The following is a 55,149-nucleotide window of genomic DNA, read 5'->3' as shown; positions in this document are numbered from 1 at the left end:
TGGCTACTGTCAGCTCATTTGAAAGCGTGGGTGCAATTCTTGTAGTAGGCCTGCTGATTATTCCGGCGTCCACTGCGTACCTGCTGACAGACCGGCTGGGCCGGATGATCGCGTTGAGCGCAGGCATCGGGGTGCTGAGCACCGTTATCGGCTACGGGGCAGCAGTTGTGCTGGATGCCTCTATTGCCGGCTGTATGGTGTGCGCGGCTGCGCTGTTATTCGTATTGGCTTTTCTGTTCTCGCCCAAGCATGGCCTCGTCGCCCGCGCTGCCCGCAGACGCCGGCTGTCCAGGCAGCAGCTTGGAGCATAAGGGATATGCCAGTTAATGACGGCACAGCCCTGGACACTTGATAAGCATATTTGGCCTGTCCCAATGTATACCGGGGCAGGTCTTGCTGTTTTTAAAGCCAGGCAAGTATGCTAAAATGTCTGTAGAGCAAGGTGAGGGAGGAGCATCATGAATAAATATAAATTGATTGCGTTGGATATGGATGGAACATTGCTCAATGATACAAGCGAGATCAGCAGTAAAAATGCAGCGTGGATATATAAGGCCCGGGAGGCTGGAATGATCGTCTGCCTCTCTACCGGACGCGGATTTCAAAGCGCCCTTCCTTATGCCGAGCAGCTCAAGCTGGACACACCGATGATTACGGTCAATGGCGGAGAAATCTGGCACCGTCCGCATGTGCTCTACCGCCGGACGTTCCTTAATGAAGGAATCGTCAGCCGGCTCCTGGAGCTTGCACAAAAACACGAAACCTGGCATTGGGGCTATACCGTCGACAAAGTATATAATACAGAAAAATGGCTGGAGCCGGGGCAGTCGCCGGATGATCTGCACTGGCTGAAATTTGGCTACGATACGAAAAATGATGCAGCGCGTGAGGCAATCATACAGGAGATCAGCAATTGGGGCGGATTGGAAATATCCAATTCCTCACCGACTAATCTTGAGATTAATCCCGGGGGCATCTCTAAAGCATCCGCCCTGCAAGAGCTATGCGGTCTGCTGGAGCTGGATATGTCCCAGGTTATTGCGGTCGGCGACAGTCTCAATGATATTGCAGCAATCCGTGAAGCCGGTCTGGGCATTGCGATGGGGAATGCGCAGGATGCGGTGAAGCAGGCAGCTAATGCCGTTACCGTATCCAATAACGAGGATGCCATTGCCCATGTGCTGGAGCATATTGTTAAAATTTAATCCGGCTCAATCGAGGGGCCGTCTATGAAACTGGCTTGATCGCAATAACGAACTTACACACTGTAGTGGCACCAGGGCATTGCACAATGTTGGACTGACTTGAAGGGAGGGAGCTTTGGACGATGGAAATTGCAGGCTGGATTCTGGTTATCGTCCTGTTCGCTGTAGGTATGGCGGGAGCGATCTTCCCGGTTCTGCCCGGGGCGCTTGCGATCTATGGCGCTTTTTTTGTGTATGGGTTCATGATCAGTTTTGCGCCGTTTAACTGGTTTTTCTGGACCGTGCAGACATTGATTGTTGTGGTGCTGTTTATTGCCGATTATGCGGTCAATGCCTGGGGAGTCAAGAAGTACGGCGGCTCCAGGGCATCCGTTATCGGCAGTACGGTTGGAATTTTGATCGGTCCGTTTCTCATACCGGGCTTTGGGCTTTTGATCGGCCCGTTTGTCGGTGCGGTTATCGGGGAACTGATGGTTGGTACTGACGCAAAGCAGTCGCTGAAAGTAGGGTACGGGTCCGTTATTGGCCTGTTCTCCAGCACGGTGGTCAAAATTATTTTGCAGCTGCTGATGATCGTCTTGTTCATTGTATGGCTGCTGATTTATTAATTCCACGATTGGGAGTGTACGGATTCAATGATTAAAGTGACGATATGGAATGAATTCAGGCATGAAAAGAACAATGAAGCTGTAGCGAAAATTTATCCGGACGGCATTCATGAGGCGCTTGCCAAGGGCATTGCCGAGGGCGGAATTGAAATCAGAACGGCAACGCTGGATGAGCCGGAGCATGGCTTGACCGAGGAAGTGCTGGCAAATACCGATGTACTGCTCTGGTGGGGCCATCTGGCTCATGATGAGGTTGAGGACGCCATTGTTGAGCGTGTGAAGGCGAGAGTGCTGGCCGGAATGGGTCTTATTGTTCTGCACTCGGGACATTTCTCCAAGATTTTCAAAGCTTTGATGGGGACAGGCTGTGATCTGAAATGGCGCGAGGCCAACGAGAAAGAACGGATATGGGTTGTAAACCCTGCGCATCCGATCGCTTCGGGACTGCCTGAATATATTACCATTGATCATGAGGAAATGTACGGTGAGCATTTTGATATTCCAGCGCCGGACGAGCTGGTATTTATCAGCTGGTTTGAAGGCGGGGAAGTATTCCGCAGCGGCTGCACTTTCTATCGCGGCCAGGGCAAAATCTTTTATTTCCGTCCCGGACATGAGAGCCACCCGACCTACTACCATCCTGAGGTACTGCAAGCAATCCGCAATGGAGTCCGCTGGGCAGCTCCTTCGGGGGCAGCAGCGCCTGTCAGAGGCAATCATCAACCGCTGGAGCCTATCAAAGGCTGATCAAGCGGAGGAACAGGCGGGTATTTAAAGGAAATGATAAAAAAAGATTCTCTGCTTAAAGGAACACTTATATTGGCGGCGGCCGCTCTGGTCGCCCGTTTTTTAGGCCTGTTTCAGCGTATTCCTCTAGACAGCATTCTGGGGAAGGACGGAGGGACTTATTTCGCCCAGGCGAACAACGTGTATCTGTTCCTGCTTATTATCGCAACAGGCGGAATCCCTAGCGCAATCAGCAAAATGGTCTCCGAGCGCTACGCACAGGGACGGGTTCATGAGGGTCAGCAAATTTACCGGGCAGCGCTGCTGTTCGGGGCCGTCTCCGGAATTATGATGGCGGTATTGCTTTATGTATTTTCCCCGTTTATCGTGACCGAGATTTCGGGATATCCGGGTGCGAGGCTTGCGGTTCAGGCGATTGCGCCATCCTTGCTGCTGTTCCCGGTGATTGCTATGATGCGCGGCTATTTCCAGGGCAGGCAAATGATGAGCGCCGGGGCGATCTCGCAAATTGTGGAGCAGATTTTCCGTGTCATTACGGCGGTTGGACTTGCTCTCTTGCTGTTGTCAATCGGGTTTGACAATGAGTGGCTGGCAGCCGGAGCTTCATTTGGCAGCGTGCTCGGAAGCATCGGCGCATTTCTGGTCATGCTCTGGTATGCCCGCAAGCTGCGCCGTCAGGATACTGCTGATGAGGCCATGCAGGCAACCATTCAAAGAGAGCAGAAGACCGGCATCGTCAAACTGAGATTGAAAACAATTTATGGCGAGCTGTTCCGAATATCGGTTCCGATCGTAATCACAGCCATGACGGTGCAGCTCTTATACATGTTTGATACTTTGCTGTTCAACCGGGTAACCGGGGCTTACTATTCTGCAGAAGGGGCACTTGCTGCCCTGAATTGGCTCGGAATCAGGGCGCAGGGAGTGGCAGGCCTTCCGCCAATTCTGGCTATTGCCTTGAGTACCTCAATCATTCCGGCCATCTCTTCGGCCTATTCCGTCCGCAATATGGCGGAGGTGCAGCGTCAGGGCTCGCTGGTCATGCGCATCGTGCTGTTCACGGGCATTCCTGCCGCGCTCTCGCTTACGATAGCAGCTGTTTCCGTAACGGGATTTTTGTTCGAGGGAACCGGGGGCAGCGGTATCGTCGCGGCGCTTACAGCCGGAACGATATTTCAGATTACGATGATGACGACCAATTCAATGCTGTTCGGAATGGGCAAGCAGACGAGTCCGCTGCGGCATACGTTCGCAGGGATTGCAGTGAAGGTGGCCGGAAGCATTGCTTTGGGCCCGTTCCTGGGAGTATATGGCCTTATTATCGCATCTACGCTTTGCTTTATTATGATTACTGCACTGAACCTGCGGGTCATCCGCAAGGAGGTCAGTCTCAATGTGCTGGGCGGCCGCTGGAGCCGCTATATATTGACTGTGGCCATTACCGGAGCGCTGGGCTTTGGAGTTGAACTGGGCGGCCGGATCCTGCTTGATCCGCTGCCGGACAAGCTGCAATTTTTCTTTTCAGCTGCATGCTCCGGCCTCGTCATGATTGTCAGCTATTTTGTACTGCTGGTTTTGTTGAAAATTGTCACTGCCCAGGATGCGTCCTCTTTTCCGGGACCGCTTCGCAAAGTATTTAATGTGCTTCTTCGCCGTTTGGGCGGCAAGCAGCCTCAAGCTCACTCATAAAAGGAAAAGGGAAACGCCAGCTGTTATTTTTTGAATTTCAGCTGAATTTCCCTTTTTTGTTTATTTTATGGTTATTTTCTATTTTGCGTAACATTTTTATCCGGAATTGTGTTTACTTCCATCTTTCGACTGGTTATATAGTAGTAGGGAATAGCCCTAAATTCCCGTTACCAAATAACGGCGCTTGTGCTAAAATAAACGCTGTTACAATTTAATGGAGAGGGGAAAGGTATCTTGAATAAAATTATGAAGAGCAGAAAGGGACTGATTGCATTATTGCTATCGATGGTCCTTATCATTGCTGCGGGCTGTCAGTCTGTAGGAGGGCTGGATTTCAACTCCGCATTGAAGCAGTCCTTGAAGGTAACTTCCTCTGAAGGCAACCAGACCATGGAGTTCAAGTTGTTGTTGAAAGAGAATGCGGCTGAAGGACTTGATCCGGAAGAAGCCGCAATGATGGAATTATTTTCAAATGTAAAACTGGAACTGACAGATATCAAGATGAATAAAGAGCAGCATTTTTCTACGGATGGCGTGCTGTCACTGGGCAGCGAGAAGATTGGCTTCTCCGTGTATAGCGACCATAAGCAAGCTGTAATACATATTGATGGGGCGAAGCGTCCGTTTGTGTTTAACATTAAAGACATTGCCTATTACGGGTACGGGTTGCCTGAGCTGGAAGAAGCTGCTGCTGATGCAGAGACGAATGCGGAGCTTGAAGCTAAGGTTGCCGAGCTGCAGAGAAAGGTGATGGAAACAGCTAGCGGATTTATTATTGAGAAGCTTCCTAACCCGAAACGCATTTCCGTTAAACCGGGAAGCGAGACTGTCCATAATGAGAAATTGACAGGTATGCATGTAGAGGCTGATATTGACGGCTCCGAGCTGCTGCCTTGGGTACAAAGCTTCCTGTCTGCACTGATTTCTGATCCTGAGGGCGTTAAGAATGTGCTGACTGAACTAATCCGCATTACATCCGAACAGCCTGACCTTTGGGAATCCCTGGGCGTCGCCGATCCGTTCTCTGAGGAGTATTTGGAAGGGAAAACCAAGGAGCAGCTTGCTGCTGAAGGAGCGGATGGATTCATCAAGTTCCTGAAGGAAATCAAGACTGAACTGGACAGCGCGATTAATGACAGTGACTACAAGGAAATTCTGAATGCCAACTCCTATCTGAAATACAATCTGTTTGTAGATTCCAAGCTGGATATCCGCAAATCAGCTGTAACAGCGGTATTTAAACCAGGCGTGGATCAGTCAGAAGAATTTATGGCCAGTCCTTTAGAAGGCTTTAGTCTTAATATTACGAGTGAAAGCTGGAATGTAAACGGCATTGTGACGCCTGTCAAGCCATCCGAAACTTCCGTTTACTACGGCTTCGATCAAGTGTTCAATTCCGAAAGCTTCCAAATGTTGCAATTCTTCAATGAAGATTCCACTGTATATAATCTGCTGAAGAAGTTTGGCATGAACAAGCAAAGCTTGTACTTCGGGGAATATGACGATCATCCGCCAATCGTGCTGCCTCAGGGGCTGACACTGCTTCCGCTGCGCGACACATTGGACCAGTTCGGTGCAAGTCTGGATTACACAGAGGATGACACAACGTTCAAAATTTATGACAAGCCGACCAACACTAGAATTTCCATTGTGAAAGATGCGGATTCTTTGACTGTGAACGGAAATGTGGTAAAATGGTCCTCACCTACTACCAAGGTAGACGGAACGCTTTACGTGCCTGCTCGTGATTTGATTCAGGCTCTTGGCGGGAAGCTGCATTGGGAGGATTGGGGCGACGATTACCGCATCCTAATTGCAGAAAGGGAGCTGTAAAACTATGCAAAAACTGCAGACAGAGCAGCAGTTCCGTGATTTGGCGGGCAAGCAGCAGCTGACCATTGCAGTATTCAAAACGACCTGGTGTCCGGATTGCCATTTCATCGATCCGTTTATGCCCGCGGTTGAGGAACACTTTAAAGGGCAAGTGACCTTCGTGGAAATTGACCGTGACGATATGCCTGAGCTGTGCAGCGAGTTGAATATTTTGGGTATTCCAAGCTTCATTGCTTTCTATGAAGGCAAGGAACTGGTGCGCTTCGTTAACAAGCTCCGCAAAAGCCGCGAGGAAATCGAGCAGTTTGTTGACCGTGCCATTCAGGTGCAAGGTGCTTTGGCCGGCAACTAATTGATGGTAAGCAGGGCTAGAATGAATAGATAAAATACCCGCAGAGCAGCCTGTTTAGGGAAGCTGCTTTTGCGGGTATTTTTATGCCTGCATTTCAGCTGGTGCGAATTCTTTTATGAGAACTGGCTGGTTGTCCAAGCTATTCATTCCTGCCCGGTTATCCGTAAGATTGGATAAGCTATAAGCAATGATGCGGCTGCCGAATGCCGCCGGGCGTGATGTGTGACAGGGTGTTGACACGTTGAGCAAACCGTTGTTCTGACGGGGATTGTCACATTTTCAACATGGCTTTTGCCTTTTTTTATCGCTATAATGGGTTGTAATTATTTATACGAAAAGTGGTGAATGTTTTGGTACCCAAAAGCTACCGCCTGCTTGCGCTTGTCTCTACTATAGGGATGCTGCTCGTATTATTGAACGGGGCGCTTGTAACCAACACCGGTTCGGGCAGGGGATGTGGAGATGATTGGCCGCTGTGTCATGGCAAGTTCATTCCCGCGTATACACTCGAATCTTTTATTGAATATTCTCACCGTCTGGTAACGGGAATTGTAGGGCTTGTTGTGGTTTTGGTCTTTATCTATACCCTGGTCAAATTCCGCAGCCAAAAGGAAGCGCTTGTCTATTCCGGGAGCGCATTGTTCTTTACTGTACTGCAAGCGCTGCTTGGCGCCGCTGCTGTTATGTGGCCGCAATCGCCGCCTGTTATGGCGCTGCATTTCGGCTTCTCGCTCATGGCTTTTGCCAGTACATTGCTGCTGGTCATCTGGGCGTCACGCTACAGGAAAGGCAAGGCGGCCCCGCAGTGGAATACCGTGCCGGCTTCCGTCTACAAATTTTCCTTTGCGCTGTTTGTTTATACGTATATCGTAGTCTATATCGGAGCCTTTATCCGGCATACCAAATCCGGAGGAGGATGTCTGGGCTGGCCGCTATGTAACGGTCAAGTGATTCCCGAATTGAGCGGGGCATCAGGGATTGTCTTCATGCACCGTATTGCGGCGCTGATTCTTGTGGTGCTTGTCATCCTGCTGACGATTCATATTCATAAGCATACTTCCCATGAAGGACTGCTGCGGATGAGCCGCTTGTCCACTATTTTGGTTATTGTGCAAGTATTCAGCGGAGCGCTTTTAACGTTTGCCATTGGCAATGAGAATGTGTTTATTTTCACAGGATTGCTTCATAATTTGATTATTTGCGGCTATTTTGCGCTGTTGGTTGATATATGTATTCAGGCATGGAGATCCAGGAAGGGTCGCACGAGCTACTAATTTTGACCGGGCACACGTCTGCAGTGTAGATGCGCAGGGGCAGCACATGGTAAAATAAAAAAAGGCTGGAATGATACCTGAAGCGCCAGGCGCGAAAGAATATTTCAGCCCTGCTGCACCATACTACTTAAGTAAGGCGAAGCGGGTATTTTACCGTTGGCAGTTAAAGCAGACGTGAGGAAAGGTGGCCCTGCGATGCTTCGTATGATGTTTGGGGAACCGCCGCGTAAGCTCGAAGGCCGATTAGGCGAGACCATTCATCTGATTCGGCGTTTCGTCTCCCTTATGCAGAAGCGGATCAAGGAAAACCCGCAGCAGGAGCACAGCTTGCGGAAGTATGAAATTTGGACACTTGGACTATTGGCCTCACTGGATGAGTTGGAGGAGAGCCAATATGCTTCCCACCGGTTTGCAGGCCAGATCAAGACAACTTCTATGGCTGAGATGACCGAAGAGGATTTGCTCAGCTATTACCGCCATGTTTATTTCGATAAAAATGCCTTTATTCGCGTCTTTTCGCTGCTGGATAAATTGGGGACACTTATGAACGATATGTTCCAGCTCCGGACAGAGCGGGTTAAGCCGCATTTTTCGTATTTCACCGTTCTGCGTAACATGAGAGAAAAGAATTTGCACCCCCCATTATCCAAGACGCTTAATGAGCTGAAGGAACGCTACAAGGAACCTCTATCCCGATTACGCAAAAGACGCAATACCGAAATTCATTACATGAACCCGGAGATGCAGGACGATCTTCGCCGTCTGGACAGTATGAACAGCCAGGAAGCCGAACTTGAAAATATTAGCGGGCAGCTGAATGATCTGGACAGGGGCTGCGAGATGGTTATGGAGTCCTTATACCATACGTTTGACTATGCTTACGCTAAATTTCGCTGAGCTGATATAAGCCTTGGCATGGGAGATGGCAGGCTTATTGAAAAGATGTTCTTGGCGGAGCTTTGTGCCTGACTGCCATTGAAGGCGTAAAGCTGTTATGCTATCAAGCTGTGGAGGGGAGAAATTCCGTGGATTTAAAGGGGAAAACGGCTTTAATTACCGGCAGTGCCAAAGGACTCGGCAAAAGTACAGCACTGCTCTTGGCGAGTCAGGGCTGCAATATTATATTGAATTATGTAAACAGCAAACCGGAAGCGCTTCAGCTCAAAAGACAAATCGAATCGCTTGGAGTTGGGGCAGCTGCGGTGCAGGCCGATATCTCTGACCCTGAGCAGGTCAAACATCTTGCCGATGAAGCGGAGAGAACCTTCGGGAGTATTGATATTCTGATTAATAATGCTGGCCCGTTCATCCGGGAACGGAGAGTATTCCTGGATTACAGTACGGAGGAAATCTATCAGATGCTTAACGGCAATCTGCTCGGTGTCATGCTTCTGGACCACCGTGTGCTCCCAGGGATGCGTGCGCGCCGGTGGGGACGGATTATACACTTTGGGTTCGGTCATGCCGGAGAAGCAAGAGCATGGCCTCACAGGGCTGTATATGCCGCCGCCAAAACCGGACTTGTATCGTTTACAAAGACACTGGCTGTCGAGGAAGCTGCGCACGGCATTACGGTAAACATGATATGCCCGGGAGATATCCGGGGAATTAACAAGGAGAAATCCATTGATGATGTGGAAGGGGAAATCGATGAGGAATCGCCGCGCGGCAGACCGGGAACGGGAGAGGATGTCGGCCGTGCAATCTGCTTTTTGTGTGATTCCAGATCCGATTTTATAACCGGCAATATTCTGGATGTAACCGGCGGGCTGGACCCGATCAAGCGCACGCTCAAAGGGTAGGATCAAGCTGAATAGAGGGCGCAAAAAAGAGTCTGTCAGCAGCATCGCCGGATAAAGGCGTTGTTGCGGGCCAGACTCTTTGCTTAAGATGAGCATGTGAGCCGCATAACGGATTCATACATGTCTTAGAATACTTGAACGACCTCTTGAATGCCCTCTACTTCTTCTACAAGGGCACGTTCAATACCGGCTTTCAAAGTGATCGTTGAGCTTGGGCAGCTGCCGCATGCGCCAACCAGCTTCAGCTTCACGATGCCATCCTCTACATCAACCAGTTCAACGTCGCCGCCGTCACGTTGCAGGAACGGGCGCAGCTTGTCGAGAACGTCCAATACTTCATCATAAATTGCGCTTTGTGCGTTTTCGCTCATTGCCATTCACTCCTTTCTTTCTATATTATAATATAAAGTAAGTAAAATGAAAATGGAGCTAACAAGGTTAGGTGACAATATGATTAAACCAATGATTGAATTCTGTGCCAGCAACATGCACCATGGCACTTTCCGGGTTATGGAGAAGCTTGAAGAGAACCCGGAGTTTGAAGTTGACGAATACGGCTGTCTGGGCAACTGCGGCGAATGTTACCTTTCACCTTATGCTCTGGTCGAAGGCGAGATTGTAGCTGCCGAGAAAGTCGAAGAGCTGTACGACCGAATTCTTGCGGCACTCAAACGCCAGAAGGACGACCAGGAAGCATTGGACAAGCTGCTTGATGACATGTAATCTTAACCGAGGTGATGCTTCGACATCCAAAGCACACCGCTTTTCAATACACGCGGCACGTAGCCGATAATGGCCCGCTTGCCCATCATGCCAAAGCCTGATTTTTTGCCCAGAGATCCCAGGACGCCTTTAAGCTTGATATCGCCGAGCTTGCACTCTTTGTTATGCCAGATGGCATGTACAACTTCGGCGATCTGCTTGCCTTGAGCTTCGGCGGCTTGGGCGCTTGGGGAGTAGGGCAGACTTGCACAATCCCCGACAACGAATACCTCCGGGTGCTCGGGAATTTGGTGCAGTTCATTAATAATCAGCCGGCCTTGCGAATCCTTCGGCAAATCCATTTGCTGAACAATAGACACCGGCTGAATACCGGCTGTCCATACCGTAACGTCGGTCTCAATGGTTTTGTCCTGGTTGTACAAAACGCCTTGCTCCAGCTTCGTCAAGGAGACATGGCCGCACATTTCTACATGGTGATTGTAGAACCAGGAGGCTACATATTGCTGGAGTTTTGTCGGGAAGGCGGACAAGATATTGTTGCCGCGGTCCAGAATGCGGATATTCAGATCCGGCCGGCTCTCCCTAAGCTCTGCAGCGACCTCGACACCGCTCAGCCCGCCGCCGACGATCGTGACTTGCCCGTAAGGCTTCACATCGCACAGCTGGCGGTACGTCTCACGCGTGGCTGAGAATGTCTGAATAGAGGTGGAAAATTGCTCCGCCCCTTCAATACCGTGATAACGGTCCGTACAGCCCAGAGCAATGGCGAGCCCGTCATACTCAATCGGGTCTTGGCCTTCCATCTGGACGGTACGGGTATTAAAATCAACGCCGGTGACTTCCCCGAAAGCAAGCTTCAGGCGAGGGTCAGTCGGGAACTGCACTCTAAGCTCCATGTCAGAGGCTGTTCCCGCTGCTAATGCATAATACTCTGTCTTCAGTCCTTGAAAAGGCATCCTGTCAATTAAGGTAATTGTCACATCGTCTGGAATCGTATCTTCAAGCAAGCTTTGGACGAGCGTCAGCCCGCCGTAGCCGCCTCCTAAAATTACAAACCGTTTCATGTGTATCCCAACCTTATCTGTTTGGCTTTACTGAATTACTTCCATGACTTCCGGCCAGTTCTGCATTAGTATGTGCTGATTTACTCGTACACTTTCACTTCATTATAAAAGGTATCGCGCTCGATCGGTATCCGTCCGGCACCCTTGACGAGCCAGATCAGATCCTCACGGGTAATCCCTGCCGGAGTAAGGGCGCCTGCCGCATGGCTGATGCGCTCTTTGACAATCGTTCCATGCACGTCGCTGGCTCCCATAGCAAGGGAAACCTGGGTAAGCTGCGTACCGATATTGATGAAGTAAGCTTTGATATGTTGAATGTTATCCAGCATCAAGCGGCTGATCGCGATGGTCTTCAAGTCTTCAAAAGCCGAGTTGCGGCGTCTGATGCCTGCTTTCGGATTGATTGGCTGCATGGAAAGCGGGATGAATACCATAAAGCCATTTGTTTCATCCTGCAGCTCGCGGATGTGCATCATATGCTCAATGCGCTGCTGATGCGTTTCAATGGAGCCGTACAGCATCGTTGTATGCGTGCGCAGCCCAAGCTCATGAGCGGTGCGGTGAACCTGCAAATACTCGCTTACATCGGCCTTGTCCACGCGCATTTTTTTACGGTACTGATCGGATAGAATCTCCGCGCCACCGCCTGTGAGCGTGCCGAGCCCGGCCTTAATCAGTTCTTCCAGCACTTCCTTGTAGCTGAGGCCGCTAATTCTGGAGAAGAAATCAATCTCTGCCGCCGTATAGGCCTTCAGGGTTACCTCAGGAAAACGCTCCTTGAGCGCTTTGAGCGAGTCTACGTAGTATTGAAACGGGACATGCTGATTGTGCCCGCCGACAATGTGGAACTCACGAACGCCAGGGTGGAAGTGCTTCTCTACATATTCAATCATCTCAGGACCGCTCAAGGTATAGGCACCTTCATCTCCCTGATCTTTGCGGAAATTGCAAAACGCACAGTGCGATTCACAGACATTGGTAAAATACAGGCTCATGTTTTCTATAAAATAAACCTTTTTGCCATTCTTGCGAAGATTGACCTCATTGGCCAGCTGACCGACAGTCAATAAATCATCGGTTTGGTACAAAAATATACCGTCCTCTAAAGACAGGCGCTCGCCATGACGAACTTTCTCGGTAATCTCCTGAAATCGTTTCTCTGGTGTAGTCAAGACGATGTTCATGACCGAAACCTCCTTCAATTACCTCTCATTTCAATAATAAACCTTTTAGAGCCAAAGCAACAAGACCGCGATTTCCACCTGATGACAGGCAGGAATGCGGTTTGTGAAAAAAGTAACAAGCGATACTTTAAAGTGTTAACTGTCCCCATTATAAACCCCTTGTCAAGCAGCGGCAACAGGAAAGTGCTGAACCGGTGTCATTTGGAATGGTTGAGAGAAATTTAAATGTGCAGTATACTAAAGGGGTAAGACAGTCAGGTCAGGAGGGATATCCATGATTGAAATCAGCTCAGCTGCAACAGCAAGAATTAAAGATATGCTGCTGGAGGAAGAAACGCCAGGTCTGTTTCTGCGTGTTGGTGTAAAAGAAGGCGGCTGCTCCGGATTTTCCTATGGAATGGGATTCGATGACGAGCAGCACGATAATGATAAAGAACTGTCCATTGAAGGCCTGAAGGTGGTCGTGGATGAAGATAGCCTGAAATATCTGAACGGCTTGCAGATTGATTTCAAGGAATCGGCAATGGGCGGAGGATTCACAATCGAGAATCCGAACGCAACCGCTACCTGCGGCTGCGGCTCCAGCTTCAGAACAGCTACCGATGCGGGCAAACCGAGCGAAGCGGGCGAGTGCTGATTCCAGTCACCGCAAGGGATTTCGGGATTTTCAACGGTGGTTTTCACGGTGATTTATATCGGATTGCTTAACGTTGGCATTGACGGTGTAGGGTTGATAATTACAACGGATTTTTGAGCGTTATCAATCCCGAAAATGTATAATAACAATCCCTAAATGTCCGTTTATGGGTTGCTAATTACGCCTCTTAACGATCTGTCTCGTACAGATAACCGTTAGGAGGCGTTTTATTTGGCTTTAGCAAAACGTAAGAGGAAGATTCAAATTACCCGAATTGATTTTCCGGAATTAACGCTACAAGAAGCGTTAGATATGGTTGTTGCCACGAAAAAGGCTGAGGGGCTTCGTGAACGTACGATTAATGATTATGTCAAGGACTTTATTTATTTCACGGACTGGTTACGTAAATTTCATCCAAATATCACAATGGTTCACGAACTCTCTCCGGCAATATTCCGTGATCACATTGCATGGATGAAATACGAAGCGCGAAGATACGAGAATCACAAGTACAATAATAAAAAGGATCACGGTGTGGGGCTGTCTGACACAACAGTTAACATTCGGCTCCGGGTTCTCAAGGCGGTTTTCAACCAACTTGAACGGGACGGATTGATTGGAGAGAATCCGATTGCTGGCGTAAAACTCTTACGCCAAGATGTGGATTTAACGAATTGCTTAACGGACGACGAAGTTAAATCGATATTAGCACAGCCCAATCAAAGAGACTTCGTTGGCTTTCGTGATTATGTTGCAATCGTCCTGCTGCTCGATTCTGGATTACGTATTTCCGAATTATTAAGTCTACGTCCGAGCGACGTCGATTTTCAATCTCGGTTCATCGAATTACCGGGCGAACGGAACAAGAACCGGAAGCCGAGACTTGTCCCTATATCCTCACACTCGGTCAAGCTGTTACTACAGTTAATTGGTGAGAATAAACAACACTTTACTGTAGACAAACTATTCTTGTCCGTAAACGGAGAGCCAATAAAAGCTAACCACTTCAACAAACGATTGAAACACCATGCTGAGAGGGCTGGAGTTGTTGAGAAGAAAAATACGGCACACGTGTATAGGCATACTTGGGCAAAGAACATGATATTGAATGGCTGCGATCCATTTACATTACAAAAGCTCGGTGGATGGAAGGATATTCGAACATTGCGTAGGTATATTCAAATGGATACAAAAGAGATGCGGGCAAGTCACGATAATTTTACGCCTGTAAATAGTTTAGTTCGTGGTGCAAAACGCCACTAATATCTAACCAAAGCCCCGTACACTACCGTCACGATCCGGATTAAACCGGGCAGTCAACGGTAGCTGTGCGGGGCTTTTCTTATTTTGTATACGTAATAGGGTACCTGTTGAGGCAACGGCGACACTTTACATTTACAGCACCTCTTACTACGACAACATCGTGAGAACAGTTTGGGCACGGAACTTTCTTACCTGTGGAGAAACTTGCTGCAAATAGAATTAAACTGAAAATGATTCCAAAAATAGCTCCGATCGGAAATAAAAATAGTAAGAACACACTCGCCGCGAGTAGGAACAAACCTAACCCCATTGACGTTATATCTAATTCAGGCTTACTTGTATTAATTGTATCTACATGTGGTTTAACCTGAGTGTCACTACCCTCTAGCATACTTCCACAGTGTTTACATTTTATTGCCGCGTCTTGTATCTCCTCCGCGCAATAAGGACACGTCTTCATACTCATGACCCCTTCTACGTTTTCCTCTATTTTACCACTTTTCGCCAATCGCTACTATACGTAATCACGTTTTAACCCGTCCAGCACCGTCAATTTACGCATCCAACCCGTTTCCCCTACGTTAACCCCTCCAGGAGCCTCCTGTCGCTAATTTCCCGCCAATTTCAAATAAATTTACGGAAAAGTGTGCGAACCATGCTACAAGCGTCGTATTAACAGATATAGCCGCAAAAACACAAGGAAAAGCCCGTTATTCCCGAAAGGAGGCGTAATCAAATGTCATGACCGCGCCGCAATCGGATTCATCCCGTATCTTCCTCCGTTTCTACACCGATGCCATCCGATCCGGTCTTATCGCCGACCTCGGGGCCGACCGGTTACAAACGTTGCTAGTTATCGCCTCGTATATGGACCATACAGGCCGCTGCTACCCGACACAGTGGGCGATAGCGGAAGGGCTGTCCGTAGCGCGGGAAACGGCAAATAGGCGGGTCAAAGCGCTGCTTTCGTACAGATGGCGGGGCGAGCCGCTGGTGACCGCGGAGAAACAGAAACGGACGGATAAGCAGCATTGGGCAAACGTGGTGTATACGGTGAGGACTGACGCTGTGGTATCAATATTTTGATACGGCAAATAACCGTGTGACGCGGATATCACACGGCAAACGTCACACGGCGGACGTCACACTAACTAGAACCATAATAACAAGAGCCATTATAACGAGAACCATTAAATAATACCGAGATTGAAAACCTTAGCTCAGTAAGGAAAATCGCCTTACTTCGCGACTATTATAAACAAAACCGAATCACTAGCCTTTAAAGGAATCGTAGGTAAAGTACCTTACTTACGGATTTACACGAAATTAAACTCGGAGGTGGTTACGGAGAATTTACGGATTTGGCGTAGAGGGAAGTGGTGTTCCCTCGGCCTTGTCCGCCCCTCGCGATACATGCTTACCACTTAAAGTGGATTCGCACGGCCAGCACGATAAGGGATCGCACTAGCACAGGACTGAGCGTCAACGTTAGGGATATTTCATCCCGTGTGGCACGCAGCGCTATGGTCATGCTACCGCCTCCTTTCGGAAGGGCAAGGTTTTGCCGTGGGCAAGCCCGTCCACAAAACCGGGAAGTTCCCGCTAATCTATGCAACCTACTAGGAGTTGCCTAAATTTTACCACGAATTACCTAAATCGTAAAGGAGCGTGTTGATATATCTAGTGGTGATATTTCGTTTCTCGTATTTATCGCAGGTTGGATAGCGTTGGAGGCAGCCCTTGCGTTAATTAACCGAAGAAAGGAGGCGAAGAAGACGGATGACAACGACGGAAATAACAACGTTTGATTATGGACAGCTCGACGGAAAGACCGCAGACTTCCTCCGTAGCAAAGAGCGGAAAATGCGTGAGATCGTCGGCAAGGCGTATACGGAGCTTGGGCGAGAATTGAAAGAGGCGCAGGAGGCCCTAGCTGGAAACAATCAATATGATGGTTATTTTGAGCGATGGCTTTTGAGCATAGGAATGAACCGAATGCAAGCCAGTAGACTCATCCACCGTTACGTGCTTGTAACAAAATGTGACGAGCAACAGGAACTACTCGAAGACCTTCCCGTATCCCTCACGTACGAGATTGCGAAACCCTCATCCGGGGACAGTGAATCTAAACGGCTAGCGAAATCAGCCGTCCTATCCGGCGACATCACGACGTTGCGGGAGTACCGCGAACTCCTAGCGAAACTAGAGGCGGAGCAAACTGCTCGTAAAAAGGCCGAATCTGACTACGAAGTTTTACGAGACACTATCGAAGCCGTAACGGAATCTGAACGCGAAGTCAAATCCGAATTAGAGGCACTCCGTGCCCGACCTTCTCCGGATGACGGCGTTTATCGCATCGACACAAGTACGGAGGTTGACGGATCGGCAACATTATTCTCAACAGACGTGCGAGATTTCGTAAAGAGGTACGCTTTCCTTCGCCACTACGAGATAGAGTTCCGTACGATCAATCAGGAGTCGGCGGCGGAATACCATAGCGCACTTGAGGGATTACGTAGTTTTGTAAACGATATTCAGCGGGTACTTTCGTTCTCGCAGGCAAAAGACGGAATCATAATCGATATGTAGGGAGATGACGGAATGAACGTAAGTATTAAAGTAACTACGGGTGGGCGTCTCGCGCTCATCATGGATAACAACGAAACGACACAGCGGGCGGCATTGACTTTTACGCAGATGTTGTTAAGGGCGAATATTACGGGAGTTTTCAACGTACCTAACTCGTTCCCAGGACTGTCCGGAGAAAAGCCGGAAACCACTCGCAAGAGGGAGGCGGAGCAAAAAGTACAATATACCATGAACAAGCCGACTCAGGAACAGATGTATGCGAAATGGGAACGGCAGCGGGCGGACGCAAAAGGGTACTTGGAAGCGTTAATGGACGAGTGGGGTTTCGATATGACAAATAAAGCAGATTACGTTAAAGCTTGGCGGAGGGCGTACCGTTTCCTGCACGTTGACACCAACTATAGGCCGAATGAAGCCGCAGATATGCCTTACGGAAAAGTCAAGTCACCGACGAAGCTCAATCGGATTTTAATGGACGGTATGGGTGAAAAGCTGATCGAATCTCTTAAATTGAGAGTAAAGGTACGTTAATTTAAAACCCCCGAAGGAGGACGTTAAATGTCCCGAATTAAACTGTTTACACATACGGACCTGGACGGAGTAGGCTGCGCAGTAGTGGCGTGGCACGCATTCGGAACCGCGGTCGATATCGAATATTGCGATTACCCCAACGTGAACGAAAAGGTGGCAGCGTTCCTGGACGATCCAGGACAACTCGGACTTTATGACGAGGTTTTCATTACGGATATTAGCGTAAACGAAGAAGTAGCCGAGCATATTGACGCGGATAACTCGCTTACGGCACGTAAATGGAGGCTGCTTGACCATCACGCGACTGCCGAATGGCTTAATCGATATGAATGGGCCACTGTACTTGTGGAGGTGTACGAGTATCACTCGGATAGCACCGTTAAGCAATCCGGGGCACACATGCTTTACTGGCGAACGGAGGGAGACTTTATCTCGGAGATTGAGCCGTTTATCGCTGCCGTCCGCTCCTACGATACCTGGGACTGGACGAAGACTGGCGATACGGCCGCGAAGGACCTTAACGATTTGTTCTGGCTTATCGGGCGTGATCGGTTCTTGGAACGTTTCGTGGCCGATTTGTCCGTTACACTTACGGAGTCTGAACGAATGCTGCTCGATATTGAGCGTGAGCGGATCGACCGCTACAAAGAGTCGAAACTCCACCAGGTCACCGTAAAGCAAATCGGCGGGTATACGGTAGGCATCGTTTTCGCGGACCGGTATCAATCGGAAGTCGGCAGCTACATCGTCATGGAGCGGGCCGATATCGATTTCGTCGCGATGATTGATCCGGCACGCAGCGTAAGTTATCGGAGCGCAGACGGCCGGACCGACGTGGGACTTTTCGCTAAGAGCCGCGGCGGTGGCGGTCATAAGCACGCGGCAGGGTCGCCAGTAACCGATGAATTACGGCAAGCAATTATCGATACTATTTTCGGAGGTGCTACGAATTGAAATCGATCCCTATTACGAAGTCATACGCTCTTTCCGCCGACGACCACAACTTCGTGCTGCAACGTAAGCATACCGTAGACCCAACGAAGGCTCCCGGATACAAGCCTGATCCCGCAAAATCCCCGCCAATTAGCCGCGAGACGTGGCGGGATATAGGTTGGTACCCCTTGACGCGCGGCGGCCTTATTTCCGCGGTGGAAATCGCCCTGCTGCGGGAGGTTAACGGGACGACGGAGGCCACGACGTTGGTCGAGCTGCTTTCGGAGTATACGGCCGAGACGGTGCGGCTGCGGGAGATTATTGTGAAGACGGTGAGTCCGTTGTTTCCGGAGGTGTTCGAATGTACGCAATAGCTCGTATTCTCGATGGGATTGAACAATATGTCCACGGGGTTAAAGGGTATACCGACGATATCGGTTGTGCCGAAATCTACGAAGAGGCTCCGAAACTTCTTAACGATGGCGAATACGTAGTCGTAGTCTGCGGTCATTGCGAGAATCGTATTGATAAAGGCGCTCAGTATACGATGCTTGGCGATGGTGACGTGTTGTGCGAAGAGTGTGCCGCTGACATCGAAGAGCGGAGATTCGAGCAGTACGACGACTGGACGAAAAGGGAGGCGCTGGCATGACAGAAAAGCCTATAGTTTCGGTTCGTAATTTCGCAGCGGATCGGGCGATTTGCGAAGCGGCGACGGAGGGACCTTGGACGGCAGACGGAAGTTACGTAGAAATTCCTGATGATTTTTACGTAGGTGAGCGCGGACCTTTAGCGTACGGAGGCGTCGAGGGCGGTGACGAAAATGCCACGTTCATTGCCGAAGCCCGCACCGGATGGCCTGCCGCTTTGGACAGGATTGCGGAGCTGGAGGCAGTTGTACACCGAATAGCAACATTCAAGCCGGAGAACTTCACGTCAGACAAACGAATGATTGCGGAGTTACAGAGACTTGCAAAGGAGGCATCGGCAAATGACGCAAGATAACGGCAATCTCTCGTTAGACGAACTCCGCGCGGCTGCTAACGAAATGTCCCTGCGTCACTGGGGCGTGCCGTTTACGGGTACTCTCAATTTGACGAACCGTAGATGGAAACGTACCCACGGTATGTTCCTTCGTTGGGCGAGCGATCCAGCCCGTACAATGATACAAATGTGTACGAGTATGAATGCGTCGCGTCCGCGAGAAGAGGTATTAAAAACGTTGCTTCACGAGCTGGTACATTGGCGTCTATATACGACGGGCGTCCCGTGTCGCGATACCGACCTCGAATTTGTTGCGGAGTGTGTTCGTGTCGGCGCATCAATTTCGCAAACAAAATCGGCGCAGGCGGCCTACAAACGATATTTAGCGATAAAAGGGTACGAAGAGAGGACGGGACGTAGCTATGACGAAAACACCGAAGACTCTGCGTAGATTAAACCAAATACTGTCAATGTCGTTAATCGTTGCGGTAGTCTTGGCCGGTTGCGGAACGGAGTCTCGAAAATTAAGTGCAGAATATCTTCGTACTGAGCCGCTGGAGGGCTGGAGCAACTCGGAAATTGCAGTATTAGGCACAACGGATGGGAGCGAAATTAAACTGATAATCAGCTCTAGCCTGGATAAACTCGCCGTAAAAGGTACGAAGTATTGCGTAACTTACGGGAAGACTTTCGGCGGTTCGCCTGGTTATCACATAAAGAGTATGACACCACAAACGGAAGGTGAATGCGAATGGTAGCGAAAAAGCCGAAGAAATCGGTCAGCCCTCGTATCACAGCCGAGCAGCGCCGCGACTGGCGGAACCTATCAATCGGACACTGGAATACGATTACGATTACGGAGTATTTCCGGGACATGAACGAGGACCATTACGGACTGCCCGCGGCCGAATATCTTCCTATGCGGAATTGGTCGGCCGAGTCCGGCATGATCAAGCGGGCATTGACGGAGCATGGTTCAGAGGTTTTACGACGAGCATTTGACGAGTGTTTCCATACGTACAAACCGACGAGGGAGTATCCGTATTTAACCGCCGGGTTCGCGGTTAGTTACTTGATTAACCGGATGGTTCCGAAGATTAAGGCGGATTTGACGGCCGAAGCCGTAACCGAATCAAAGCCGGACTATGAGGCGGTAAATACGTGGTTTTAAGCGGGATGACAGCGGCAATTCAGGCGTTGGCTGCTTCCGGAGGGGTAATCGTAAGCAACAAAGGACGACGGTTAAAAGCCGGTGATTTAGCGCCAATTACGAAGCTTGGCCGATATGCCGTGAGCTGCCGGAACGTTGCGGTTACCGACTCGGAGATTAAAGGCGAATGGACATGGAAATCCGCAAATGTTCACGGAATCGTCACAGAAACCGCCGGATCTGTGCGCAATTAAGATTTTATACGAAATCCTTTTTGCGCCGGTATTTGTTACGATAAATAACGTAAGGGAGAGAACGGTGTGAAGTTAGCGATTGATTACGTCGGCCGTCCGAATAGTCTGCTGTTAGATTTGGCGGATATTGCGAGGGAGCGCGGCAATGAACGATTGAGACGGATTTGGTTACGAAATTATTTCCGTAGAAGTGACGAAATGAAACGGAGGGTTGCGGTGTGAAAAGTGGCGCATATTTACCGGAAGATATTTACGCGATTAAACGGGGAGAACTCATCTTAGGATTTGTTCGTGCTTCGGACGCTCAGGAAGCATACATGAAAGGGATCGCTGTCTTCGGACAATGCACAGCGGCTACTCAATATATCGTTGTTCACGATTAGTCGAAGTTTACCAGAATCGCTTAAATAGATACAGTAAGAATAAAAGGAGGATGAGACGTGTATACGGAGGAGATTGTAGCGAAGTGGCATACGATGAAACGGCATCAACGTAACGCTTGGGTGGCGGAGGTCGTATTCGGATGGAGCAAGGACCGTGTGAATGACGCTATATACGCCTGGGAGAACGGGGTTTGTGGCGTGGAGTCCATTCCGGATTACACAAGCGAGAATTTTTCGGATGTACTCAACGCCGTGCCTGGTGAGTTGTTTATTTATCGTTACGAGGACAGTTCGGAGTATGTCGCCTCATTCGGCCAATCAGACGATGAAGACTTCCCGGAATGCGGGGAGACTCCGTTCGAAGTATATCATCAAGGCAAGTCGAATTCGTTGGCTGATGCGGTATGTTTGGCGGCAGTTATCGCTAAGTTGAGGGAGGCGGTACATTGAGTCATGCGGATAAATGCGTTCTGGCTCGGCTCTGTACACTACGGGAAGGCCCGAAATGTTCTACGCTCTGCGGCTCGTATATCGCCATGCACGGGCATAACGGAGAGGGCGGCCGGATCGGGAACGGGAATTTACCGGCGGCGTATCTGCTGGTTACGTTAGACAATAGCCCGGCACGCACGGAGCAGTCCGAGATATATGGCAGCCTATCAGTATACGTGCGGACTTTCACGCGGCAATTCGGTGACGAAACAAAGCCCGAGCCGATCAAGTCGTTATACCTGTATAGCCGCACGCCAGGAACCGGTAAAACAACGACGGCGGCCGCGCTGCTCTCCGAATGGATCACAGTCCATTACGTAGGTTCTCTCCGCCGAGGACAGCAACCTGTCGAGCGGCCAGCGTACTTTCTTGATATCAACGGTTGGCAGACGGATTATAACGAGTTCAACCGGCCGCGGGTACCGGAGCATATCGCGGAGCCTGCTGCCGCCCGTTACTATGCCGCGAGACAACGAGCAATGACCGTTCCATTCGCTGTGTTGGACGATATCGGCGTCCGGGAGCCGACGGAGGGATTCCGGGCTGATCTGCATTCCGTAATCAATGCGAGGGTGACGGCGGGGCTTCCTACGGTGTATACGAGCAACGTTCCGTTGGATGAGCTGCATACGGTTTTCGGTGAGCGGCGGCTCGCGGATCGGATACGTGACCTCTGTATGGAGTTCACGTTCAAGGGCGAGAGTCACCGCGGGATGCGAAAAGTTTAAACGTGAGAAAACGGGAGTATTCGGGAGATTTACGAAGTTCGGAATTTCATCCACAGACTCGACGCACGTACTTGACAAGCGAAATATATGGACTTTGCGGAAATAATAATACTATATGGACATAATGTAAAGATTCGACATACTTCGACAATCAATCATTTATATTAACTTCACCAGCAGAATAAACGAAAATCACCGAATTTGCGGTTTGAAAGATTTGGCATAGCTAAAGTAAACTACGGAGGTGAAGAAACAATGTCCAGTTACGGGCAACAGTTTTTGAGTAAGGTTATCGACTCCGGCGACCTTTCCGCATTCACCCGTTGCGGAATTACGCGGGAACATTTCGTGACCGCAGCGGAAAAAAGCGCAGTCGATTACGTTTTTGGTTACGCAGATACAAACGGGGGCCGCACGCCATCTTACGCCACATTTGCAGCCGAAAATCCGGACGTAATGTACATCCCGGACGTGACTGACGAGTTTACGTTTCTGGCCCGCGAGCTAAAGGATTCGTATGGTAAGCGGCAGTTTGCGGAGTTGATTAATAAAGAGGTCGGCGGTATGTATGAGACGATGCGGGCGGACGAATTAATTTCGTCGTTGCAGGATCGGCTTGAAAGTATTAAAATCGGAGTAAGAACGAATGTTCCTATCGGGAACGATATAACCTTATCCGGGGAACGTTTCATGACCGAGTACCGTTCCCGTAAAGAAGGCCGATCATTTAAAATATGGCCGTCAAAATTTCCGACCATTAACGTTAAGACTGGCGGATACCTCTCCGGAAATATGTATACGTGGTATGCGAGGCCGGGACGAGGTAAGTCAGTGATTACAATGGAAGAGGCGATTGAATCCGCTTTCCATGGCGCGGTCGTACTAATTTGGGCGCTGGAGATGTCTACATTTGAATGGATGGCGCGGGCTTATTCGTCCATCTCCGCACGGAGCGGCGTTGCTACGGCTACCGTTGCAGGCGTTGATTATACGGCGGGCTTCGATAACCTGGCGATGCTTATGGGCCGCCTTCCAGAGGATTTTGAACGGGGGTTGGAGGAGTTCGTGACTACGTTGAATGACGTAATACCTGGGCGGATTATCCTTCGGGCGATCGACGAAGCGGACTTTTCGGACAACTCGATAAGACAGCTTGAGGCGGATATTCTCGAAACAAAGGCAGATGTCGTCGTAATCGATCCGATTTACTATATGGAGTTTGAGTCCAATACGTCTAAGACTGCGGGCGGCGATGTGGCTGCAACGAGTAAGCGTATCCGTAAGCTTGCCGGTAAGACCGGTTCAGTCATTCACGTGATAACTCAGGCTGACGAAAATGCGGCCGAAAAGGGAGATGATGGAGTCCGGGAGCTGAAACCGCCGAAACGTGCCGAGATCAAGAAGACGAAAGCTGTACTTGAGGACGCAGCCGTAACGTTTGGGATTGATACCATTAACGAAGAAGGCCGCGGGATCATTGAACTTGGGAAGGGAAGGTCTGGCGGTGAGGATACTCGTGTCGAGCTGATTTATCTTCCTAATTACGGGATTGTACGGGAGTTGGTGGATACTGGCGGGGCTGAGACGGGTCAATTTGTTGGGATTTTTTAAAATTATCACTTCGTGAAAAAAGGAAATGTTTACAAACGATAAAAATAGATGTATTATATCCTCATAAGAAATAAAATAGTTTCTTTGGAGGATAAAATGACAGGAGAATTAATCAGAGAAAAAAGAAAGCAGAGAGGACTAACCCTTAATGAACTGTCCTCTTTGTCAGGAATCAGTCCTTCGCAGATAAGCAAGATTGAGCGGGGAGATAGTGAGCTTACTAATGATACATTTTTGAAACTTCTAAAAGCGATGAGACTCCCCGAAGAAGAAGTGCATGATATTGTTAATAAGCACGTTCTTGAATATTATATTTTACTTAATTTCTACTCGGAATCAGTAAAAGAAGCAAGAGCTAGTTATGTGGCAGAGAAAGAGACTCGTGATGATTTTAAAAAGGTGACTTCTGATTGGATTTTTGCTAGCGAGCCAACACTAACTTACTCCGAAGTCGAGACGTTGTCTTCAGAACTTGAGGATTTCTATAACGTTAGGTTACGCCGCTTAAAACTAAACAAAGAGGAGTGATCGCCTTTGAACGTAGACGTCCGCGCCGAACTCGAAGCCTACGAATGGCACCGTGCAACCTGGACTGCCTCGTACCTGCTCGCATGCTCCCCGTTTCGCCGCGATGACGACCCGTCCTTTTACATATATTACGAGGACACGGCGACCGCGCGGGCTGGATATTGGGGCGACAGAGGTACGGGCGAAACCGGGGCACTCACGGAGCTTATCGCCAGGCTCAACGGGATTGGATACGATGAGGCTGGCGAATATCTCCGGTTAAAGTACGGCGAGGATGAGTCGGGATCTGATTTACCGGCGCTGCGGATACCAAAGTTATCGACCGAAGCCACCGTATTCAAGCCGCTGGACATTTCGATATTGGACCCATTCAAATTCCGGTCACCGTATCTTGGCGGTCGGAAGATATCCGAAGCCGTACAGCGATTGTGCCGGATTGGTTACGATAAATCACGTAAAGCAGTTACTATCCCGATATTTAGCGGCGATGGGACATTAGCTAACGTGAAATACCGGAGGGTCGATACGAAACTATTCTGGTACGAACGGGGAGGCCGCCCGATCCGAGAGTTATTATTCGGCCTCGACGTAATCTACCGGAGAGAATGTAAACGGGCCGTGATCGTCGAAGCCGAGATTGACGCCATGACCGTAATGACGGCGGGCTTCCCTGCGGTAGCTACGATGGGTTCCGCGTTTAACCGGTACAAAGCCGATTTGATCCGCCGGAGTCCAGTCGAGGAATTAATTGTGATCCGAGATAACGATGCGGCGGGCCGAAAGTGGCAGCGGGCTATAATCGAAGAGCTGCGCGGCGACGTAAAGGTATCGGTGGCGACCGTTAACAGCCGCTATAAAGACGTAAATAAAGCCGCGACCGAGAGTAGCGTCGATCAGGTCGCCCGATACGTAATCCGACGCCATACATTAAGAGAGATAAAAATAATGTTAGGGGCGTAATCGACGTGGATTACTTATTATTTACGGGAGCATCTGTATTGGAGTACGTGGCGGTCTTCGCCTTCATGTTCGCACTTTTCCGGTTTCGGATTACGAAGCGGCTCGCGGTCACCGTTTTAACCGTATCGCTCATGATGAGCCAGGTTTCATACTTTACGCGGGCCATTCCGCAAATCGGTGAGATGTCATCGTTTATCCAACTCGCGCTTTATATCATCGTACTATGGATATTGTTCCAAGTACCGTTCTTTTACTCTATCGTAATGAATTTCGCCGGATTCGCGATAGTGGTCGTCGTTCAAGGACTCGCGCTTCTCGCATTCCAGTTTTTCGGCGGGGTAACGGCCGACGTGGTAAAAGGCTCCGTGCTGCTCGGGTCCGGCGTGCAGGTATTATCGTCACTTATCGAAATTGCCATCGCTTACGCAATCGTTCAACTAGGCGGAGGGTTTAACTTTGTGCCGACCTCCCGCCGTACATACACGAGATTCAACCGGTCAAACGTGCTGATACTCGTAATAATTCTAGCTACGGTTATGCTTGCGGCCACACTCGCGTACTTGCTCGGCAATAACTTCGATGCTTATGTAATATCGGCCTGTGCGGTATTTGCCGTGACCATTCCGGCCTACCTATACGTGGCCCTACGAAAGGAGTATGAGGATGCTATATAAGTATGCGGACGGACTCCGGCAGCGTATCGAGGACAACGGCGTAACGGCCCCGTCGACGGCGGTGATCTACTACGCGCTGCAAATCATTGTGAATACGGTGACTATCGCGGGTGGCGCGTTGTTGGTCGGAATGATAACGGGAGAGTTCGGGCGGGCGGCGCTGGCAATCGTCTCGTTCGGAGTGATCCGATACCTTTCCGGAGGATACCATCTAAAAGCGGGATACCTATGTATCGTCGTATCTACGGTGTTGCTATCGATACTTCCGCATCTAGCGTTTTCTATCGTTGCGATTAAAATTATGACGATTCTTTCCGTAATCTCTTTCGCCCTCTTCGCTCCTTCCAACTATGACAAATACGCTAGGATGCCAAAACGGTATTATCCGCTGCTCAAAATTGTATCTACCGGACTCGTGGCGGTTAATTTCGTAATCTTATCGGATGTCCTGGCGATGACATATATAATACAAGCGGTGCTATTACCGCTAGGAAAAGAGAGGCGTAAAATATGAAGAAGAAGTTTTATAAAGTAGTTGCCGCAGCTTTAATCGGGGTGTCATCGTTGTTTGTGCTGATGGGGTCGTATGTATTTATCCATAAACCAGAGATTCCGGCGGAGTTGAGAGGTCCGGAAAAGGAGGACTAATGACGAAAATTACTGTTGTTAAAAAGATAAGCCGGACAGAGTTCGAATTGGTCGAGATTGATGAGGTGGAGGACGTATTATACGTTTGTGTATACGACGGGATACTGCATTTTCAGACGCAGGAAGGCCAGTTCAAACAGATTTCTACGCTGGAGGAGCAACAGAGATACGCAGAGAAACTCGGCTACGTAAAGGTGGAGCGCGGCTATTTGGTGAACATGGCGAAGGCGGTATCGTACGATCCGAAGCATCATTTGATTGATTTCGGGGAGGGCGTACGGAAGGTGCCGGTATCCAAACCGTTCCGGTCAAACGTACCGGAAAGCATCTATTTGCGAGAAAGTCAAGTTCTATTTAATATATTAAATGGTTTATCCTGAATACCGGAAAATGCAAGACTGATTAGGTAAATTGTGGTTTAATAGTAATAGATAATTATACCACTTATTACGATAAGCAGTCTGCACGATTCCAATTCAGTGAATTTACCTTGACAACTTAAATTGGAAGTGGTAAAGGAATTGTTTGGAAATAGGAAGTAAATAAACGAAGTTCTCAGATGTGAGAACTTCCGTCGGCCGAGCGCTTATTCATCGGCCCATAAGACGAGGTCACGTGGGTGGACTCCAAGCGCATCCGAAACAGGGATAGCGATACGCAGCGGCATGTCTTTGGAATAGTCTCGCGTAAATCTGGACAGAGTCTTTTCGTTCACGTCCGCTTTAATTGCGAGATCCCGCTGCGACCACCCGCGCTCGTCTAAAAGGTCGGGAATAAGGCTGCGGACGATTACTTTCCCATCGTTGCGCCTCCGGAAAACAAAGGTTCAAAATTATTTTAGCATAAATTTCCGCAAAAGTGTGCGAAACACTAAGCAGATGTCGTATTAACATGTATAAGACAAAAAGGAGTTGAAAATATGAGGCCTTGTTTGGATGAAATATACCCCCTCTATAAAAAAAGAATAAAGGCTATGTCAAAGGTTTATAGCATGAAGAGCAAAGTTCCAGAGGAGGAATTTTACAGTCACTTATCAGAAGTGTTATGGGTTGCAGTCGACAACTACGATATAGACAAGAGCCCTTCTTTAGATGGTTGGATTTCAAAGTTATTAAGAAACAAAGCGACTGATTTGATGAGGAGAGGAGAAAAAACACATTATCGAAGGTTCTTGTTAGTTTTAGATAAACCTTACGATAGAGATAATGAAGACGCGCCAACGTTAGAATTATCGGACGAAATCAATATAGAAGATACTGTATTGAGAAAAAAAGAAGCCGACCAGCGCCAACTGATCGACTTCCTTGTAAATAGTGACCCTTCCCAGGTCGACCCTGACACAAAACTAATTGTATCACGGTTTCCGCAGTACCCATCCATCACGGCGCTCGCCAAAGCGCTAGGACTTCACCACGAGGTTGTTAAACGTAAGCTCCGCAGATTAGCACGTAATTACGACGCGAATCGTTTTGGTGACTATCGCGATTATCTTATCGTTTAACTTCGAAACACCGGCGGTCAGTTACCCGGCCGCCAACCGTTCCACTTCTCATTATACGCGAATATTACATTTAATAGCAATACGGCGTATAACCTGCGAGGACCTAACGATTAGGCATTACGTTAGGAAAGCTCGCAAATGCTTACGATACTACCATTATACACGTTATGTATGTTTTGACGCATTGGTAATCATTGTATTACAACTTGTCTCGTTTCCTATTATAATGTGCGTTTGCCTGCTTTGTCAACGAATTTACCACGGGAGGCCTGTTTAATTATGCAAAAAATTACGAAATCCACGGAAAAATCCGATAAATGGCGTTCAATCATCGAATCAACTACGATTATTCGCGAAGACAGTTACGAAGATAGCGAAACACTCCGTAATAACCCGCAAGTTGGCTCGACTCTTATGTCGGCGCTCCATCGGCGCGGTTCGCTGAAAGGGGTGCGGCTCGGATGACTCCGTACAACTTTACCGGGAAGGTAACCGTAAGCCAGCACGCAGTTGATCGTGTAATCGAAAGGTTTGGCGTAGAAAAGACGAAGGCGGAACAGTGGGTCCGCGATAACGTTAAAAAGTCCCGCTATGTATCAACAGTTCTCGGAGAAGACGGAAGTCTCGTACGGTTGTTCACTTTCCAGCGTGTGGCTTACCTATTAAATATCGAAGTTGATCGCGTTGTTACTGTTTATTCCCGACATTACGCTCCGTCAGACCTATCACAGCGGGTCCGAAAGTTAATCATGTCAGAACTTACGAAGTTTGAGCGTAAGGAAGCCGTTACCGAGCGTGCGGTCAACGTAGAGAAGGCGAAGTTGGCGATCGAGGTTGCGAAATGTAATTATCGGATGTTGGTTACGCCAAGTAAAGCGGTTCTACGGGCAAACACGAGCCGTGTGCGGGAACTGAGTGAAAGAATCGCGGAGCTGGATCGGCAACTCGCGGCCGTCCGTAAAGAGAAATCGGAGATTGCGAAAGGGTTAATTCCGTATCTATAGCCGAATGGGACGAAAGTCCCTCCGTCGGCAGCCGTATCTTACCGGGAACACTCCGTTAGGGTCCGGCTGCGGGCGGAGGATCGCATGTAAAAACGTATCGGTCACGAACCGGTAGAGCGTGCGTCTGATTCCCGACAAAACTATACGTAAAGGATGCGTGATTGAATGTCAATTTTTTCGAAAATGGGCGCAGAAGCAGCAGAGGCTACGAACGATAACAGTAATGGAAAAAACAGCCCGATAGTGCCCTTCAAAAATGGGTCTGAGTACCGCGTAGTTGTCCGTTCCATTAACGATGTAGCCGAGTATTACGGGTATGGCATTTTCGGGAAGGTAAACACTTTCGTTCCCGAAAAGCCCGCCGAACGTAACAGAAACGGTTATGTGACCGGGAACCCTTCGGTATGGGATCAAGCTGCGGACTTGATTTACGCTGACGCCAGAGCCGCCAAAGATGCGGGTAATGCGGCGTTGGATGAAGAGCTACGTAAGGAAGCACGGCTGTATCGTGGTAGTAAACGAAATCTCCGTGCGTTTTACGATTTGACTACGAAAAGGTACATTGTGGTCGACCTGTCTTCCGCACAAGAGGCGGTCGTCAAGGATACGATTGCGGAAAACGCAGAAGACCTCGGAGAATTAGCGTTCAAACTTACGAAAAAAGGGTCGGGAACTGGAACTATCGTGTCTCTATCGCCGATTCTCAAGGTTACTCGTGACTTATCCGCCGATGAGCAGGCGGCGTTGTCTGGCGTAGACAGCGTTAAGCCATTCGAGCTGTCCGAGTTTGAAACGTGTTTGTTTGTCGCGAACAGGGAGGAACAGACGAAGAATCTCGTCATTGCCGGATTTGATATCGGTCGTCTCGGATTGAGCATCGGAGCCAACACGGCCGCCGAACCGGAAGCCCCGCCGATTGACGAGTCTGCTCCCGTACCAGATACGGCCCTGTTCTAACCGCGAGCGGGCGGTTCATCTCCGCCTTGCTTACGGAATTACTACGTAAAGGAGACGATGACTACGGCACATGTAACGGAAATTACCGGAAAGTATTCCGAACTTATCGCAAAGGCCGCTTTGATGGCGGCAGGCTGGACGATTCATGAGTCGGTAACGGACGAGGCGTACGACGTGTTGGCGACGGACCCAGTTAACGGGCGTGCCACGAAGGTACAGATTAAAACGATCCGCCGCCGGGCCGACCGTGAAAAAGGGAACCGCCCCGAACTCGTTATCTATGCGAAGAAAGGTGATGGGACCGCATACGACCGCGCCGAGGCTGACTATATCGTTGGTGTGTGGGCGGACAACGGTGAAATCCCCCGCGTGTATATGCTAGAGAACGAGTGTAAGACGGAGTATTGGGCAAACGAACAAACGGCAGCTAAACGTTGGGTAGAACTATCCATTACGTTTGATCGAACAGTTTTCACTACCGCAGCGGATGCTTCGTGACCCTGCGGAGGTTCCTACCGTGTCTTCGTGCGAATACTGCCGAGGTGACGAGGTGTGGCGTATTGATGACGGGGACCAGTTCGTACATGTCGGCAGGTGTGCGAGAGAGTACGCTTATGAGCGTGTTTACGACAGCGCCGGAGTTATTAACGAGAACTTAACGATAAATTAACCGAAAAGGGAGCGATTTGTAGATGGCGAAACTTAACGTAACAATTCCGGCTAATGAGGTTGTAATCGAGGGCGCGACTTATCGTAAGGTTGACCGGGCGGCTGCGGCGGGCGACGTTGTTAAAATCACGGAGGAGGATGCGCACGATAGCGGTGCCCTTACGTTTGATGCGTTTTACCGTGTTGAGCGTATGGACAGCGCTCATGACCCGCAGATCATCGATAATTACGGGGACGAAATGGATTTGTGCGGATGGGAGTTCGAAGTTTACGAAAAGGTATCGGAGCCAGTCCGCCGCTTGACCGTCGGAGATTACGTGAAGGTTACCGATGATAAAACTTCGTGGGGGCACACGAGAGAAGGCGTGACAGTCGGCGAAATCCGTGAAATCGTCTTTGTCGATTCGAGCGATTGCCCCTTCCGTGCTGAAAGACTTGACGGTACGGGCCGCGTTTGGTTCCGTGAAGACGCGCTTGTCCTCGCAACCGAAGCGGAAGTAGCCGAAGCTAAACGGAAGATTGCGCAGACCTCCGATCCACGGAGCCAATTCGCAAAGGGCGATAAGGTGCGGTTGGTTAGCGGCGGCGGTGATCACCCGCTCTACGGGTGTCCTAACGGCAAGGTTTACGAGGTTAAGGATCCGTACACAACGATGCACAGTGGGACACGAGTTAAAATAACACGTACTGACGGTGTAGGCATAGGTTTCGCACTCCCGTCCGAAATCGTAAAACTCACCGCAGAGGAAATCGAAGCCCTCGATCGGATTCCTGTCGGAAGTTACGTGAGGGTTCTGACTGACGAAAAGGACCTCCCGAAAGACACTATCGGTAAAGTGACGGTGGATGACAAAGACAGCCGCCCGTATCGCGTTGAGCCGTTGGTCGGACGCGATTGGGATTGGTACCGTAAGGACCAACTCGAAGTCCTTACGGAAGCAGAAGCGGAACAAGCCGCCGAGGTCGCGAAATGGGCCGCAATTGGTCGTAAGGTTAACGAGTACAAGGCGGGCGATATCGTTAAATACGTAAAAGCAACAATCCCTCACGGACTGAACGAGCATGTCGGTATTACAACGGAGATTAGTAGTGTGAAAGACTGGGGCAATCCGATACGTCTCGTAAAGCCTTCGTATATCTCCAGCAGCGTAGATACGTGGACTAGAGTGGAGTCGCTGGAACTCATCGTACCCGTCGAATCCCGTTTTGATCGCTCCAAGCCGAAAGGAGGCGCCGCGTAATCGAAATTAAGCTGACGTTGAATATACGGAGTCCTGGGGCGGAGGACAAGGCGGAAAAGTCGGACACGGCCGTGAAGGATGCGGTCGGGCGGCGGAAATCTGCGGAACCTGAATCGTTGGACGCCGCTTGGCAACGGATTTTAACGATGAAGAATTCGGACAGTGATACGGAAAAGCTCCGTGCGGTCCGTAAGGCGATGACGGATGGACTAATAGGCAGAGTCCCCTCCCTCGCCGCCAAACGGTTCAGCAAGGCGGAGGCGCTGCGGTTGTGGACGGATTTGGCCGAGCAGAACCGGGCCGAGACGTTGAGGAAGATGGTCGAAGAGACTCCGGATAACTACGAGCTAATTACGGGGACTGCACAGTTCCAAACGTTGCTTTCGCAATTGGCTTCGGAAGAGATCATTGCGGTAGATACCGAGACAACTGGCGTAGACGTATATACGGATAACATCGTAGGTATTTCGTTGACATTACCCAAGGCGGATATTCACGTTTATATTCCGGTGGACCACGTAGGTATCGAGCAGATATCGCGGGAGTACGTTTTACGCGAACTGGCTCCGATCCTTGGCCGCAAGGATATCGGCAAGGTACTGCACAACGCCATATTCGATATCGCGATGTTCCGGAGACACGGGTACGATCTGCGGGGAGTCGTATGGGATACGATGACGGCTATGCACGTGCTAAACGAAAACGAACCGTCATTCCGCCTCAAGGATTTGGCTCCGAAGTACCTGCGAGTACCGTCGGATACGTTCGATTCCTTGTTCGGTAAAAACGCGCAGTTCCGCGAGGTTCCGATTGACATTGCGCTTGTTTACGCGGCAAAAGATACGGATTTAACATGGCGTATGTATAAGTTCCAGCGGTTCCATCTCGAAAAAATACCGAGCGTGCTGGAATATTACCGAACCGTCGAGGTTCCGTTGCTTCCCGTAATAGTAGATTTGGAGGCTAACGGGTATGTTTTGGACTTGGATTTCGCGAGGGAGTACGGAAAGGAACTCGGAGATAGGGCGGAGCTATTACGTGATGAGCTTATCAAAATATTAACGCCCTTTCACGAAGGTCCTGACGTAATCAATCTGAACTCCGGGCCGCAGATGAAAACGGCGCTATCGAAAGCTATCGGCAAGGAACTCCCGAACATGGACGCCAAGAAGACGTTGAAGCCGATCGCAGGGCAGCACGCCGTTATAGAGAAGCTTCTGGAGTACCGGAAGATTACGAAATTGAGCGGTACTTACATCGACGCATTGCCGGAGAAACAAAATCCGACAACGGGCCGCTGGCATTCCCGTTTTAATCCGATGGGAACCGTTACGGGGCGGTTTAGTTCCGGCGAGGACAAAGAAAACGCAAACTCATCGCAATTTAACGTTCAAAACCAGCCGTATGAGGCCCGCCGTATGTTCGTGGCTCCTCCGGGAAAAGTCCTGGTCAGTGCAGACTTTAAAGCGCAGGAGATACGGTGCGTTGCGTATCTGAGCGGTGAGCCTGCCCTAGTGGACGCGTTCGATAACAACATCGATCCTTACGCAAATATGGCGAGCAAGTATTATAAGCGGCCATACAACGAAGTCAATAAGAATCCGGACGGGAGCGATACCGCCGAACGTAAAGCGATGAAGGTCGGATGGCTGTCGATGTTGTATGGAACGTCAAAATATACACTGGCGGAACAGTTGAAAACGACGCCGGACGAAGCTGCCCGTTTTATGTCCGAACTGTTCGAGTCGATGCCGGTATTGCACGCATGGATCAAGGCAAACGAGGCGTTCGCGGAAAAACACGGTTTCGTATGGATGGATAAGCAACAGCGGAAACGGCGGCTCCCCGACGCCACAATAAAGGCGAAATGGGGCGACCGGGATTCGTTCCGACAGAAGAACCGTGCCATGCGGCAGGCTACGAACGCCCGCGTACAAGGGTCCTCGTCCGTACAGACGAAAGTTACGATGATTAAGGCGGACAAATATTGTAAGACGCGGGAAGGCTGGCGCATGTGGGGAACCGTTCACGATGAGCTGATTTTCGAGATTCCGGAGGATTTTACGCGGGAGGACATCGAGCAGATTAGGAGGCTCATGACGGAATCGTATCGGTGGGGCGACGTGGCTAACGGTACGGATATCGAGGTTATGCGCAGATGGGGCGAGGGAATGTCGGTTGACGAGTGGTTCACGAATAGAGAAAACGTATAAGGGAGGCGGTCTAATTGAAAATCACGGAAACGACGCCGAAAGTTGAACGGACATTTAACGTTGAGTTGACGGAGCAGGAGCTAAATACGGTGTACCTAGCGCTGATACTGAGTGATAACGCGGGGCTAGAACACGCATCACAATGTTTAGGACTGCGAATGATGACCGCACGAGAGTTTACGGATTTTTACTCAATTCTACGTACACAGGTTTTGAACAGCGGAAAGGAGGCGGTATAAATCTCAATATTCACACGTATTGGAGCCGGAGCCATTTCGACCCGCTCGCTGACCGAAGAAATTGCCGAAGCGTTCCGCACGCACCTTGACGAATGGTTCGGACGGCCGGAAACGTATGACGACGGATTGGACGCGCAGATTCACAAGTGGTATTCGGATGTGCTTACGGATAAGTCGCGCAAAGTATGGCCGCCCAGAAATTCACCGTATTTCTCGCCATCGTCCGCTAATAGCTGCCCGCGGGAATTGTACGAAAAGCTCCGTAAATCTAAACGGGATGTCCGCGTTACGCCTCCGCATCAAGGCCGATGGACTTCGATAGGTACGGCGATCGGCGACGTGATCCAGCGGGAACTCCTTTTCGCGGAGAAACATTTGCCGGGTTCCCGATTCAGGTTCGAACGGAATGCGTTAGCCGAGCCTATGTTCGAGGACTTCGCGAAGGTTAACCGGACTGTGACTCATAACGGGCAGACGTTCGCGCTGTTCGGGACGTGCGACGGTATCATGCGATATGTTGCGGAGTCGGGCGAAGTTATCCGGATCGGCCTCGAAGTCAAATCGAAGCAGACGACGGCCGCCACCACGTCCGAATTTAGCCAGCGGAACGGCCCGAAGGAGGATCACGTAAAGCAGACCGTTTGTTATTCGGTCATGTACGGGACCGAAGCGGAGCCGATCGATTATTACGTAATGCTTTACGTAAACGCATCGAAGAAATCGTGGGAGATGACGGCCGAGGAATATCGGAAGAATCCTGATATCGCCGTACATTGCATCGAGATTACGGACGAAATGCGGACGAAGGTTCTCGACCGGTTCGCGGGGATCGTTAAGGCGGCGGCCAATTCCGAGGCCCCTCCGCTGGACATTACGAAATGGACGTTTAACGGATTCAAGTCCGCGTGTGCTTCCGGGTTGTCCGCGTCCGAGTTGGCGGAGCTTGAGCGGCAGGTTGCGGCGGTGCAGCGGTCAAATCTAAAAGACTTCGTAAAGCGGCAATATGCGGAGGCGCTTGAGGATATTAGGAGATTACGTGGGGAGGCGTTTTAAATGCAGAGACTATTATGTAAGGCGGAAACTGATGAGTATTTTACACAGGGAAAGTTGTACGGAGTAATAACGCGTAAAGTTGATTGTTTCGTAGTCATAGACGATGAAGATAATACCCATTACCTAACAGTCGAGCCGGATTCCCACGGAGTTAGTTACAAGACGTGGTTCGAGTTGGTAGAGGCAGACGGAGAGGAGGCGGTTTAAATGGAAATCAAGCAGAATGGCGATAGATTTACGTTAGAGTTGAGCCGTCCTCAGTTAACGAGGATTGCCTTAGCAATTGGTGCACAACCTCCGGAGTGGTTCGTACGTGAGGCGAAAGATTACGTTGGAATTGATTGGAGCGTAACTGCCGATTGGGGTAATGAGTACCCCGAAATGCTCTCCGTGTTGGGGATCGACGTAGAATAGGGAGGCGAGCGAGTATGAAAAAGTTGCTGCTAATCGTCCTTGGTATAATAATAGGCTTCGTTTTATACGCACTTGCTTTCGTAGCTTCCCTGTTGTTTGTTGCAATTGTTTCTGATGTTTCCGGCGGCACTGCTGGTTTGATGCATTACCTTGCATTAGGTGTAGGCTTGGTTATGTGTATACTCGGCGGTATTCATTCCGCTTTAAAGGAGGCTGTTCACTACGGCACAGACGAAAAGGCCCCGAAGTAAACCTGATCCTTCGGACATTTACGTAGGCTTCGACATCTCGTTCACGTCGCCAGGGTTCGCGGCCATTTCGGTATCAAATCGTATACCAACGTTGCTTGAAACGTCATCAACTACGACGGACTCCAGCCAACCGGACGGCTTCCGTTTCGCGCTAATCGAGGCGTGGGCGATGATGCGTGCGAGTAGGTATCGAATTTCCACAGAAATCATCCGCGAGGACTACTTACGGCCCGCGAACAAGCGGCAGGGGCAGACGATATATGGCGCGTGGGCGGCCGTCGACTCCGGACTTCAACGGGTAGGACTCCGCGTAACAGCCGAGATTAACGCCACGACCGTTAAACGCATCGTAGGTGGACACGGTAAGGCAGATAAGTCCGAAGTAGCGGACGGCGTGCGGAGGCTGCTACGGTTGCCTGCGGACTATGTATTCGCCAACGATGACGAGTCCGATGCGGCTGCTATTATCCTCGCGTGGCTAATTGATAACGGGCGGATCGACGTATGAGTACGGATTGGGATAAACGGTATCTGGCGAATTTAAGACGCGAGCTGGAGCAGATTGATTACGCGATTCGGATTCGTACGGAGGACATTACGAAATTATCGGAAATACGTTCGAATTTGATTACGGAAATCTCACGTAAGGAAGCGGAGGGTTCCGTCAAATGATAATCGCCTACTACTCAATCACCGGAAACGTCCGGAGGTTCGTCCGTAAACTCGAAGCCGGGGGACGACTACCTCCGGGCCGGACGGTGGACATATCGGAAGCGGGCGTAAATGAGCCGATAGCCGAACCGTTTATCCTCGTGACGCCGACGACAGGCTTCGGGCAGGTTCCGGGTCCGGTCGCGGAGTTTGCGGAGATTAACCGTACATGGCTCCGAGGAGTGGCTGCGAGCGGGAATCGAAACTTCGGGCCGATGTACGGAAAGGCTGGCGACATGTTGACGGAGCGATACGATATTCCGCTACTGCTTCGGTTTGAGCTGGCGGGGACGGATCAAGATATACGAAATTTTAACGAAGGAGTTGCGTGGATTGCCGAAACAATCACTCGGGGAGATTGAGCTTAACCGGATTTATCAGCGAGATTGTATCGAGGGTATGCGGATGATTCCGGATGGAAGTATCAATGTTGTTTTAACAAGTCCGCCATATAACATCGGTAAGGAATATGAAAAGAAACAACTCCTTGAAGTCTACGTGTACTGGATGACTCAGGTCATAGACGAGTGTGTTAGGATCATCAACGACAACGGATCCATAGTATTTCAAGTCGGGAACTATGTGAATGACGGCGCTGTGTATCCGTTAGATTGTATTTTGTACCCTGAGTTTGTTAAACGTGGACTCATTCCAAGGAATCGAATTGTTTGGACGTTTGGACACGGGTTGCATTGCACTAAACGATTCTCCGGAAGGTATGAAACTGCATTATGGTTAACCAAAACAGACGATTATACATTTAACCTTGACGCAGTACGTATCCCGCAAAAGTACCCAAATAAAAGGCACTATAAAGGCGTCAAAAAGGGAGAGTTGTCCGGAAACCCATTAGGTAAGAATCCGTCTGATGTATGGGAAATATTAAACGTTAAGCATAATCATCCTGAGAAGACAAACCATCCTTGCCAATTTCCATTAGACTTTGCTAACCGGATTATTCTATCCCTTAGTAATGAGGATGACGTTGTACTGTATCCGTTTATGGGCAGCGGAACAACAGCAGTCGGGGCATTAATGCATAAACGGAAGTTTATCGGTTTTGAGACGGAGCGGGGATATGTAGAAATAGCAAATAAACGGCTCGACTCACTAGAGCTACCACAATCATAACGAGGCTATCGCCTTAAATACGAAGGAGTGACGGATCATTACGAAATCTCATATCGAATTGAACAACGAAATTAAACAGCGTGGCGAGGACGGATTTTACCGGCTCGACCGTGACCAGGCGGCCCTTGACGTTTTCTTGGCGGAGGTCGAAGCTAAGACACGGAAATTTGACGGATCGGTTGAACGGTTAGAGTGGCTTATCGACAACGGTTATTACTACGATGTCATCGAGCAATACGGCGATGCGGAAGCGACCGAAATCGTTCACCTGTGTTATTCGTATAATTTCCGTTTCGCCTCGTACATGGCCGCGTCCAAGTTTTATAAGGATTACGCGCTCAAAACGGATGACAAGGCGGAGTACCTCGAAGATTACGAGCAGCATGTTGCGATTGTGGCGTTATATCTCGGGCAGGGCGATCATGGCCTAGCGGAAAAGCTCGCTAGAGGAATGATGGAGCAGCGGATTCAGCCCGCGACGCCAACGTTTATGAACGCGGGGCGTGCGAGGAGGGGCGAACTGGTATCGTGTTTCCTACTGGAGATGGACGATTCGCTGAATTCGATTAATTACGTATTAGGCACGTGTATGCAGCTTAGTAAAATCGGTGGGGGCGTTGCAGTCAATCTGTCGAAATTGCGCGGGCGTGGCGAACCGATAAAAGGCGTTGCGGGAGCGGCTAAAGGCATCATGCCCGTAATGAAACTAATGGAGGACGCGTTTTCTTACGCAGATCAGATGGGCCAGCGGAAGGGGTCCGGAGCCGCGTATTATAACGTGTTCGGCTGGGATGTCGTGGACTTCCTCGATTGCAAAAAGATCAACGCAGACGAGAAGTCCCGTATCAAAACGTTGTCTATCGGGCTGATTACGCCTAACAAATTCTACGAACTGGCGGAGGCTAACGAGGACCTTTACGTATTCGCACCGCATTCTGTATTTCAGGCGTACGGGAGGCACTTAGACGACATGGACATAACGGACATGTACGAAATTCTGCTCGCTAACGACCGCGTACAGAAACGGAGAGTCGGAACGGCTCGCGAAATGCTGACGCGGATTGCAACTACGCAGATCGAGTCGGGTTATCCGTATATATGCAATATCGACAACGCGAATGAGCAGCACGCGCTTGGCGAGTTGGGGCGGATCAAAATGTCAAATCTATGTTCGGAAATCATGATGCTGCAAGAAACGTCAACCATCGCTGACCTCGGCGAACCGGGAACGGAGTACCGCCGCGATATCTCCTGCAATCTCGGCAGCCTGAACATTGTCAACGTAATGGAGTCGGGAGACATCCGCGAATCCGTTCATACGGCGATGCGAGCGTTGACGGCAGTCTCCGACATGTCAGCGATCCCGAACGCGCCAGGCGTAAGGCGTGCAAACTCCGAGCTCCACTCGGTCGGACTTGGCGCTATGAACCTTCACGGGTTCCTTGCGAAGAACGGAATTGCATACGAGTCGGAAGAGGCGCGTGATTTCGTCCGGACATTCTTCGCAGCAGTTAACTTTTATTCGATTGAGGCGTCAATGTTGATCGCGAAGGAGCGTGGGCAGACGTTTGAAGGGTTCGCCCTTTCTGATTACGCCACCGGAAAGTATTTTGATAATTACGTTGCGGAGTTGTTTCATCCGAAAACGAGTAAGATCGAGATGCTTTTCGCCAAGGACTACTTACCTACGCCTCACGATTGGAATCGACTGGTAGGCGACGTTTCCGAATACGGACTGTACCACGCGTACCGGCTCGCAATCGCACCAACGCAGTCTATCTCGTACGTGCAAAACGCTACCCCTTCCGTAATGCCAATCGTAGAGCATATCGAAACACGCACATATGCTAACGCCACGACGTATTATCCGATGCCGTACCTCTCACCGCAGACTCAATGGCTGTATAAGTCCGCGTATAACATCGACCAGCTCGCGCTTATCGATTTGATTGCGGAGATTCAGCCGCATGTGGATCAAGGGATATCTACGGTGCTGCACGTTAATAGTGACGTAAATACGCGGGACTTGGCGAGGATGTATATTTACGCGTGGAAGCGTGGGCTGAAATCGCTCTATTATACGAGGACGAACCGACTGGCTGTCGAGGATTGCACAGCGTGTCAGGTGTAAATTCACGCTTCAAGACATGAGGAGGGTCTTAATTATGAAAAAACTATCTGAGTTAGAGGTAAATGAGAATATATTTTTTAAAAGGGTAAAAGAGCCTTTTGTTATTAAAGCAAAGGGTGAGAATTTTCTGATTGCCGTCCAAGAATCAGGAGAGCAGTATACCATTGTTGATGTCGTTCAAGAAATATGCGGTCCCCACGACAGACTTTTCAATTTTTACAATTTCAAGGAGCAAGAGAGTATTGATATGTTATTGCACGACATAATCCATCGAGTCAGGGGATTGATTATATCCGAAAGGCACCGTGCAAAAGTATCCGACGTTATCAACTTAAGAAAAACACTCTCGTTATCTAATTAATCAGAAGGAGAGGATTTTATTAAAGCCGCGAATTGGAATTTACCGGAAGATTACGTATTAATGTTTTGGCAGCAGAATCTCGCTCAGATGTGGGTTGATACGGAGTTTCCCGTTTCAGACGATGTTGCGGACTGGGAAGCGGCCGCCGAAGCCGAACGCACCTCGTACAAATACGTATTGGCAGGTTTAACCGGATTGGATACGTTGCAGGGCGGCGAGGGCATGCCGTTACTTGCGGTACACACGGGCGACGAGCGAAAACGCGCCGTACTTACGTTCATGGCCGCCATGGAACAAATCCACGCCAAATCGTATTCGACGATATTCACTACGCTGGTTCCGTCGGATGAGACGCGGCGGCTACTCTCCGAATGGGTCCCGTCCCAACCGCAGCTCACGTTTAAAGCCGAAATGATTAGCCGTCATTATCGTGCGCTACTCCGGCCGGACCCGTCCAGACTCGATATTTACATGGCGTGCGTGGCGTCGGTATTCCTCGAATCGTTCCTATTTTATTCCGGATTTTATTATCCGTTGTATCTGACGGGGCAAGGCCGCATGACCACGTCCGGCGAAATCATCCGTAAAATCCTGCTGGACGAATCGATACACGGAGTATTCGTCGGAATGCTGGCGCAGGAACTTTATGCCGAGCTTACGGAGATGGAACGAGAGGAAGCGGCCGAGCGGACGGAAACGTTACTCGACGAGCTATATCGTAACGAACTCGAATATACGGCGTTGCTATACGATGAGGTCGGACTGACCGACGATGTGGTCCGGTATATCGAATACAACGCGAATAAAGCGTTAAACAACCTCGGACTCGAACCGGCGTTTGCGCCCGAACCGTTCAGTGCGATCGTACTCAACGGATTGGATACGGGGACGAAGCATCATGATTTCTTTTCGCAAAAGGGCGATGGTTATGTAATGGCGCTGAATGTTGAACCGATCCGCGATGAGGACTTTATTTTCGAAGGACGTACGGAACACTCTCGCCTATACGGTTAAATAAGTAGATTCGGGGACACGTGTCCCAATTCGGGGATTTTACGCCCTTATAACAGGTAAGGAGGCGATGAGGTGGACGGGTTTTCTGTGTTGAATACGTTAGGCGGCGGAGTGACCATGGAACTTTATGGATGGGCGATGTTCTTAATTGGATTCTTAGGCATCGTTGGCGGCGCTTCGCTACTTTCCGGACTAGAAGAAGAAAGCGGCGGTATGGTTAGTTTTGGGTTATGTTTCTTGGTAATCGTAGGAGTTCTGATATTTTCCGGAGTAGCAAAACACGAAGTACCACAGCCGACCCGTTACGAAGTCACCGTTAACCCCGGCCACGTTATCGACGCGGCACGGTGGGAAATCGTAGAGCAGCGCGGGGAGATTTACGTAATTCAATCGAGAAAAGGAGCGGATGCAGATGAGTAACGTTAGTCACAGAGAGGTCGCCCGAAATGCGGAATCTGGAGAGCGCATCCGAATCACTGCGTTGAGGGGTCCCTACAAGCGTCACTCTCCAGAGATTATCGGCCTAGAGACGATTGTAAACGAGAAGTCTCGATTTAACGATGGATCAGTGTTTACAGAGTTGAGCTTTAAAAATTCAGAAAGTACGGGATTTCTCGATGCTACCTATGTAGACTACGTTGTTTTAGAAGAAGTACCAGGTATGAACGTAAAAATCCACCGTCTTTCCGAACACGCCCGTATCCCCACGTACGGGTCCGCAGCCGCAGCGGCCTTCGATCTCTACGCAGCAGCCGACGTAATTATCGCGCCAGGCGAGACGAAAAAGGTTCCGCTTGGGTTCGCAGTAGAGATTCCGGACGGGTACGAGATGCAGATCCGGCCACGGTCCGGAGTCACTTGGAATACGAAGCTCCGCGTAGCTAATTCTCCAGCTACAATCGATAGTGATTTCCGCGGGGAAGTCGTAGTCATCCTCGATAATACACATAGCGGCCGATATCCGGATGGGGCCGTTCACAAATACGGATTTACAATCGACGGAAAAAGAGCAACAGGGATGATGTATGGGTCGTACCTTATCCGCCGTGGCGACCGCATCGCCCAAGCGTTGGTGCTTCCGGTCCCGCGGGTAACTTTCGAAGAGGTTGCGGAATTATCGGATTTGACGGAGACTGCGCGGGGCGACGGAGGCTTCGGGAGCAGCGGTGTATAAGTGGGAATATTCCGTAAGTATGAATTGGAGGTGATGTTCCGTGAAAGAATTCGCGCTGGCGCATCCGTACATTACGTTCTTCTCCTTTCTATTACTTCTAATGGCAGTTACGGAAGTATCAGGTCATATTGCACAGGTACGTATTAATAAGCACACGAAAAAGGAGGACGAAAATTGAACGTAAAACTAATCGCACATACGAAGTTGTCTGACGAATTCATCGCCGAAATCGAAGACACGTATCTCAAACCGCACACTCCCGACGGAAAGGTGAATCACCGGGCCGCCATCGCCCTAATCGCAATTCGCACGTGTTATAGTCCGATGAAACCGTCCGAGATTCTTCCGTCCGAGAGCGGTAAATACTTCGGATCGGCCGCGTCAGATGGCGAAGGAGGCGCGGAATCCGACCGCCTGTTCCGACATATTATCCGCAGCAAACATACGTCAACTCTCGAACATATCACGTATACATTCGCGGTCGAAGGCGTATCGCGGGCTTTGCTGGCGCAACTTACACGGCACCGTATCGGATTCAGCTATTCGGTTCAATCGCAGCGGTATGTACGGTTCAGCAGCGAAGATAAATCCGGTGGATTCGATTATGTAACACCCCCGTCAGTTAACGAAGACTCCGAAAGGTTTCGAGTATTTGACGTAGTTATGAACGATTTACAAGCGGCGTATGACGAACTGAGAGCGCTGGGTGTTCCCGCCGAAGACGCTCGTATGGTCCTCCCGAACGCGGCAGCTTGCAACCTCGTCATGACCGTTAATCTACGGGCATTGCTTGAATTTTACGCTAAGAGACGGGCAGGCTCCGGCGCACAATGGGAGATTGCGGACCTGTCCGAGAAGCTTCGCGAAGAGGTGGCGAAGGTCGATCCGTGGACGGCGAAGTTTTTCGAATGTCCCTAATATCGTAGTCTCCGTGCTACTTACGGCTCTACTCGTAGCTGCGGAAGCAATCGGAATCGCTCCGAAACCAGAATCGGAATGGCACACGTTCGAAGCTACGGCTTACACCGCGAATTGCCGTGGCTGCTCGGGTATCACAAAATCTGGCGTTGACGTAAGAAAAACCACGGAACACGGTGGCCGCACGGTAATAGCCGTTGATCCCCGTGTGATTCCGTTAGGCTCGGCGGTTGAGATACGATTGGATGACGGAACGATTATCGAAGGGACCGCAGAGGACGTAGGTGGGGCGATCAAAGGCGCACGTATCGATATATTACACGGAAGCCGCTCGGCAGCTATCGAATTTGGGCGGCAGAAAGTTGAGTTACGGATAATCAACAAAAACAAATCGGAGGGTGATACGAATGAGTAACGGAAAACAATTTACGTGGGTAGCGGACGAAAAGTTGACGGGATGGGAACGGGCTTATGCGGAGGTTAGGCGAGTAGCGGCACTCAATGAGCGGATTAAGATGACACTCGGTAATAAAATATTTAAGGCTGGAACGGTTATCCGTGTTCACCTCAATGCCGTAATCGGACCGTTCGGAATTAAATATGTAGACGGTGTTTGTGGTACGTATGGCGGGGAATACGTAGTCCTCGAACCGACCGATATCGTCCGTAAAATCGATGAGACTGCGGAGTATCGTTTGGTCGACCGAAACGGCCGTAAGGGTGAATATCTCGTATTCGAGTGGGGTACGAAGAGCATAATCGCAGGCAAGCCGTACTTAATCGTTGGTGCCGATCATGACGGCGGGGAATTTAAGGATGAGAAAGGCAGTAGTCGTTGGCAACGTAACGGACTTAAGCCAAAACACTACGTACTCGAACCGACTATACCCGTAACCAGCGGTGTATCCGCCTCTTCGCCTGACTGCCTCGATGCACTTGCCGCTGCTCGACGGAACATTGCGGACCTTCAACGGAGAGTGTCCGAGTTGGAGGCGGAAGTTGCGAAGCAGGCTATTAGTCTTCGGGATGCGGCGACTTCGAAACAAGTCGTAGCGTCTATCGGAGCGCTGTCGATATTGACTCGGGAGGACGTCGTTAAGCAGGCGAAGGCTGACGTAGCGGATTTGCGTAAATTTGCAGGTACTAGGCCTCCAGTAAACGGAGGCTTGCGTGAAGTGTTTTACCCGCACACAGACGGTAATGAGGGTTACCTCCCGATATATCGCGTTGAATACGTAGTTAATCGAAATAAACGTACGGTGGTTGCGTTAATTCGAGGTACCTCGGATACGCGTGCTTGGGCAAAAGGCATAGCAAAGGCCGCGCCAGGCGACGTATTCAATGAGGCAATCGGCAAGGCAATCGCACTTCGCCGGGCGTTGGGACTTCCGGTTCCTTCCGAGTATCTTAACGCGCCGGAGCCGGAGGGTGTGCGAGTAGGTGACGTCGTAACTTTCGCGGGTTATCGCGTTGTTATAAGGCCGAATACCGAGGTATGTAACTATTCGAGAGGCACTGCGTCTTTAGGCAGTGTTGTAGCAAATCAAGGAAATATTATCGACGATTCCGACCGGGAGGTGTCCGCGTAAATGAGCGATACTCAACATTTAGTCTACGTAATCTACCGCGATGGCAAACCGGTCGATCCCGCAGGTGGGCGGCCTGCTTATTTAACGGAGAGTACGGCGCGGGCACAGATTACGCATTTGTCAAAACGGGAAGTCTCCGGTTATTGGCAGCCGGAAAAAGCTGCGGAAGTAACCGCGGATAAAGCACGATACACAATCGTACCTTACGGGAGGGTTCCGAATTGAGCGACATTTCCTCCGCTATTACCCGCCTGAAATATCTGACGAGGCCGGACGCTAAAATAACGATCCGCACCGTATGGTCAAACGGCCGATCCGTCCGTAACTACCAGAGTCAGGATAAGCCGGGAGCGTACGTAGTTACCCGGACGGCTCCGGAAGGTTACCGGAAAATGACGATGATTTTAATAGACGAAAGTAATGAGGAGGCGGCGGAATGAGTGATTTTAAAACTTGCGATAGTTGTGGAGAACACGTCAAATCCCCGTACGGCTTTCAGCAAGACGGCGTGTGGTATAGCGGACATAAACGTTGCATGATCGGATCTGTTCCGAAGAAGACTCATAATAAATCTCTGCCGAACATTGCGTTAACTGGCGGGCTTCGCGCAGGCAAGGATAGTATAGGCAGCTATCTTTGCGAGCGATACGGATACACGCGGTTTGCGTTTGGTGACGGCCTGAAAGACGATTTCCACCGCAGGTATCCCGAGATTCCCCGCACGCCAAAACCCCGCGTAGGCTACCAGAATCACGGGCAACTTATGCGGGAGTTGATTCACAAGGATATTTGGGTGAGCGAATGTTTCCGCGACATCAAACACGCAAAAAGTCACCGTTACAATACATTCCGCGCGGTGATTTGCGATTTAAGACAGATGAACGAGTACGCCCGCTGCCGCGAGGAGGGGTACGTAATCATCCGGGTAATCTCCCCGGAAGCCCTCCGTATTCATCGGGCCGCCGCGTCGTCCGATACGTTTAAGTTGATGGACCTGACGCACGAGACGGAGCAGTATACGAACGGCTTCGAGGTTGATTACGAAGTGATTAACGATGGAACGCTGGCGGATTTGCAGCGGAAAGTTGACGAGATTATGACGGAGTTGACTTCGACTTAGTCCGCGACGGCTTGGCGGGAGGTTCGGCGGCTTTTGGTTGGTGCTTGCTGTCCGGAGCCTCGTACCCGGAAAGTTGGAACGTATGCCATCCGTTGTCATTTCCGGAATCTACGTACCTCGTTGTCTCATCGTACTGTATTTCGTTATCCCGTAGAAACTTACGAGCCATTGCGTAACCACGTACGACGTCAAACCGGTAAGGGAGTACGTCAGTCAAACGGACTACCTCGAGCCGCGCGATACCGATCCGCTTATTCACCTTATCGTACCCGACGTATAAGGGGATGTGTCCTTTTCCGGGCATGTCAAGTTTCATACGGAGGCCCACCGAAAGACAGAGCCGCCCGTACTTGTCTACGGTTATGTACGGATCAGAGCCGCGTGTAGCTACGTTACTATGCGCAATTATCGTCATTACGAATCACCTCACGAAAGTTTTAACGTAATTATACGATTTTTGTTACGAGAGATCAACAATAGGGAGGCGTTATATTGATCTACACAGATAACAAAGATTTTTACCCAACGCCGCGTACATTATTTGACCGCTTAACAGAAGGCACGCGCATCCATGGCCGTATATTAGAACCGTCAGCCGGTAAGGGAGATCTCGTTCAGTACATTCAGGATAGGCGCGGGCACGGCGATCCGCCGCGAATTGATGCGATTGAAAATGATCCTCGGCTCGTTGATATATTAACGGGAGCTGGTGTATCTGTCGTTTGGGACGATTTTTTAACTTACGAGACGTATAAAGAGTACGACTTTATAGTTATGAATCCTCCGTTCTCAAACGGCGTTGCCCATGTATTGAAAGCACTGGAGATCGCAGAAAACCAACTTTCATACTGCGAAATATTCGCGATTGTGAACAAAGAAACGATTGACAACGCATTTTCAACGAGGCGGCAAGAGTTGCTGTGTAAACTGGAATCACACAACGCTAGTATACGATATGTAAGCGGAGCATTTTCTGACGCTGAACGAAAAACAGACGTAAAAGTAGCGTTAATTCACGTCAAATTTCCGAAGGACGGTGGTGGAAAGTCAATCTATGATAAGATTCCGTTTTTCAACGCTAATGGCCCGTCTACCATAGCGGCAGAATTGGAGACAGCAATGTCTACTTACGTCAAACCTACAGAATTGACGGAGAGGTTACGGGACGTAGAGCGATTAGTAGCCGAATATGAGACAGCGGTAAGCCTGATAAGAGAAGCCCACCGCACGTCGACCGCAAAGCAATCGTTTTTGAGCTATGTATCTAATGTCAATCGAGGACGGTCGAATTCACTTAGATACGTAGTCCAGACGCGAAAAGCGGTTGACTCGGAGGATTTGCGAAACGAAATCGATAAACTACGTAGCGAGTATTGGGAATTGATACTCGGTACTGACGACTTTCGCAAAATGCTTACACACGAGGCTATATAAAAGTTGAGCCGAAAACTAGAGTCAGCAAGCGAGCTGGAAATCAACCTTACAAACATCCGTATGCTGTTAATAGCACTCGGTGCTAACCAACGGGACATTTTAATAGAGAGTGTCGTCTCCATATTTCAGAAGATAACGGACTGTCATATGACAAGTTACTCGTCTAATGTCCATTACTACAACGGATGGAAGACGAACAGCTCCTACAAAATCAATAATAAAATCATTATTCCGATAAAATACTCGCCATTCGACCGGTGGGACTTCAATGTAGATTACGAAAGAGTTAATTGGGACGTCCGGCGGTGGATCGATGACATTATCAAGGCGCTACAACTAATTGACCCAACCGTAAGTAATCAATTCAATTCATTATCGTGTCAGGAGTTTGAAAACGACACACTTCGGTTCAAGATGTTCGGAAAAGGCACAGTGCACGTGTGGTTTAAAAATCCGAAACTGCTGGCGCAGTTAAATTATATTTGCGGTAGTCATTTCGGTTGGATTCCAAGTGAGGGCGAGCAGAAACACAACCCAGAAGCACGAGAATGGGTAGCACGTGAGTTCGGGGACATTGGCGAAGTTAAGTTACTACAGGAGGCGGTGTAAACGTGAGCAAAGCCGTAAAGTTATCGAAATTCCCCGTGACCAGTCCGAGCGGTGCGGAGTATAGGGTTACGATTAAATACGACTATTTCGTAATCATAGGCGACTATAAGTGCGATGAGATATGGCGAGTCTACATCTACGAAAAACGAAATACGTGGGGGCCTTTTCGATTCAGACGTATAGGGCGTTACCGAGCTGATTATTCGGATTACTCGGATTTAGTGGAATTAGCGTCGGACGCTGTTCTTGAGTACGAGAAGGATGTCGAAGCCAAGAAGCGGGAAAGCATCAAGAAAGCGGAACTCGCCCGTAAACAGGCCGAAGCCGCCGAAGCATTCCGTAAATGGGACGGTAAGGTGAGGCCGTGACGTCTGCCGAGAAACAAGAGTTGCAGCGTAAATACCTTGCGCATTTCGTTAGTAAAACCGAGACACTGCCACGTACAGAAGTGGTGTATATTCTCGAATGGTTGCGTGAGGATGAAGACGCATATAATCGGTCCTATCGGATTATCGAAATCGAACGCTATATAGAAAGGGATAACCGAAGATTACAGGCCGAAGCGTCCGCAGAAGCCGCGTGGTTAGCGAAGGCGCGCGAAATAGAACGCGTTAAGGAGAAATGGTGGGCGCGCGGAGCTACGTGGAAAAGTATCGGAGAGTGTGGCGTTTACGGAAGTGAGTGGACATTTCCGGAATATTCCGAAACATTTCGCTGGTGGAGTTATGAGACGCTAGACGAGACGTTGAATAACATACGTAGTTTTAATGATAAATTAACGGAGGTGTCCGAGTAATGGGCGGAACAAATATCGATTTAACCGAACAATCACGTAAATACACGGTAAAATACGCACTTAACACGGCTGCGGGCGTAAAGAGCCTGCTCCGTGACCGGCACAAAATCGGGCTGCGGCGGTTCACTGGCGATACGGCCGCATCCGACATCCTCATCGATTTGGCGTCGGCAATTAACTCGGCTGGCTTAACGGAGCGGCAGACTGAGGCCGTCGCGCTGGTTTACGGTCCGTGGGATTTGACGCAGGCGGACGCGGCCGCCGTAATGGGCATCACGAAACAGTCCGTAGGTGACTTTATACACGGAGCTGCCCGTCGGATCGCCGCTGTATACGAACGTTGGGAATATGGAGAAGTCGAAGTAATTGCGGAAGAGGAGGACGAAACCATTGACGAAGCCCACGTTTAGAGGCCGAAAAGATCACACGGCCGAATTTGAGCGAGCCGTAACGGACATTATCAATAATTTCATCGTAGACAGAGGCGAGCGGGTGCGGGCGGTAGGCGCGTTGATTGACGAATATGTAGCGGAGGTTGGCGGCCGACCGAAACCCGCACAGCTCGAACGGTTAACGGACTACCTCTTATACGAGGACCTCGAAGGCGACCGCCGCACGAATAAGACGACGGACGAGTATCCGGTGCTATCGGAGCGGCAGCTTGCCCGCCGGGAAGACTACGAATACTCGATCGACCTCGCGGACGGCTACGATACGGACGGGCGAAACCGTACTAAACCTGCCCGCCGTCACCGGATCGCGCGTGAAGAACGGTTCGTAGACAAATTATCCCGCCAGAAAAACCGCGCCCGCAACGAGCAGTATCGGAGAGACACGTCGCCCGGGCCGGTAACCGCAGACGCTACGGAGCCTTTCGTACAGGCTCGGCAGCAAGCGGCGAGGTGGCGGGAATCATTAAGTGTCGTCTACTGATACGAGTAGCTCCGCCGGAGTCACGTTAAAATAACCGCATAGCTTTTCGAGCAAATCGCGTGGGTATCGCTCCATTTCGTTGTTGTACATTTTACGTACAGACTCGAAACGGTAGTCGATGGCCCGCGCGATTTCTCGTACACTCACACCGCGAGATTCCGCAAGCTGTCGTAAATTTGATCGGATTTGCATAACGATACCCTCCTTATATTACGAGTTTAAGCCGACACGTAAAAAGTGTCAAATAGATGTTGACACCTTAAACGAGTCATGCTAGTATTAAGTCATCGAGTGACACGTTAAACGAGTCAATTATGCCGGCGGGCTTACGCGGGGAGGTAATGGGGATGGACGATATGCAACTCGAAGTGAGATTTCAGGACGAGGTATTCGGAAATCCTTCGTACCGATTTGAGAATTGGATGGAGGATGGGTTATCGGAAGACGATTGCTGGGACCATTATTACGATTTATTCACGGAGTGGAAAGTAACTCAAAAGGGAGGTCAGGGTAATGAAAATGGTTAAACATCAGAAAATTGCACTTGATAACGGTAGTTTTGAAGATGTGTACGAAGGGGATTGGAACTTTGATGAATCCAAGCCTTACGAGATGGTTACGGATCCTGCGCACGATTACGATTATAACTTTGATGAAGCAGCTGCGGTCGAGAGAATGTATGAAGCATCGTTTCATCGCACAAATCCGATTGAATAACACAGGCCCTTCTGGCCTTCCGGAAAGGATGACGTAAAAAGAACGTTGAATTAACGGACTGCCCGCAGGTTTTGCAGGATCGCGTAAAATGGTCGAGGGAACTTATACCCTCGAAGGTTATCGCAGTAAAAAAGATTCAATTGACACAGCTGGAAGATGAAACTGGCACCGTAACAACGGTCAAAGTCTATCTTCAATTCGGCTACGGAATAAACATCCTGTCAACGCGTGTAACAGACGGGGCGGCTGACCCGGTTTTTGACGGTGAAGTGTTCTCAAATAATATAAATGGAGGCGACATAATTACGATCATCGAAAGTGCCGATTTCATTAAGGATGAAGTAAAAATGCTTCTCCGTAATTTACCGTAAACAAAACGCCTTCTCATGCGCGAGAGGGCGTTGTTTTCGTTTTTTCCTCGTCAAACAGCCCGCTCGAATACGCTGCGATCCGTTTAATCACTTCGCCCCGCGCATACTCCCGCGTAACTCCGAACTCTCCCTTGTATCCCCGACAATCGTACGTAAACTGCGCCACACCGTCCACTTTGTCGCCCTCACGTAAGTAGATGTTAGCCCGGAGTAACTCCCGTTTAGCCCGCGTCAAATCGTCGACCACGCATCGCAAAATCGTGTCCGTCGTGGCCTGGTACAAGGGCCGCAGCGTGTGCGTCGATTTAGCGATTTGCCGCCGGTTAGTTTCGATGACATATCGAACCATCGGGAGTATTGCGCAATCGTGCAGCAACGCCATTTCCCCGCGTGTAGGCGGTTCAATGACGGCCTCCGCTTCGGCCCGCGCCCGTAAAGCGAGGTACTGTTCGCGGAACTCCGGTAATATCATGCGCATCGATTCCCAGCGGCCATTTCCGGTCAACTTATTGGACAATTCGGATCACTCCCGTTATTGCTTCGTTAGCAGTAGTATGTACGAACGAGTGTTCCGTAGTCAAATGGAAATTAACTGTTGACTTTATCATACAACGACTGTATAATTAAGCCATAAGGAACTTAAAACGGAAACAGAAAAGGAGCGGTAAAAATGAACATTCAAGAACTGCAAGTACAGGTAAAAGAGGGCGTAGTAATCCGCGAGGTGGACGGAGTTATTTACGCGGATTTCGTAGAAGAGAACGGCGATGAGTTCCGCTTGACTCAATCGACGGATATTAACGAAGTAACCGCGTACCTGGAGGCGCACGGCCTACTGGGGGAGTGATTCCCCCTCTTGCAGGCGTTGCCGAAGCCGCGGACATTCTCGGATGGGATAAGCGTAAAGTTGCGACGTATGTTAAGAGAGGGGTATTTCCCGCGCCGATCCAGCGGTTAGCGTCAGGGCCGTTGTGGACACGGCGGCAGATCGAAGATTTCTCGAATGGGAGGAACACGTAATGGATACACAGGCGGAGTGTCCTACGGAAGGAACGCGGCCGAGGCGGGGTTTAACGCCACTAATGACGCGCGGAAGCATTTTAAGCTGGCGACAATTTCACGCCAACGCCATCTACACAGAACGGAAGTCAACGACAACAGTCCGGTACTCTGCGTGTTCAACGGACCAAAATTAACGTAAGAACCGGCCGCCGTCGGTTCTTTTTTGCGTTACCTCAAATAAGCAAACGTGCAAGCCCCGTACATAAACCGCTCTCCCTTTATCGTAATCACAGTATCGACTACGTTGCCTCCGTCCTCCTCCGTAATCTCCTTTATCGCCTCAATCCGGCCACTGCCGATTAATTCCCCGTCTTGAAATACGAGTACAGTCCGTTCTTCCATCGCAGCCGTCCGCAGGTGCAACAACGAGGGCAGCCGCTTGAATGGGCGTTTCTGATCTGGTATGTTCATGATCCGCTTAACCTCCACGTTAATATTTACGTATAATATTCGACGAATTAACGGAAAATCCTCCGCAACTACCTTACTTTTCCCGAATTATTTGGCTACGGGTATTGAGAAAAATTTCAAGGTGGGTGACGAAGGGGCGGGTAAACTCCGTCCTACCTTCCTAATACCATTTAGGAGGAAACCCGTATGTCAATTACCGTGTCATTACCGGAAGTGTATTTGGAAGCAGCGCCAAGAGAAATAAGGAACAAGAGCATGTATGATCTGCCTGGAGTTTACGTCTTCTACGATGACCGGAATGTCCCGTTATATGTAGGTAAAACGGTAAGCTTCAAACGGAGAATTTCTCGGCACTCTATGTCTTCTGATTTCTACCACTTTTCTTCTCACGTGCGGTTGTACCTTGTTGAGAACGAGTACGAAAAGGATATTTACGAGACTTACCTTATATCAACGTTAAAGCCCGAGTATAACAAGGCCAAAACGTTCTACACAAGGTTAGATTACGAAGATATGCTGCACGAAGTCAATGAAAGGATCACCGAAGCGAAACGAGAAATAGCGGAGCTTGAGCGAGAGGAATTCGAAGAAGATGATAGCTTCGAGGATACAAGCGACAGCGAATCGCTAGGTGACGTCCTTCGCATCCAAAGGCGGTTAATTGAGCTAGAACGTGAGTTAGCACGTCTATACGCCAGAAAGGGCGGGTTGCTGGGACGTTTCAGCGCGTAAGCTATCGCTAGTTGAATAAACACAACAACCGACATTTGTCGGCTTTTTTTTGCGTTGACAAACGAATGTGTCGGGTACACTCCGGCCGGTTAGCGCTAACACATCGAAAAGGGGACGATTGTACATGGCCGATATTGGCGAAGTAAAAGTAAACGTAAATGTATCCGAGGCTATCGCGGGACTCAAAGCGCTTCAACGCGAGGCACGGAAAGCAACCGCAGCATTGGCGGAATTGAAAGCAGCGGCTGACGCGTTAAAGGGTGGTGGGGCTGATGAATAAACACCTGCATGTTTCAAAGACGGCTCTCACGGTATTTGACTACTTGACGCGATTTATTCAAGACCCGTCATACCTACTAAAAGGTTACGCGGGTGGCCCGGAATTAACTAAGACAGATATTTCTGAGTTAACAGGGTTTAGTATCGGATACACACGTAAGCTACTAAACAGTCTGTGTGTCGCAGGGTACCTCGGCTATGTCGAAATAGGTCACACAGTGAAGTTACAAATAAATCCGAACAAATATGTTAATCCCGAGATTGCGCCAAGTGATTTTGTAGTCTCATTGTATCTGTTACATGAACGTCAATCTTCCGAAGTGGAGTGATATCTGATGAGTAATGCTTACTTATTTTGCTATTCGCCTGCAATGTTTCGGTTTCTTGTATCCGCAGGTCACCGGTACATTTGCGTAGGTGTAAACGAACGGACTGGTGGGCGTTTTTGGTTATTCGAAAAGTCTGATGCAGTGAGACGGTCATTGGACGAATATAGTGACCGTAAATAAAACTTAATATGTGGAGTGGGGAGCGTGTGGAGTGATGTTTAATTTTGAGCCGACGAGAGATTTTACGAGAGTGCATAACGCTATTTTTACGTTATATACGAGACTGCCTGACTTTAAATCGAGTCACGCGATGTTGTACGTGTACCTAATGGCCCGCAGTAATCCGCAATACGGGTACGCATTTCCATCAACGGAAGACATAGCGCTCGCGCTGAATTGCGGAATAAACCAGGTTGTATCGTACAAGCGGGTGCTAAAAGACTACGGATTAATCGTAACTAAGCGGCACTCGACGTACGGAAACGATATGTATTACGTAAAGCCTCCGATAACGGAAGAGGCGGAATTTTACGGACGATTTCCAGAAGCGCGTGAACATTACGAGAAGCGTTCAGAACAGTTCGCAGCACGAAAATCCAAACCGGAGGAAACCGAACAAAAATCGATATATGACGGCATCAATTGGTAATTAAAGGGGCGGATCACTATATCGGTGATTAGCGTATCACTAAAACAGTGATCCGGCTATCACTATATCGGTGAGGTATAAATACTTACGTTATAAATACCTACGTATAAATACTTACTAAATAATAGCGAATATGAAAAACAATTAGGCGGGAAAAACATCCGCCTAGCTTCGGGAAGGAAAAGCACCTTCCCTCAGCAGCTTTTCTTACGTAGTCCTTTAAATAAAAAGATAAGAGATGCGTAAGTAAAATAGTCCGGACAGCAGCACGGTTTTGGCTGCTGGACGAA

At 49.6% G+C, this 55,149-nt stretch carries 81 protein-coding genes (1 of these 81 only partly in view); 73 read left to right on the top strand and 8 right to left on the bottom strand.

Translation table 11 applies throughout. The annotated features are described in order from the left end of the window. The 10 genes from H583_RS0107060 to H583_RS0107015 form a co-directional block, all read left to right on the top strand. On the top strand, positions 1–311 hold the 3' end of the coding sequence (locus tag H583_RS0107060; RefSeq protein ID WP_028559851.1) for a metal ABC transporter permease. It extends 577 nt beyond the left edge of the window; 311 of the gene's 888 nt are visible here — the last part of the coding sequence; its start codon lies beyond the left edge, outside the window; the stop codon is at positions 309–311. Between the two features lie 147 nt (positions 312–458). Then, positions 459–1,205, top strand: coding sequence for a Cof-type HAD-IIB family hydrolase (locus H583_RS0107055; RefSeq protein WP_028559850.1), 747 nt, complete (start codon positions 459–461; stop codon positions 1,203–1,205). A 122-nt stretch (positions 1,206–1,327) separates the two neighbouring features. Next, positions 1,328–1,813, top strand: a complete 486-nt coding sequence (locus H583_RS0107050) for a DUF456 domain-containing protein (RefSeq protein ID WP_028559849.1) — start codon at positions 1,328–1,330, stop codon at positions 1,811–1,813. Positions 1,814–1,840: 27 nt separating this feature from the next. After that, positions 1,841–2,560, top strand: coding sequence for a ThuA domain-containing protein (locus H583_RS0107045; protein ID WP_028559848.1), 720 nt, complete (start codon positions 1,841–1,843; stop codon positions 2,558–2,560). 33 nt (positions 2,561–2,593) lie between these two features. Beyond that, positions 2,594–4,249: a putative polysaccharide biosynthesis protein gene (locus H583_RS0107040; protein WP_028559847.1), complete on the top strand. Its 1,656-nt coding sequence runs from the start codon at positions 2,594–2,596 to the stop codon at positions 4,247–4,249. 234 nt (positions 4,250–4,483) lie between these two features. After that, the gene (locus H583_RS0107035) at positions 4,484–6,082 is read left to right on the top strand and encodes a copper amine oxidase N-terminal domain-containing protein (RefSeq protein WP_028559846.1); all 1,599 of its coding nucleotides are present in this window, start codon (positions 4,484–4,486) and stop codon (positions 6,080–6,082) included. Between the two features lie 4 nt (positions 6,083–6,086). Next, the gene (locus H583_RS0107030) at positions 6,087–6,434 is read left to right on the top strand and encodes a thioredoxin family protein (protein ID WP_028559845.1); all 348 of its coding nucleotides are present in this window, start codon (positions 6,087–6,089) and stop codon (positions 6,432–6,434) included. A gap of 341 nt (positions 6,435–6,775) precedes the next feature. After that, entirely contained in the window at positions 6,776–7,708 is a 933-nt protein-coding gene (locus H583_RS0107025; protein WP_425414503.1) for a COX15/CtaA family protein, read from the top strand. Between the two features lie 195 nt (positions 7,709–7,903). Beyond that, on the top strand, positions 7,904–8,605 hold the full coding sequence (locus H583_RS0107020) for a Cthe_2314 family HEPN domain-containing protein (protein WP_028559843.1): 702 nt from the start codon (positions 7,904–7,906) through the stop codon (positions 8,603–8,605). A gap of 128 nt (positions 8,606–8,733) precedes the next feature. Further along, the gene (locus tag H583_RS0107015) at positions 8,734–9,510 is read left to right on the top strand and encodes an SDR family oxidoreductase (RefSeq protein WP_028559842.1); all 777 of its coding nucleotides are present in this window, start codon (positions 8,734–8,736) and stop codon (positions 9,508–9,510) included. A gap of 125 nt (positions 9,511–9,635) precedes the next feature. Here the strand turns inward: H583_RS0107015 and H583_RS0107010 are convergent, their stop codons facing one another. Next, positions 9,636–9,881, bottom strand: a complete 246-nt coding sequence (locus H583_RS0107010; RefSeq protein ID WP_028559841.1) for a NifU family protein — start codon at positions 9,879–9,881, stop codon at positions 9,636–9,638. A gap of 82 nt (positions 9,882–9,963) precedes the next feature. Here H583_RS0107010 and H583_RS0107005 point away from each other — a divergent pair, with 82 nt between their 5' ends. Continuing rightward, positions 9,964–10,233, top strand: coding sequence for a YuzB family protein (locus tag H583_RS0107005; RefSeq protein ID WP_028559840.1), 270 nt, complete (start codon positions 9,964–9,966; stop codon positions 10,231–10,233). Between the two features lie 2 nt (positions 10,234–10,235). On the opposite strand, the gene H583_RS0107000 is transcribed toward H583_RS0107005, so the two are convergent. Together H583_RS0107000 and mqnE are read right to left on the bottom strand one after the other, a co-directional pair. After that, complete coding sequence (locus H583_RS0107000; RefSeq protein WP_028559839.1) at positions 10,236–11,297, bottom strand: NAD(P)/FAD-dependent oxidoreductase; 1,062 nt, start codon at positions 11,295–11,297, stop codon at positions 10,236–10,238. 80 nt (positions 11,298–11,377) lie between these two features. After that, positions 11,378–12,481, bottom strand: a complete 1,104-nt coding sequence (gene mqnE / locus H583_RS0106995) for an aminofutalosine synthase MqnE (RefSeq protein WP_028559838.1) — start codon at positions 12,479–12,481, stop codon at positions 11,378–11,380. Positions 12,482–12,755: 274 nt separating this feature from the next. Here mqnE and H583_RS0106990 point away from each other — a divergent pair, with 274 nt between their 5' ends. After that, on the top strand, positions 12,756–13,118 hold the full coding sequence (locus H583_RS0106990) for a HesB/IscA family protein (RefSeq protein ID WP_028559837.1): 363 nt from the start codon (positions 12,756–12,758) through the stop codon (positions 13,116–13,118). 231 nt (positions 13,119–13,349) lie between these two features. After that, the gene (locus H583_RS0106985; RefSeq protein WP_028559836.1) at positions 13,350–14,381 is read left to right on the top strand and encodes a tyrosine-type recombinase/integrase; all 1,032 of its coding nucleotides are present in this window, start codon (positions 13,350–13,352) and stop codon (positions 14,379–14,381) included. 79 nt (positions 14,382–14,460) lie between these two features. Here the strand turns inward: H583_RS0106985 and H583_RS38095 are convergent, their stop codons facing one another. Continuing rightward, positions 14,461–14,841, bottom strand: coding sequence for a hypothetical protein (locus H583_RS38095; RefSeq protein WP_028559835.1), 381 nt, complete (start codon positions 14,839–14,841; stop codon positions 14,461–14,463). Positions 14,842–15,122: 281 nt separating this feature from the next. On the opposite strand from H583_RS38095, the gene H583_RS0106975 reads away from it, so the two are divergent. The 20 genes from H583_RS0106975 to H583_RS0106865 all read left to right on the top strand — a co-directional run bounded on the left by H583_RS0106975 (position 15,123) and on the right by H583_RS0106865 (position 27,226). Continuing rightward, positions 15,123–15,467, top strand: coding sequence for a helix-turn-helix domain-containing protein (locus H583_RS0106975; protein WP_028559834.1), 345 nt, complete (start codon positions 15,123–15,125; stop codon positions 15,465–15,467). Between the two features lie 693 nt (positions 15,468–16,160). Continuing rightward, a complete protein-coding gene (locus H583_RS0106965; protein ID WP_028559833.1) occupies positions 16,161–16,970 on the top strand; it encodes a hypothetical protein in 810 nt (269 codons plus the stop codon). Between the two features lie 12 nt (positions 16,971–16,982). Next, entirely contained in the window at positions 16,983–17,501 is a 519-nt protein-coding gene (locus tag H583_RS0106960; protein WP_028559832.1) for a hypothetical protein, read from the top strand. Between the two features lie 27 nt (positions 17,502–17,528). Next, a complete protein-coding gene (locus tag H583_RS0106955; protein ID WP_028559831.1) occupies positions 17,529–18,455 on the top strand; it encodes a DHH family phosphoesterase in 927 nt (308 codons plus the stop codon). Continuing rightward, positions 18,452–18,808 (top strand): hypothetical protein, encoded by a 357-nt coding sequence (locus H583_RS0106950; protein WP_028559830.1) that lies wholly within the window; start codon positions 18,452–18,454, stop codon positions 18,806–18,808. The genes H583_RS0106955 and H583_RS0106950 overlap by 4 nt, the downstream gene beginning before the upstream one ends. After that, positions 18,796–19,086, top strand: a complete 291-nt coding sequence (locus tag H583_RS0106945) for a hypothetical protein (protein ID WP_028559829.1) — start codon at positions 18,796–18,798, stop codon at positions 19,084–19,086. Before H583_RS0106950 ends, H583_RS0106945 begins: the two co-directional genes overlap by 13 nt. Continuing rightward, on the top strand, positions 19,083–19,439 hold the full coding sequence (locus tag H583_RS0106940) for a hypothetical protein (RefSeq protein ID WP_028559828.1): 357 nt from the start codon (positions 19,083–19,085) through the stop codon (positions 19,437–19,439). The genes H583_RS0106945 and H583_RS0106940 overlap by 4 nt, the downstream gene beginning before the upstream one ends. Further along, on the top strand, positions 19,426–19,869 hold the full coding sequence (locus H583_RS0106935; RefSeq protein WP_036708774.1) for a hypothetical protein: 444 nt from the start codon (positions 19,426–19,428) through the stop codon (positions 19,867–19,869). The genes H583_RS0106940 and H583_RS0106935 overlap by 14 nt, the downstream gene beginning before the upstream one ends. A gap of 300 nt (positions 19,870–20,169) precedes the next feature. Further along, positions 20,170–20,589 (top strand): protein-tyrosine phosphatase family protein, encoded by a 420-nt coding sequence (locus H583_RS32175; protein ID WP_051236125.1) that lies wholly within the window; start codon positions 20,170–20,172, stop codon positions 20,587–20,589. Then, positions 20,580–20,822, top strand: a complete 243-nt coding sequence (locus H583_RS0106920; protein WP_028559825.1) for a hypothetical protein — start codon at positions 20,580–20,582, stop codon at positions 20,820–20,822. The genes H583_RS32175 and H583_RS0106920 overlap by 10 nt, the downstream gene beginning before the upstream one ends. Before the next feature lie 66 nt (positions 20,823–20,888). Continuing rightward, positions 20,889–21,044 carry a hypothetical protein gene (locus tag H583_RS36530; RefSeq protein WP_154665824.1) on the top strand — a complete coding sequence of 52 codons (156 nt, stop codon included), beginning with the start codon at positions 20,889–20,891 and terminating at the stop codon, positions 21,042–21,044. 218 nt (positions 21,045–21,262) lie between these two features. After that, positions 21,263–21,655, top strand: a complete 393-nt coding sequence (locus H583_RS0106905; RefSeq protein ID WP_028559824.1) for a hypothetical protein — start codon at positions 21,263–21,265, stop codon at positions 21,653–21,655. Continuing rightward, positions 21,652–22,425 (top strand): ATP-binding protein, encoded by a 774-nt coding sequence (locus tag H583_RS0106900; RefSeq protein WP_028559823.1) that lies wholly within the window; start codon positions 21,652–21,654, stop codon positions 22,423–22,425. The genes H583_RS0106905 and H583_RS0106900 overlap by 4 nt, the downstream gene beginning before the upstream one ends. 255 nt (positions 22,426–22,680) lie before the next feature. Then, entirely contained in the window at positions 22,681–24,036 is a 1,356-nt protein-coding gene (locus H583_RS0106895) for a DnaB-like helicase C-terminal domain-containing protein (protein WP_028559822.1), read from the top strand. A 96-nt stretch (positions 24,037–24,132) separates the two neighbouring features. Continuing rightward, positions 24,133–24,564 (top strand): helix-turn-helix domain-containing protein, encoded by a 432-nt coding sequence (locus tag H583_RS0106890; RefSeq protein WP_028559821.1) that lies wholly within the window; start codon positions 24,133–24,135, stop codon positions 24,562–24,564. A gap of 6 nt (positions 24,565–24,570) precedes the next feature. Further along, positions 24,571–25,524: a toprim domain-containing protein gene (locus H583_RS0106885; RefSeq protein WP_028559820.1), complete on the top strand. Its 954-nt coding sequence runs from the start codon at positions 24,571–24,573 to the stop codon at positions 25,522–25,524. Between the two features lie 5 nt (positions 25,525–25,529). After that, positions 25,530–26,198, top strand: coding sequence for a hypothetical protein (locus H583_RS0106880; protein ID WP_154665823.1), 669 nt, complete (start codon positions 25,530–25,532; stop codon positions 26,196–26,198). Next, positions 26,188–26,712 (top strand): accessory gene regulator B family protein, encoded by a 525-nt coding sequence (locus H583_RS0106875; protein ID WP_028559818.1) that lies wholly within the window; start codon positions 26,188–26,190, stop codon positions 26,710–26,712. Before H583_RS0106880 ends, H583_RS0106875 begins: the two co-directional genes overlap by 11 nt. Next, on the top strand, positions 26,709–26,846 hold the full coding sequence (locus H583_RS35985) for a cyclic lactone autoinducer peptide (RefSeq protein WP_081667028.1): 138 nt from the start codon (positions 26,709–26,711) through the stop codon (positions 26,844–26,846). The genes H583_RS0106875 and H583_RS35985 overlap by 4 nt, the downstream gene beginning before the upstream one ends. Beyond that, positions 26,846–27,226 carry a LytTR family transcriptional regulator DNA-binding domain-containing protein gene (locus H583_RS0106865; RefSeq protein WP_028559817.1) on the top strand — a complete coding sequence of 127 codons (381 nt, stop codon included), beginning with the start codon at positions 26,846–26,848 and terminating at the stop codon, positions 27,224–27,226. The genes H583_RS35985 and H583_RS0106865 overlap by 1 nt, the downstream gene beginning before the upstream one ends. Positions 27,227–27,432: 206 nt before the next feature. Here H583_RS0106865 and H583_RS38090 read toward each other — a convergent pair whose 3' ends face one another. Further along, on the bottom strand, positions 27,433–27,621 hold the full coding sequence (locus tag H583_RS38090) for a helix-turn-helix domain-containing protein (RefSeq protein WP_425414505.1): 189 nt from the start codon (positions 27,619–27,621) through the stop codon (positions 27,433–27,435). A gap of 156 nt (positions 27,622–27,777) precedes the next feature. Between H583_RS38090 and H583_RS35175 the strand changes: the two genes are divergently transcribed. The 33 genes from H583_RS35175 to H583_RS32130 all read left to right on the top strand — a co-directional run bounded on the left by H583_RS35175 (position 27,778) and on the right by H583_RS32130 (position 50,309). Next, positions 27,778–28,347, top strand: coding sequence for a hypothetical protein (locus tag H583_RS35175; protein ID WP_154665822.1), 570 nt, complete (start codon positions 27,778–27,780; stop codon positions 28,345–28,347). Between the two features lie 279 nt (positions 28,348–28,626). Further along, positions 28,627–28,812 (top strand): hypothetical protein, encoded by a 186-nt coding sequence (locus H583_RS0106855; protein WP_028559816.1) that lies wholly within the window; start codon positions 28,627–28,629, stop codon positions 28,810–28,812. Continuing rightward, the gene (locus H583_RS0106850; RefSeq protein WP_028559815.1) at positions 28,809–29,351 is read left to right on the top strand and encodes a hypothetical protein; all 543 of its coding nucleotides are present in this window, start codon (positions 28,809–28,811) and stop codon (positions 29,349–29,351) included. The genes H583_RS0106855 and H583_RS0106850 overlap by 4 nt, the downstream gene beginning before the upstream one ends. Positions 29,352–29,516: 165 nt before the next feature. After that, complete coding sequence (locus tag H583_RS0106845; RefSeq protein ID WP_028559814.1) at positions 29,517–30,308, top strand: hypothetical protein; 792 nt, start codon at positions 29,517–29,519, stop codon at positions 30,306–30,308. A gap of 57 nt (positions 30,309–30,365) precedes the next feature. Further along, on the top strand, positions 30,366–30,806 hold the full coding sequence (locus H583_RS0106840) for a hypothetical protein (RefSeq protein WP_036708770.1): 441 nt from the start codon (positions 30,366–30,368) through the stop codon (positions 30,804–30,806). A gap of 19 nt (positions 30,807–30,825) precedes the next feature. Next, positions 30,826–30,978 (top strand): hypothetical protein, encoded by a 153-nt coding sequence (locus H583_RS36520; RefSeq protein ID WP_154665821.1) that lies wholly within the window; start codon positions 30,826–30,828, stop codon positions 30,976–30,978. A 22-nt stretch (positions 30,979–31,000) separates the two neighbouring features. After that, on the top strand, positions 31,001–32,218 hold the full coding sequence (locus H583_RS32165; RefSeq protein ID WP_036708768.1) for a hypothetical protein: 1,218 nt from the start codon (positions 31,001–31,003) through the stop codon (positions 32,216–32,218). Between the two features lie 17 nt (positions 32,219–32,235). Next, a complete protein-coding gene (locus H583_RS0106830) occupies positions 32,236–34,431 on the top strand; it encodes a DNA polymerase (RefSeq protein ID WP_245585868.1) in 2,196 nt (731 codons plus the stop codon). A gap of 398 nt (positions 34,432–34,829) precedes the next feature. After that, positions 34,830–35,723 (top strand): hypothetical protein, encoded by an 894-nt coding sequence (locus H583_RS32160; protein WP_245585867.1) that lies wholly within the window; start codon positions 34,830–34,832, stop codon positions 35,721–35,723. A gap of 207 nt (positions 35,724–35,930) precedes the next feature. Beyond that, positions 35,931–36,137, top strand: a complete 207-nt coding sequence (locus H583_RS0106810) for a hypothetical protein (RefSeq protein WP_028559809.1) — start codon at positions 35,931–35,933, stop codon at positions 36,135–36,137. A gap of 14 nt (positions 36,138–36,151) precedes the next feature. Continuing rightward, complete coding sequence (locus H583_RS0106805; protein WP_028559808.1) at positions 36,152–36,388, top strand: hypothetical protein; 237 nt, start codon at positions 36,152–36,154, stop codon at positions 36,386–36,388. Positions 36,389–36,557: 169 nt separating this feature from the next. Next, positions 36,558–36,896 (top strand): crossover junction endodeoxyribonuclease RuvC, encoded by a 339-nt coding sequence (locus H583_RS0106800; protein WP_154665819.1) that lies wholly within the window; start codon positions 36,558–36,560, stop codon positions 36,894–36,896. Then, on the top strand, positions 36,893–37,060 hold the full coding sequence (locus tag H583_RS36515; protein ID WP_154665818.1) for a hypothetical protein: 168 nt from the start codon (positions 36,893–36,895) through the stop codon (positions 37,058–37,060). The genes H583_RS0106800 and H583_RS36515 overlap by 4 nt, the downstream gene beginning before the upstream one ends. After that, positions 37,057–37,461 carry a class Ib ribonucleoside-diphosphate reductase assembly flavoprotein NrdI gene (gene nrdI, locus H583_RS0106790; RefSeq protein ID WP_028559806.1) on the top strand — a complete coding sequence of 135 codons (405 nt, stop codon included), beginning with the start codon at positions 37,057–37,059 and terminating at the stop codon, positions 37,459–37,461. Before H583_RS36515 ends, nrdI begins: the two co-directional genes overlap by 4 nt. After that, positions 37,433–38,230, top strand: a complete 798-nt coding sequence (locus H583_RS32155) for a DNA-methyltransferase (protein WP_245585866.1) — start codon at positions 37,433–37,435, stop codon at positions 38,228–38,230. Before nrdI ends, H583_RS32155 begins: the two co-directional genes overlap by 29 nt. A 58-nt stretch (positions 38,231–38,288) precedes the next feature. Next, positions 38,289–40,361, top strand: a complete 2,073-nt coding sequence (nrdE, locus tag H583_RS0106780) for a class 1b ribonucleoside-diphosphate reductase subunit alpha (RefSeq protein ID WP_245585865.1) — start codon at positions 38,289–38,291, stop codon at positions 40,359–40,361. 34 nt (positions 40,362–40,395) lie between these two features. Then, on the top strand, positions 40,396–40,722 hold the full coding sequence (locus H583_RS0106775) for a hypothetical protein (RefSeq protein ID WP_028559804.1): 327 nt from the start codon (positions 40,396–40,398) through the stop codon (positions 40,720–40,722). An 18-nt stretch (positions 40,723–40,740) separates the two neighbouring features. Next, entirely contained in the window at positions 40,741–41,736 is a 996-nt protein-coding gene (nrdF, locus tag H583_RS0106770; RefSeq protein WP_028559803.1) for a class 1b ribonucleoside-diphosphate reductase subunit beta, read from the top strand. A 72-nt stretch (positions 41,737–41,808) separates the two neighbouring features. Continuing rightward, positions 41,809–42,156 (top strand): hypothetical protein, encoded by a 348-nt coding sequence (locus H583_RS0106765; protein WP_028559802.1) that lies wholly within the window; start codon positions 41,809–41,811, stop codon positions 42,154–42,156. Further along, positions 42,149–42,910 (top strand): dUTP diphosphatase, encoded by a 762-nt coding sequence (locus H583_RS0106760; RefSeq protein WP_245585864.1) that lies wholly within the window; start codon positions 42,149–42,151, stop codon positions 42,908–42,910. Before H583_RS0106765 ends, H583_RS0106760 begins: the two co-directional genes overlap by 8 nt. 40 nt (positions 42,911–42,950) lie before the next feature. Beyond that, positions 42,951–43,088 carry a hypothetical protein gene (locus tag H583_RS36510; RefSeq protein WP_154665817.1) on the top strand — a complete coding sequence of 46 codons (138 nt, stop codon included), beginning with the start codon at positions 42,951–42,953 and terminating at the stop codon, positions 43,086–43,088. Continuing rightward, positions 43,085–43,828 carry an FAD-dependent thymidylate synthase gene (gene thyX / locus H583_RS0106750; RefSeq protein WP_028559800.1) on the top strand — a complete coding sequence of 248 codons (744 nt, stop codon included), beginning with the start codon at positions 43,085–43,087 and terminating at the stop codon, positions 43,826–43,828. Before H583_RS36510 ends, thyX begins: the two co-directional genes overlap by 4 nt. Before the next feature lie 13 nt (positions 43,829–43,841). Beyond that, complete coding sequence (locus H583_RS37860; protein ID WP_051236117.1) at positions 43,842–44,243, top strand: 3D domain-containing protein; 402 nt, start codon at positions 43,842–43,844, stop codon at positions 44,241–44,243. After that, positions 44,236–45,417: a hypothetical protein gene (locus H583_RS37135; protein WP_051236115.1), complete on the top strand. Its 1,182-nt coding sequence runs from the start codon at positions 44,236–44,238 to the stop codon at positions 45,415–45,417. The genes H583_RS37860 and H583_RS37135 overlap by 8 nt, the downstream gene beginning before the upstream one ends. After that, entirely contained in the window at positions 45,418–45,642 is a 225-nt protein-coding gene (locus H583_RS0106735; RefSeq protein ID WP_028559799.1) for a hypothetical protein, read from the top strand. It begins immediately after the preceding gene. After that, positions 45,639–45,857 carry a hypothetical protein gene (locus tag H583_RS0106730; RefSeq protein WP_028559798.1) on the top strand — a complete coding sequence of 73 codons (219 nt, stop codon included), beginning with the start codon at positions 45,639–45,641 and terminating at the stop codon, positions 45,855–45,857. Before H583_RS0106735 ends, H583_RS0106730 begins: the two co-directional genes overlap by 4 nt. Continuing rightward, positions 45,854–46,537 carry a nucleoside/nucleotide kinase family protein gene (locus H583_RS0106725; RefSeq protein WP_051236114.1) on the top strand — a complete coding sequence of 228 codons (684 nt, stop codon included), beginning with the start codon at positions 45,854–45,856 and terminating at the stop codon, positions 46,535–46,537. Before H583_RS0106730 ends, H583_RS0106725 begins: the two co-directional genes overlap by 4 nt. Positions 46,538–47,029: 492 nt before the next feature. Further along, entirely contained in the window at positions 47,030–47,971 is a 942-nt protein-coding gene (locus H583_RS0106715; RefSeq protein ID WP_028559796.1) for a methyltransferase, read from the top strand. Between the two features lie 3 nt (positions 47,972–47,974). Further along, positions 47,975–48,580, top strand: a complete 606-nt coding sequence (locus tag H583_RS0106710) for a DUF4942 domain-containing protein (RefSeq protein ID WP_028559795.1) — start codon at positions 47,975–47,977, stop codon at positions 48,578–48,580. Positions 48,581–48,582: 2 nt separating this feature from the next. Beyond that, positions 48,583–48,948: a hypothetical protein gene (locus H583_RS0106705; protein WP_028559794.1), complete on the top strand. Its 366-nt coding sequence runs from the start codon at positions 48,583–48,585 to the stop codon at positions 48,946–48,948. Beyond that, complete coding sequence (locus H583_RS0106700) at positions 48,945–49,376, top strand: hypothetical protein (RefSeq protein ID WP_028559793.1); 432 nt, start codon at positions 48,945–48,947, stop codon at positions 49,374–49,376. The genes H583_RS0106705 and H583_RS0106700 overlap by 4 nt, the downstream gene beginning before the upstream one ends. Then, on the top strand, positions 49,376–49,786 hold the full coding sequence (locus H583_RS32135; RefSeq protein ID WP_051236111.1) for an RNA polymerase subunit sigma: 411 nt from the start codon (positions 49,376–49,378) through the stop codon (positions 49,784–49,786). Before H583_RS0106700 ends, H583_RS32135 begins: the two co-directional genes overlap by 1 nt. Further along, positions 49,767–50,309, top strand: a complete 543-nt coding sequence (locus tag H583_RS32130) for a hypothetical protein (RefSeq protein ID WP_051236109.1) — start codon at positions 49,767–49,769, stop codon at positions 50,307–50,309. Before H583_RS32135 ends, H583_RS32130 begins: the two co-directional genes overlap by 20 nt. On the opposite strand, the gene H583_RS0106685 is transcribed toward H583_RS32130, so the two are convergent. Then, a complete protein-coding gene (locus H583_RS0106685; protein WP_028559792.1) occupies positions 50,292–50,501 on the bottom strand; it encodes a helix-turn-helix domain-containing protein in 210 nt (69 codons plus the stop codon). The genes H583_RS32130 and H583_RS0106685 overlap by 18 nt on opposite strands. Before the next feature lie 155 nt (positions 50,502–50,656). Here H583_RS0106685 and H583_RS0106680 point away from each other — a divergent pair, with 155 nt between their 5' ends. From H583_RS0106680 to H583_RS32125, 3 genes are all read left to right on the top strand, one after another. Next, a complete protein-coding gene (locus H583_RS0106680) occupies positions 50,657–50,836 on the top strand; it encodes a hypothetical protein (RefSeq protein ID WP_028559791.1) in 180 nt (59 codons plus the stop codon). After that, positions 50,823–51,026, top strand: coding sequence for a hypothetical protein (locus tag H583_RS0106675; RefSeq protein ID WP_028559790.1), 204 nt, complete (start codon positions 50,823–50,825; stop codon positions 51,024–51,026). The genes H583_RS0106680 and H583_RS0106675 overlap by 14 nt, the downstream gene beginning before the upstream one ends. Before the next feature lie 140 nt (positions 51,027–51,166). After that, complete coding sequence (locus H583_RS32125) at positions 51,167–51,397, top strand: hypothetical protein (RefSeq protein ID WP_028559789.1); 231 nt, start codon at positions 51,167–51,169, stop codon at positions 51,395–51,397. A 13-nt stretch (positions 51,398–51,410) separates the two neighbouring features. Here the strand turns inward: H583_RS32125 and H583_RS0106665 are convergent, their stop codons facing one another. Beyond that, complete coding sequence (locus H583_RS0106665) at positions 51,411–51,914, bottom strand: YhjD family protein (RefSeq protein ID WP_028559788.1); 504 nt, start codon at positions 51,912–51,914, stop codon at positions 51,411–51,413. A 153-nt stretch (positions 51,915–52,067) separates the two neighbouring features. On the opposite strand from H583_RS0106665, the gene H583_RS36505 reads away from it, so the two are divergent. Next, the gene (locus H583_RS36505; RefSeq protein ID WP_154665814.1) at positions 52,068–52,244 is read left to right on the top strand and encodes a hypothetical protein; all 177 of its coding nucleotides are present in this window, start codon (positions 52,068–52,070) and stop codon (positions 52,242–52,244) included. A 383-nt stretch (positions 52,245–52,627) separates the two neighbouring features. Here the strand turns inward: H583_RS36505 and H583_RS0106650 are convergent, their stop codons facing one another. After that, entirely contained in the window at positions 52,628–52,870 is a 243-nt protein-coding gene (locus tag H583_RS0106650; protein ID WP_028559787.1) for a hypothetical protein, read from the bottom strand. A gap of 186 nt (positions 52,871–53,056) precedes the next feature. On the opposite strand from H583_RS0106650, the gene H583_RS0106645 reads away from it, so the two are divergent. From H583_RS0106645 to H583_RS0106630, 3 genes are all read left to right on the top strand, one after another. After that, positions 53,057–53,602 (top strand): GIY-YIG nuclease family protein, encoded by a 546-nt coding sequence (locus tag H583_RS0106645; RefSeq protein ID WP_028559786.1) that lies wholly within the window; start codon positions 53,057–53,059, stop codon positions 53,600–53,602. A 124-nt stretch (positions 53,603–53,726) separates the two neighbouring features. Then, entirely contained in the window at positions 53,727–53,882 is a 156-nt protein-coding gene (locus tag H583_RS37130; RefSeq protein ID WP_169456468.1) for a hypothetical protein, read from the top strand. A 542-nt stretch (positions 53,883–54,424) separates the two neighbouring features. Continuing rightward, a complete protein-coding gene (locus H583_RS0106630) occupies positions 54,425–54,859 on the top strand; it encodes a helix-turn-helix domain-containing protein (protein ID WP_028559784.1) in 435 nt (144 codons plus the stop codon). The last annotated feature ends 290 nt before the right edge of the window (positions 54,860–55,149 follow it).

The organism is Paenibacillus pinihumi DSM 23905 = JCM 16419 (assembly GCF_000422505.1).
Taxonomy (GTDB): Bacteria; Bacillota; Bacilli; order Paenibacillales; family Paenibacillaceae; genus Paenibacillus_D; species Paenibacillus_D pinihumi.
This window is presented reverse-complemented; position numbering and strand designations above follow the sequence as displayed.

Coding starts and splice junctions, on each gene's coding strand:
- H583_RS0107000 (WP_028559839.1), bottom strand. CDS start 11,297: ATGAAACGGTTTGTAATTTTAGGAGGCGGCTACGGCGGGCTGACGCTC.
- H583_RS0106855 (WP_028559816.1), top strand. CDS start 28,627: ATGCAAAAAATTACGAAATCCACGGAAAAATCCGATAAATGGCGTTCA.
- H583_RS0106645 (WP_028559786.1), top strand. CDS start 53,057: ATGTCAATTACCGTGTCATTACCGGAAGTGTATTTGGAAGCAGCGCCA.
- H583_RS0107045 (WP_028559848.1), top strand. CDS start 1,841: ATGATTAAAGTGACGATATGGAATGAATTCAGGCATGAAAAGAACAAT.
- H583_RS0106650 (WP_028559787.1), bottom strand. CDS start 52,870: ATGAACATACCAGATCAGAAACGCCCATTCAAGCGGCTGCCCTCGTTG.
- mqnE (WP_028559838.1), bottom strand. CDS start 12,481: ATGAACATCGTCTTGACTACACCAGAGAAACGATTTCAGGAGATTACC.
- H583_RS35985 (WP_081667028.1), top strand. CDS start 26,709: ATGAAGAAGAAGTTTTATAAAGTAGTTGCCGCAGCTTTAATCGGGGTG.
- H583_RS0106975 (WP_028559834.1), top strand. CDS start 15,123: ATGACCGCGCCGCAATCGGATTCATCCCGTATCTTCCTCCGTTTCTAC.
- H583_RS38095 (WP_028559835.1), bottom strand. CDS start 14,841: ATGAAGACGTGTCCTTATTGCGCGGAGGAGATACAAGACGCGGCAATA.
- H583_RS0106895 (WP_028559822.1), top strand. CDS start 22,681: ATGTCCAGTTACGGGCAACAGTTTTTGAGTAAGGTTATCGACTCCGGC.
- H583_RS0106960 (WP_028559832.1), top strand. CDS start 16,983: ATGAACGTAAGTATTAAAGTAACTACGGGTGGGCGTCTCGCGCTCATC.
- H583_RS0106775 (WP_028559804.1), top strand. CDS start 40,396: ATGAAAAAACTATCTGAGTTAGAGGTAAATGAGAATATATTTTTTAAA.
- H583_RS32175 (WP_051236125.1), top strand. CDS start 20,170: ATGGTAGCGAAAAAGCCGAAGAAATCGGTCAGCCCTCGTATCACAGCC.
- H583_RS0106955 (WP_028559831.1), top strand. CDS start 17,529: ATGTCCCGAATTAAACTGTTTACACATACGGACCTGGACGGAGTAGGC.
- H583_RS36515 (WP_154665818.1), top strand. CDS start 36,893: ATGAGTACGGATTGGGATAAACGGTATCTGGCGAATTTAAGACGCGAG.
- H583_RS0106935 (WP_036708774.1), top strand. CDS start 19,426: ATGACGCAAGATAACGGCAATCTCTCGTTAGACGAACTCCGCGCGGCT.
- H583_RS0106840 (WP_036708770.1), top strand. CDS start 30,366: ATGACTACGGCACATGTAACGGAAATTACCGGAAAGTATTCCGAACTT.
- H583_RS0106845 (WP_028559814.1), top strand. CDS start 29,517: ATGTCAATTTTTTCGAAAATGGGCGCAGAAGCAGCAGAGGCTACGAAC.
- H583_RS0106865 (WP_028559817.1), top strand. CDS start 26,846: ATGACGAAAATTACTGTTGTTAAAAAGATAAGCCGGACAGAGTTCGAA.
- H583_RS0106800 (WP_154665819.1), top strand. CDS start 36,558: ATGATGCGTGCGAGTAGGTATCGAATTTCCACAGAAATCATCCGCGAG.
- H583_RS0107050 (WP_028559849.1), top strand. CDS start 1,328: ATGGAAATTGCAGGCTGGATTCTGGTTATCGTCCTGTTCGCTGTAGGT.
- H583_RS0106725 (WP_051236114.1), top strand. CDS start 45,854: ATGAGTGATTTTAAAACTTGCGATAGTTGTGGAGAACACGTCAAATCC.
- H583_RS32165 (WP_036708768.1), top strand. CDS start 31,001: ATGGCGAAACTTAACGTAACAATTCCGGCTAATGAGGTTGTAATCGAG.
- H583_RS0106675 (WP_028559790.1), top strand. CDS start 50,823: ATGAAAATGGTTAAACATCAGAAAATTGCACTTGATAACGGTAGTTTT.
- nrdI (WP_028559806.1), top strand. CDS start 37,057: ATGATAATCGCCTACTACTCAATCACCGGAAACGTCCGGAGGTTCGTC.
- H583_RS32135 (WP_051236111.1), top strand. CDS start 49,376: ATGGGCGGAACAAATATCGATTTAACCGAACAATCACGTAAATACACG.
- H583_RS0106810 (WP_028559809.1), top strand. CDS start 35,931: ATGGAAATCAAGCAGAATGGCGATAGATTTACGTTAGAGTTGAGCCGT.
- H583_RS36505 (WP_154665814.1), top strand. CDS start 52,068: ATGAACATTCAAGAACTGCAAGTACAGGTAAAAGAGGGCGTAGTAATC.
- H583_RS0106685 (WP_028559792.1), bottom strand. CDS start 50,501: ATGCAAATCCGATCAAATTTACGACAGCTTGCGGAATCTCGCGGTGTG.
- H583_RS0106850 (WP_028559815.1), top strand. CDS start 28,809: ATGACTCCGTACAACTTTACCGGGAAGGTAACCGTAAGCCAGCACGCA.
- H583_RS0107020 (WP_028559843.1), top strand. CDS start 7,904: ATGCTTCGTATGATGTTTGGGGAACCGCCGCGTAAGCTCGAAGGCCGA.
- H583_RS0107055 (WP_028559850.1), top strand. CDS start 459: ATGAATAAATATAAATTGATTGCGTTGGATATGGATGGAACATTGCTC.
- H583_RS0106965 (WP_028559833.1), top strand. CDS start 16,161: ATGACAACGACGGAAATAACAACGTTTGATTATGGACAGCTCGACGGA.
- H583_RS0106875 (WP_028559818.1), top strand. CDS start 26,188: ATGCTATATAAGTATGCGGACGGACTCCGGCAGCGTATCGAGGACAAC.
- H583_RS37135 (WP_051236115.1), top strand. CDS start 44,236: ATGAGTAACGGAAAACAATTTACGTGGGTAGCGGACGAAAAGTTGACG.
- H583_RS37130 (WP_169456468.1), top strand. CDS start 53,727: ATGGCCGATATTGGCGAAGTAAAAGTAAACGTAAATGTATCCGAGGCT.
- H583_RS0107040 (WP_028559847.1), top strand. CDS start 2,594: ATGATAAAAAAAGATTCTCTGCTTAAAGGAACACTTATATTGGCGGCG.
- H583_RS0107030 (WP_028559845.1), top strand. CDS start 6,087: ATGCAAAAACTGCAGACAGAGCAGCAGTTCCGTGATTTGGCGGGCAAG.
- H583_RS0107010 (WP_028559841.1), bottom strand. CDS start 9,881: ATGAGCGAAAACGCACAAAGCGCAATTTATGATGAAGTATTGGACGTT.
- H583_RS0106940 (WP_028559828.1), top strand. CDS start 19,083: ATGACAGAAAAGCCTATAGTTTCGGTTCGTAATTTCGCAGCGGATCGG.
- H583_RS0106890 (WP_028559821.1), top strand. CDS start 24,133: ATGACAGGAGAATTAATCAGAGAAAAAAGAAAGCAGAGAGGACTAACC.
- H583_RS0106760 (WP_245585864.1), top strand. CDS start 42,149: ATGAGTAACGTTAGTCACAGAGAGGTCGCCCGAAATGCGGAATCTGGA.
- H583_RS0106945 (WP_028559829.1), top strand. CDS start 18,796: ATGTACGCAATAGCTCGTATTCTCGATGGGATTGAACAATATGTCCAC.
- H583_RS0106630 (WP_028559784.1), top strand. CDS start 54,425: ATGTTTAATTTTGAGCCGACGAGAGATTTTACGAGAGTGCATAACGCT.
- H583_RS0106990 (WP_028559837.1), top strand. CDS start 12,756: ATGATTGAAATCAGCTCAGCTGCAACAGCAAGAATTAAAGATATGCTG.
- H583_RS0106680 (WP_028559791.1), top strand. CDS start 50,657: ATGGACGATATGCAACTCGAAGTGAGATTTCAGGACGAGGTATTCGGA.
- H583_RS0106805 (WP_028559808.1), top strand. CDS start 36,152: ATGAAAAAGTTGCTGCTAATCGTCCTTGGTATAATAATAGGCTTCGTT.
- H583_RS0106735 (WP_028559799.1), top strand. CDS start 45,418: ATGAGCGATACTCAACATTTAGTCTACGTAATCTACCGCGATGGCAAA.